Genomic DNA, 55,580 nt, shown 5'->3' on the forward strand with positions numbered 1-55,580 from the left:
TTCGGCTGGGCCCTGCTGATGGCAACCGCGCGCCGGGTCACCGAGGCCGAGCACTACCTGCGCGCCGGCAAGTGGCAGCGCTGGAGCTACGACATGCTGGTCGGCATGGACCTGTACGGCAGCACGCTGGGCATCCTCGGCATGGGCCGCATCGGCCAGGCGCTGGCGCGGCGTGCGGGCGGGTTTGGCATGAACGTGCTGTACCACAACCGCAGCCAGCTGCCAGCCGAGACCGAGCGCGCGCTCAACGCCCGCTATGTCGGCAAGGAAGACCTGCTGCGCCAGTCCGACCACCTGCTGCTGGTGCTGCCATACGGCCCGCAGAGCCACCATGCCATCGGCGCCGCCGAGCTGGCGCTGATGAAGCCCACCGCGACGCTGGTGAACCTGGCGCGCGGCGGCATCGTCGACGATGCCGCGCTGGCGCAGGCGCTGCGCGACAAGCGCATCTTCGGCGCCGGGCTGGATGTGTTCGAGGGCGAGCCATCGGTCCATCCGGACCTGCTGACGGTGCCCAACGTCGTGCTGACGCCGCATATCGCCAGCGCGTCCGAGAAAACCCGCCGCGCCATGGCCATGCTCGCGGCCGACAACCTGATCGCGGCGCTCGACCAGGGCCCGCAGGCCGGCCATCCGCCCACCGTGATCAACCCTGAAGTGATGGCGCATCGCCGCTGAGGTTTTCGCATGACCCTGATTCCGTTCCTGACGCTGGCCGCGGCGCTGCTCGCGGTCGTGCTGCTGGTGATCGTGTTGCTGCGCCAGCAGGCCGGCTCATCCGGGGCCGGCATGGCGCGGCAGCTCGACGAGATGCGGCTGGAGCAGGCACGCGGCATGGAGCGGCTGGAGCGCGAGGTGCGCACCGAGGTGGCCGAGGCAGCGCGCGGCAGCCGCGGCGAGTCGGCGCAGCAGATGCTGCGCTTCCAGCAGGCGCTGTCGTCGCAGCTGACCGGCATCGCCACGCTGCAGAACAACCAGATCGACACCTTCGCGCAGCAACTGGCCAAGCTGACCGAGACCAACACCCAGCAACTGGAACAGGTGCGCCAGCACCTGATGCTGCAGTCGCAGCAGGCGCGTGACGAGCAGGCCGGCACGCTGCGCCGCTTCGGCGACGGCCTGCAGCAGCAGCTGGCGCAACTGTCCGAGGCCAACGAGCGGCGCCTGGCCGAGGTCCGCGCCACGCTGGAGCAGAAGCTGCAGGACATCGAGGCCAACAACGCGGCCAAGCTCGAGGAAATGCGCCGCACCGTCGACGAAAAGCTGCACGCGACGCTGGAGCAGCGGCTGGGCGAATCGTTCCGGCTGGTGTCGGACCGCCTCGAGCAGGTGCATCGCGGCCTGGGCGAAATGCAGGTGCTGGCGCAGGGCGTGGGCGACCTGAAGAAGGTGCTGACCAACGTGAAGTCGCGCGGCACCTGGGGCGAGGTGCAGCTGGAGATGCTGCTGGAGCAGATGCTGACGCCGGAGCAGTACGGCAAGAATGTCGAGACCGTGCGCAACTCGGGCGCGCGCGTGGAGTTTGCCATCCGCCTGCCCGGCAAGGCGGCGGGCGCGGACCCAGCGCCGGTCTGGCTGCCCGTCGACGCCAAGTTTCCCAAGGAACAGTACGAGCGCCTGGTCGACGCGCAGGAACGCGGCGATCCCGATGGCGTGCTCGCGTTCGGCCGCGAACTGGAAACGGCGCTGCGGCGCGAGGCCCAGACCATTGCCGAAAAATACCTGGCGCCGCCGCAGACCACCGACTTTGCCATCCTGTTCCTGCCGACCGAAGGGCTTTACGCCGAGGTGCTGCGCCGTCCCGGCCTGACCGACCAGCTGCAGCGCGACTATCGCGTGACCGTGGCTGGTCCCACCACGCTGACCGCGCTGCTGAACAGCCTGCAGATGGGGTTCCGCACGCTGGCGCTGGAAAAGCGCTCGAGCGAGGTGTGGGAAGTGCTGGGCGCGGTCAAGACCGAATTCGGCAAGTTTGGCGACGTGCTGGCCAAGACCCGCGATACCCTCGAGCGTGCCGCGCGCAATATCGAGCAGGCGGAAGTGCGCACGCGGCAGATGGCGCGCAAGCTGCGCACGGTGGAAGCGTTGCCGGGTGAAGCCGCGCAGCAGCTGCTGGGCCTCGGCCTGGAAGCGGCGGCGGATGGCACGCCGGAAACTACCAATAACGCGGAAAACAGCCAGGCCTGAGCGCGCGGCAGGGCAGGTGAGGAGAAGCTGGAAAGGCGGCCGGCGTAGCGCCCGGCCGGAGATGACGGTGCGCCGTTCAGCGGTCTTCTTCGGGGGACAGCTCGCGCACGTGGACCTCGATGCCGCCGAAGCGGGCGGCCACCCAGTTGTAGGCCTTGCAGGCGAGCCACAGCAGGCCAAAGCCGATCAGCGCATTGAGAATGATCGCGCTGAAGACCGTGATCGCCGGCAGGTCACCATAGCGGACGAAGGTGACGAACAGGCCCAGCGACACGATCGGCAGGGAGAAGCACAGGTAGACCAGCACCAGCGCGCGGGCGGTCTTGACGGGGTGGAGGTACGCAATCTCCTGATTCATGACGGGGGATACTCGAATGTTTCTGAATCGTGCGCCAAGTGTAGCGATTGGCCGATGCCAAGCATAGCCCGGCGGCCGCGGGGCAGCCGAAAGCCCGGCGGCAACGGTGCCGCGGCGGCAAATGTGCAGCACAAAAACGACACATTGCTACGATCGTGTAGCGAATGGTTGCGCGCAGCCCCCGCCGTCCCGCTCAAACCAGCCCGTCGAACAGCATCACCTCGACCGCGTCGCCGGCCTTGACCGAATCCTGCTCGTGGCCGAGCACGATAAAGCAGTTGGCCTCGCTCATCGAGCGCAGCACGCCCGAGCCCTGCTGGCCGGTAATGCGTACTTCCCACTCGCCGTCGCCGGCGCGCGCCAGGATGCCGCGCTGGTACTCGGTGCGCCCCGGTTTCTTGCGGATCGCCTGCGCGCTGCGCACGCGCAGCAGCGGCAGCGGCGGCACCGTCGCGCCCATCAGCCGGTGCAGCGCCGCGCGCACGAAATGGTAGAAGGTGACCATCACCGCCACCGGATTGCCGGGCAGGCCGAACAGCAGCGCGGAGTGCGCGCCCGCGCCGTCGGCCTGGATGCGCCCGAAGGCCATCGGCCGGCCCGGGCGCATGGCGATCTTCCAGAACGTGACATCGCCCAGGCGCGCCATGATCTGCTTGGTGTAGTCGGCCTCGCCGACCGAGACCCCGCCCGAGGTGATGACCGCGTCGGCGCTTTCGCACGCGGTGCGGAAAGCGGCTTCGAGCGAGTCGGGATCGTCGCGCACCACGCCCATGTCGAGCAGGTCCACGTTCATCCGGCGCAGCATGCCGTGCAGCGTGTAGCGGTTGGAGTCGTAGACACAGCCGGGGTCGAGCGGCTCGCCGATCGAGCGCAGCTCGTCGCCGGTGGAGAAGAATGCCACGCGCAGGCGCCTGCGCACGCGCACCTCGGCCACGCCCAGCGACGCCAGCAGGCCGAGATCGGCCGGCTGCAGGATGCGCCCGGCTTGCAGCGCCGCCTGGCCGCGGGCCAGGTCCTCGCCGCGCAGGCGCCGGTTGTCGCCGATGCGGACGCAGTCAGCGGCAAAGCGGATGCGCGCGCCGTCGGCGCCGGTTTCGACGAACTCCTGTGGCACTACCGTATCGCAGCCGGCCGGCATCACCGCGCCGGTCATGATGCGCACCGCCTGCACCGCGGTCGGGGCCAGCGCGCCGGCACCGCCGGCCAGCGCGCTGCCGATCACCTCGAGCTCGACCGTGGCGGTCTGCGCCGCGGCCAGGGCCGCGCCCTGGAAGGCATAGCCGTCCATCGCCGAATTGTCGTGCGCGGGCACGTCGATGGTCGAGACGATGTCCTCGGCCAGCACCCGGTCCAGCGCGCTGCGGATCGGCAGCTGTTCGATGCCGCGCACCGGCTCGACCACCTCGCCGATGATGCGGTTGGCGTGGTCCACCGGCAGCGCGGTGGGATCGTAGTCGGACAGGCAGGAAATGACGGATTGCAGCGATGGCATGGCGGTCAGCGGTCGGCGGTGGCTGGGGCAGGGATTCAGCGCGCCTCGTGCGCGCGCAGTTCGTCCAGGGTGTTGATATTGGCAAAGGCCGCGGCGTCGTCGAACAACACTTCGGCCAGCCGGTGCGAGGCGGCCCAGGTTTCGATCTTGCGGCCGCCCCCGGAAAGATAAGCCACCAGGCTGTCGAGCGCACTGACCGGCATCAGGCAGAACACCGGCTGGGTCTGGCGCCGGCCGTCGGGGTCAAGCGTCACCGGAATCGCCAGCTCGGCGCCCTCGGCCTCGATCGCCTGTGCCAGGCGCGCCACCAGGTCGGTCGGCAGGAACGGCGAATCGCACGGTGCCGTCACCATCCAGGGGGTCGCACATTGTTCCAGGCCGGCCAGCATCCCGGCCAGCGGGCCGGCGAAGTCGGGCACGCTGTCGGTGTAGACCGGCACGCCGAAGGACTCATAGGCGGCCAGGTTGCGGTTGGCGTTGATCATCAGCCCGCCCACCTGCGGCGTCAGCCGCATCATCGTGTGCATGGCCATCGGCGTGCCCTGCAGCGGCTGCAGGCCCTTGTCGGTGCCGCCCATGCGGCTGCCCCTGCCGCCTGCGAGGATCAGGCCGGTGATGTCGTCGCGTGCAATCATGGAGTAGTTGTGCGGCGGGTTCAGCCGCCGATATAGGACATCTCGATCTTGCGCTCGGCGCGCCTGGCGCGCACTGCCGGGTCGCTGCGCTGCTCGGAATAGTTGTCGGTGCGGCCCTGCCAGACCTGCGCGATCGCGTTGGAGATTTCCAGGTCGCTGTAGCCGCCGCGCAGCAGCGCGCGCAGGTCGAAGCCTTCGGTGGCGAAGAGGCACAGGTAGAGCCGGCCTTCGGTGGAGAGCCGGATACGGCTGCAGTCGCCGCAGAAGGCGTGGGTGACGCTGGAGATCACGCCGACCTCGCCGGCGCCGTCGCGGTAGCGCCAGCGTTCGGCGGTTTCGCCGGCATAGTTGGCCTGCACCGGCTCGAGCGGGAATTCGGCGTCGATGCGCTTCACCACTTCGGCCGACGGCAGCACTTCGTCCATCTGCCAGTGGTTACTGGCGCCGACGTCCATGAACTCGATGAAGCGCAGGATGATACCGCTGTGGCGGAAGTGGCGCGCCATCGGCACGATTTCCTGGTCGTTGGTGCCGCGCTTGACCACCATGTTGACCTTGATCGGCGCCAGGCCCACGGCCTGCGCGGTCTCGATGCCGCGCAGCACGTCGGCGACGGCGAAGTCGACGTCATTCATGCGGCGGAAGGTGGCATCGTCGATCGCGTCCAGGCTGACGCTGACCCGCGTCAGGCCCGCGTCGCGCAGCGCGCGCGCCTTGCGCGCCAGCAGCGAGGCATTGGTGGTCAGGGTCAGGTCCAGCGGCTTGCCCGACACGGTCTCGATCTTCGCCAGCATCTCGACCAGGTGCTCGATGTTCTTGCGCAGCAGCGGCTCGCCGCCGGTCAGGCGGATCTTCTCGACGCCGTGGGCAACGAACAGGCGCGCGGTGCGCTCGATCTCCTCGAAGCTCAGCAGTTCGGAATGCGGCAGGAAGGTGTAGTCCTTGTCGAACACTTCCTTCGGCATGCAGTAGACGCAGCGGAAGTTGCAGCGGTCCGTCACCGAGATACGGAGGTCGTGCAGCGGCCGGCCGCGGCGGTCGGCCACCAGGCCGGTCGGCGCAACCAGGTTGCCGGGAATGCTGGGCGTCATCGAGCGGTAGCGATGGTCGCGCAGGTCGAAAATCGGGATGACGGATTCGGTCATGGCCTGTGGGTGGCACGGCGTCCGGGGAGCGCGACGGCAACGCAAGAAGCGAGTGGCGCGGGCGCTCGGGGGGACCGGATGCATTCTGCTGCCATTCTAGCCGAGGCCGGGGCGGGGCATCCGCATCCCGCGGTGATGACGGGGATTCACCGCGACCGCCGCCCATGAAAAAAGGGGACGGCCAGGCCGTCCCCTTCTTGCTTTGGCTGCAGCGCAGCGGCGTCGCTTACTGCTGCGATGCCATCTGCACTTCGCGGCTGCCGGTTTCCACCAGGATCATCGGACCCTGGGGCAGCGGCGGCAGCGGCTTGCGCTCGCGCGGCACGCGCGGGGCGGGCACGATGCGGGCAGCGGCTTCCTGGGCCGAGCGCAGCTTGTCGCTGTCGGTATGGACCCATTGCAGGCCGGCGGTGGCCAGCATCGGCTCCAGGTTCTCCAGCGACGCCGGCGCTGCGGCAGGGACCGACGCCTGGACCGGAGCCAGGGCAGGAGCCGAAGCGGCCGGCGCGGCCGCCGGAGCGGTTGCCGCGACCGGTGCCGGCACGGGCTCCGGTGCGGGTGCCGTGGCGGGGGCAGCGGCCGGCACGACCGGCGCAGCGGTTTCGACTGCGGCGCTGAGGGCCGGCTCGGAGACGGCTTCCGCGGCAACGGCCTCGGTCACCGCCACGGCCACCGGCGTGACAGTCTCGGCAGGTTCGGCAGCTTGTGCGGCCTCCGGCTGGACCGCCGGGGTGGCTTGCGCCGCCGGGGCCGGCGTCACGTCTGCCGGCACCGCGATGCGGACGGTTTCGACGGCTTCGGGCGCGGCTTGCGCGGCCACGGCCGGCTGCTGCGCGGGCTCGGCCGGTGCGCCGGCTTCAGTGCTGGCTTGGGCGCCGGCCTGGGCGAAGCCTTCGGCAGCAGCGCCTTCGCCTTCACCTGCCACGCCTTGCCCCGACTCGTCGCGTTCGCGGCGATAGCGGTTGCGGCCACGGCGGTTGCGGCGGCGGCGCTCTTCGCCCTCGGCGGTCTCCGCGCTTTCGGCGATACCTTCGGCGCCTTCCGGCAGTTCGGCGCGGGCCTGGGTCTCTTCGGTCAGGGCCTGCGGCAGCACGCCCAGGGCCTGGGCGGCAGCGATGGCTTCCGGCTGCGGCGCTTCGCCGGCTTCGGCTTCGCGCAGTTCGCTGCGCTCGCGCTGGCGTTCGCGCTGGCGCTCGCGGCGTTCCTGGTTGCGGTCGCGGCGGCCTTCCTGGCGCGCCTCGGCGCGTTCACCCTGGCCGCGCTCGGCGGGCACGGCCTCGGCCTGGCGCGCCACGGCCGGCGTCGCCTGGCCTTCACCTTGCTGGCGCGGCTGGCGGCCCTGGCGTTCGCCACGGCCCTCGCGCTGCTCGCCGCGCTCTGCGGCCTGGCGTTCGCCACGCTCGCCGCGTTCGGTGCGTTCGCCGCGCTCGGCACGTTCACCACGCTGGCCACGGCCCTGGCGCTCGCCACGCTCGGCGCGTTCGGTGCGTTCGCCGCGTTCGCCGCGTTCGGCGCGCTCGCCACGCTGGCCGCGGCCTTCGCCACGCGGACCGCGCTCACGACGGCCATCGGTGCTGCGGGTTTCCGCGGCGGCTGCCGGCTTGGCCGGCTCCACCACCGGCGCAGTGGCCGGACGCGCACCGAACAGGCCCTTCAGCCAGGCGATAAAGCCGCCGGCTTCCACCGGCTTGGTGGCCGGCACGGGCGGCGCCACCGGAGCGGCTTCCGGGCGCGGTGCGCGCTCGGGGCGCGGCACCGAGACCGGGGCCGGCTGCTCGGGCGTGATGCCCTTGACCGCGGCTTCCTGGCGCGGCTTGGCTTCTTCCTTGCGGCGGCTGCTGTAGCTGGTGTCGGCTTCCAGTTCCTTGGCGGCGGCCTCGGCCATCTTGTAGCTGGCGGTGCTGTCTTCCAGGCGCGGGTCGTCGTGGCGCAGGCGCTCCAGCTTGTAGTGCGGCGTTTCCAGGTGCTTGTTGGGAATCAGCAGCACGTTGACCTTGAAGCGCAGCTCGATCAGGTTGATCTCCTGGCGCTTCTCGTTCAGCAGGAAGGCGGCGACCTCCACCGGCACCTGGCAGTGGATGGCGGCGGTGTTTTCCTTCATCGCCTCTTCCTGGATGATGCGCAGCACCTGCAGGGCGGACGATTCGGTATCGCGGATATGGCCGGTGCCGTTGCAGCGCGGGCAGGTGATGTGCGAGCCCTCGGACAGCGACGGGCGCAGGCGCTGGCGCGACAGCTCCATCAGGCCGAAGCGGCTGATCTTGCCCATCTGCACGCGCGCGCGGTCATGGCGCAGCGCGTCCTTCAGGCGCGTTTCCACGTCCTTCTGGGCCTTGCCCGACTCCATGTCGATGAAGTCGATCACGATCAGGCCGCCCAGGTCGCGCAGGCGCAGCTGGCGGGCGATCTCGTCGGCGGCCTCGAGGTTGGTGCGCAGCGCGGTTTCCTCGATGTCGGCGCCCTTGGTGGCGCGGGCCGAGTTCACGTCGACCGAGACCAGCGCCTCGGTGTGGTCGATCACGATGGCGCCGCCCGACGGCAGCATCACCATGCGCGAGTAGGCGGATTCGATCTGGTGCTCGATCTGGAAGCGCGAGAACAGGGGTACGTCGTCGCGGTACTTCTTCACGCGGTTCATGTTGTCAGGCATCACCACGCTCATGAAGGCGCGGGCCTGTTCGTAGATCTCGTCGGTGTCGATCAGGATCTCGCCGATATCCGGCTGGAAGTAGTCGCGGATCGCACGGATCACCAGGCTGGATTCCAGGTAGATCAGCAGCGGCGCCTTGTTGTCGCCGGCGGCGCCGTCGATGGCCTTCCACAGTTGCAGCAGGTAGTTCAGGTCCCACTGCAGTTCCTCGGCCGAGCGGCCGATGCCGGCGGTGCGGGCGATGATGCTCATGCCTTCCGGCACGGTCAGCTGCGCCATGGTCTCGCGCAGCTCCTGGCGGTCTTCGCCCTCGATGCGGCGCGACACGCCGCCGCCGCGCGGGTTGTTCGGCATCAGCACCAGGTAGCGGCCGGCCAGCGAGATGAAGGTGGTCAGGGCCGCGCCCTTGTTGCCGCGCTCTTCCTTCTCGACCTGGACGATCAGTTCCTGGCCTTCATGCAGGGCGTCCTGGATGCGCGCGTTGCGCACGTCGATGCCTTCCTTGAAGAAGGCGCGCGCGACTTCCTTGAACGGCAGGAAGCCGTGGCGCTCTTCGCCGTAATTGACGAAGCAGGCTTCCAGCGAAGGTTCGATGCGGGTGATGACACCCTTGTAGATGTTGCCCTTGCGCTGTTCGCGCCCGGCAGTCTCGATGTCGATATCGATCAGCTTCTGACCGTCGACGATGGCGACGCGCAATTCCTCCTGTTGCGTCGCGTTGAACAGCATGCGTTTCATCGCAATACCTCACTCCAGTGTCGCGGGTGGCACCGTCTGGGCGGTGTCCGCGGCGATCCATGGAGCACGCGAGGGAGCGAGCGAGGCGCGAGAATTGCCGGAAAGCGCCGCTGCGCAAGACATGCGAGCGGCTGGGCGCGGGTGAAAGAGAGCGATGACGTCGGGGTAACGTCCGCGGACAGGAGAGAACACCGGAGGCTGCTCTTGCGCAGACATCCGGCGCATTCCCGTGCCGGAGGCGATGCTGGGCGCCGGCGCAACCAGCGCCGGCGGCATCGCGGCCGGCCGCGGAAGGCCTAGACGCGTCAAAGAGCAAATTTTTCGGACACGGCATGGTTGCCGTTGCAGCCTGACTTCTCCTGGCGGGCGCACCTACTACTTCTTGGAGTTCTGCGACCGGGCGCCGGTAACTTCCAGTCAGGCGGCAGGTCAACCTGCCGGCCGGCACCGTTTCCCGGTGCGGGCGGGACTTCTCTCACCGAAGCGGATGCCGGCTGCGGCATCCGCCTTTAAATTCTGTTTTACCTGAACACTCAGTTCCCACGTCACCGCCTGCCCGTGCCGAAGCCACCTTTGGGCGACTTCCTGCATGCCGGCGGCACCGTGCGTGCTGCTTTTTGCTGCCATTTGCCCGTCTGGCGCTTGGCGTAACGCGAATTGCGGGAGACGGGCGGGGTCGACGGCAACCCCAAGTGTAGAATGCGAAAAATCGAATAAAACTCGAAGATCCATCGCTTACACAGGTCTTGCGCTGCCGGCCACGAGCCGGAACAGCGAGGAAATTATATTGAAAATGAATGAGTTACGCCATCAAATTGAAAAGGCTGCCGAAGCTGCGCCGGCCAGCCCACAGGTGGCGTATGTCACGATTGACGAAGGCTCCGAAGGCCAGCGCATCGACAACTTCCTGCTGAAGGTGGCCAAGGGGGTACCCAAGAGCCATATTTACCGGGTGCTGCGCTCGGGCGAGGTGCGGGTCAATAAAGGACGTATCGACGCCACTTATCGCCTCCAGTCCGGGGACGTGGTGCGCATTCCGCCGATGCGGGTGGCGAGTGCGGCGCAATCCGGCGCGGCCCTGGTGCCGGCCGGGGAATTTCCGGTGTTGTTCGAGGACGCGCACCTGCTGGTCATCAACAAGCCGGCCGGCGTCGCCGTGCATGGCGGCTCGGGCGTCGCCTTCGGCGTAATCGAGCAGCTGCGCCGGTCGCGGCCGCAGGCCAAGTTCCTGGAACTGGTGCACCGGCTGGACCGCGAGACTTCCGGCATCCTGGTGCTGGCGAAGAAGCGCTCGGCGCTGGTCCACCTGCATGAGCAGATTCGCGGCAACACCATGGACAAGCGTTACTTCGCCTGCGTCGCCGGCGAATTCGTCAACGCCCGCCAGCACGTGAAGCTGCCGCTATATAAATACAGCACGCCGGACGGCGAGCGTCGGGTGCGAGTCCAGGCCGACGGGCTGGCCTCGCATACCGTGTTCAACCGGATCGAGGCCTTCCAGGGTTTCACGCTGCTGGAGGCGGAACTGAAGACCGGTCGCACGCACCAGATCCGCGTCCACCTGGCGCATTCGGGCTTTCCCATCGTCGGCGACGAAAAATACGGCGATTTCTCGCTGAACAAGTCGCTGGCGCGTTCCGGCGCCCGGCCGGGCATCAAGCGCATGTTCCTGCACGCGCACCGGCTGGTGTTTATTCACCCGGCCACCGGCGAGCCGCTGTCCGTGGAGGCGCCCCTGCCCGACGAGTGCGTCGGTTTCCTGCAACAATTGCGTGAACTGCACGCCCCGGAGTAGGGTAGTGCTTCAAAAGCCACAAGGACTTCCATGGCCAGGCAACAATTTGACCTGATCGTTTTCGACTGGGACGGGACGCTGATGGACTCGACCCCGACCATCGCCAAGTGTATCCAGCTCGCCAGCCGGGACCTGGGCCTGCCGGTGCCGGACGACAGCGCCGCCAGCCACGTGATCGGGCTGGGGCTCAAGGACGCGCTGTCATACGCCGTGCCGACGCTGGATCCCGCCGACTACCCGCGACTGGCCGAGCGCTACCGCTACCATTTCCTGACCCGCGACGCCGACCTGGTGCTGTTCGACGGCGTGCGCGAAATGCTCGAGACGCTGCGCGAGGAACACTATTTCCTTGGCGTGGCCACCGGCAAGACCCGCGTCGGCCTGCAGCGCGCGCTGGCGGCCAGCGGCCTGACCGCGCTGTTCGATGCCACGCGCTGCGCCGACGAGACCTTCTCCAAGCCGCATCCGGCCATGCTGCACGAGCTGACGCGCGAACTGGGCCAGGACGTGGAGCGCACGGTGATGGTCGGCGACACCACCCATGACCTGCAGATGGCGGTCAACGCCGGCGCCAAGGGCCTGGGGGTCTGTTACGGGGCGCATCCGGCCGAGTCGCTGCGCGCCATGGCGCCGGTGCACTGCGCCAGCTCGATCCCGGACCTGACCGAGTGGCTGCTGGCCCATGCCTGACGCGGCCTCCGGCCAGGCGCCGGTGCGGCTGTGCGCCGCCGATGCATTGCAGGAGGGCGGACTTGGCGTGCGCTTCTCGGTGGCGCTCGACCGGCGCGAGATCGGCGCCTTTGTGGTGCGTTTCGACGGCGTTGCCCATGCCTACCTGAACCGGTGCGCGCACGTGCCGATGGAGCTGGACTGGCAGGAGGGGCGGTTCTTCGATGCCTCGGGCCTATACTTGATGTGCGCCACTCATGGCGCGGTGTACGCGCCGGATAGCGGCGAGTGCGTCGGCGGTCCCTGCCGCGGGGCCGCGCTGGCCAAGCTGCAGGTCGAGGAACACGACGGCCAGGTCTACTGGCTGCCGCGGGCCCCGTACCGCGCGCCCGAGCCTTCGGGCGGCGCCTGAATGGATTTCCACGAGCGATTTGCATGACAGAACAACAGAAGCCGCCCTCGGATGAACCCAACGAACCGCGGCAGCCGGACCCGCGCAAGCCCGCTGGCGAGGCCGGAGATGCCGGGCCCGCCGCCGTGCCCGAGTCCGAGCGCCTGGTGACTGCGCCGCGTGCCGATTTTCCGCTGGAGGATGAACTCCGCGCGGGCGATGACGCCGCGCGGCGCGAAGCGCGCGAGCGCAAGGCGCGTCTGGAAGGCGCCACCAGTGGTGGACGGGTGGGCGGACAGGCGAGCGGCGGCTGGGAGCGGGATGTGCTGGAAAAGGTGTTGACCGCCTCGCTGCGCGAGCAACGCGCGGCGCGGCGCTGGCGCATTTTCTTCCGCCTGGTGACCCTCGGCCTGCTGGCGCTGATCCTGTTTGCCGTCTTCGACTTCAAGGGCGATGGCGCCATCAGCGCGTCGGGCCGCCACACCGCGATGGTCACGCTGGAGGGCGAAATCGCCGCCGGCACGCCGGCAAGCGCCGAAGCGATCAACGCCTCGCTGCAGGCGGCCTTTGCCGACAGCAATGCTGCCGGGGTGATCCTGAAGATCAATTCGCCCGGGGGCTCGCCCGTGCAGGCAGGCATCATCAACGACGAGATCCACCGGCTGCGCGGCCTCTACCCGTCCAAGCCGCTGTATGTGGTGGTCGAGGAAATCTGCGCTTCCGGCGGCTATTACGTGGCGGCGGCGGCCGACAAGATCTATGTCGACAAGGCCAGCATCGTCGGCTCGATCGGCGTGCTGATGGACGGCTTCGGCTTTACCGGGCTGATGGACAAGCTGGGCGTGGAGCGCCGGCTCTACACCTCGGGCGCCAACAAGGGCATGCTCGACCCGTTCTCGCCGCAGGTGCCGAAGCAGAAGGCCTTTGCCGAAGCCATGCTCAAGCAGATCCACCAGCAGTTCATCGACGTGGTCAAGGAAGGCCGTGGCGACCGGCTCAAGGACGACCCGGAACTGTTCTCCGGTCTGTTCTGGTCGGGCGAGCGCAGCGTCGCGCTGGGGTTGGCCGACGGGCTGGGCAGTGCCGAGTACGTGGCGCGCGACCTGTTCAAGGCCGAGGACATCGTCGACTACACGGTCAAGGAGAACATCGCCGAGCGCGTGGCCAAGCGCTTTGGCGCGGCCGTGGGCACCGCGGCGATGAAGACCATGCTGTGGAGCACCGGCATGCAAGGCATGCGCTGACGCCTGGCGCGGCAGCGCATGAACAAAGGGGGCGCAAGCGCCCCCTTTGTCATTTCCGCGCGGTGGTTTGTCCTAGAGGGCGAGCAGCGAGAAGATCGCCGGGCGCTTGTGCAGCGCGATCCGCTCGGGGCGCCAGTCCGACAGCGGCAGCGTGACGATGGTCTCGCCGGCGAGGGTCAGGTCCACCGCCACTGACAGCAGCGTGGTGCCGGCGCAATGCTGGCGCATGGCCTCCAGCAGCGCGCCGTTGCGGTACGGCGTTTCGATGAAGACCTGGGTCTGGCTGGCCTTGCGCGAGCGCTGTTCCAGTTCGCGCAGCCGCTGCGCGCGCTCGTTGGCATCGACCGGCAGGTAGCCGTTGAAGGCAAAGCTCTGGCCGTTCAGGCCCGAGCCCATTACCGCCAGCAGGATCGAACTGGGCCCCACCAGCGGCCGCACGCGGATGCCGCGCGCATGCGCCAGCCGCACCAGGTCGGCACCCGGGTCGGCCACTGCGGGCACGCCGGCTTCCGACAGCAGGCCGCCGTCGCGACCGGCCTGCAGCGGCGCCAGCAGTGCTGCCAGGGCGTCGGCACGCGTATTGACGTTCAGTTCCTGGATCTCGATCTGCTGGATCGGGCGCGCCAGCGGCGAGGTTTCGCCCAGTTTCTTCAGGAAGGCGCGCGCGGTCTTGGCGTTCTCGGCGACGAGGTAGTCCAGCCCGGCGGCGATCTGCTGTACGCCCGCCGGGATCACATCGGCCAGCGGGTCGGCTTCGTCGCGCTTGCCGAGGGTATTGGGAATCAGGTAGAGGGTGCCGCTCATCGTGGGTAGGTGCGGTGGATGCGGATCATGCGGAAAGGAGAGGGTAGCCGGCCTGGCGCAGCATGCTGGTCAGCGCGATCAGCGGCAGGCCGACCAGCGCGGTGGGATCGTCGGACTCGACCCGCGCCAGCAGCGTGATGCCGAGTCCCTCGGACTTGGCGCTGCCGGCCACGTCGTAGGGACGCTCAAGCTGCAGGTAGGTCTCGATTTCGGCGTCGCTGAGATCGCGCATCGTCACGCGGGTTTGCACGTCGGCCAGTTGCGCGGTTCCCGTGCGGGAATCCAGCAGGCACAGCGCCGAGTGAAAGGTGGCGGTGCGCCCGCGCATGCGGCGCAGCTGCGCCACGGCGTTGGCGTGCGTGCCCGGCTTGCCCATCTGGGCGCCATCCAGCATCAGCACCTGGTCCGAGCCGATCACCAGCGCGCCGGGGTGGCGCGCCGCGATGGCCTCGGCCTTGCGCTGCGACAGCCGCAGCGCCGTGGCCTCGGGCGCTTCGCCGGCATGAGGCGTTTCGTCGATGTCCGGCACCGCGACTTCGAAGGGAATGCGAAGCCGCTCCAGCAGTTCGCGGCGGTACGGAGAGCCGGAGCCGAGGATCAGCCGGGGGCGTGGGTCTTGAGACATAAGTAATAGAATCAGGGCAGGAAGCCGTGTGGCTTCCGGAGCAAGGCCTTTGACCTCGGGAAGGTTTACACCGTATAATCGCGCGTTTAGCCGCATCCGCACCCGGGCGCAGTGCCGCCAATGTGCGCGGCCCGCAATCCGTCAGGTAGGGAATGTGGCGAACCCGTCATTGATTTGCGACAGGAGCCACGCACATGACCCAGCCGATCGACCTGCGCGCGCTTGATCTCTTCGCCATGTGCCGAAAGGGTGAAAGCCTGGCCGGCGACGTGGCGGTGCGGGATTTGCCGCGCATCTTAGCCGAGACCGCCGCGCAAGCGCCAGCCTCGGCACCCGATGAGACCTTCGCCTATACGGCCACCGGCTTCGTGCGCGAAGAGGCGGCCGAGCCCGGCGCCCCGGTGGCGCAGCGGCTGTTTCTCGACGTGACGGTGCAGGGCCGGATGTGGCTGGATTGCCAGCGCTGCCTGGCGCCCTATGCCCAGCCGATCGATACGGCGACGCGTTTCGAGGTGGTGGAAAGCGAAGAAGCGGCCGACGCCGCGCCGATGGACGACGACGAAGTCGACGTGATCGCCGGCTCGAAGCGGTTCTCGCTGCTGGAACTGATTGAGGATGAAGTGCTGCTGGCGTTGCCGGTGGCACCCAAGCATGACGTTTGCCCGACGGTGCACGAAAGCCTCGTGACCGGATCGGACGGCGAGGCCCAGCCTGAAGCTGAGCCTGAGGAAGAAAAGCGGCCTTCGCCCTTCGCGGCGCTGGCCGGCCTGAAGACCCGGCACTGAAGCCGCCAGCGCGCGGCCTGCAGGGTCTTGCAGGTGAATCTGAAGCATCCGGCCGGGCCCCGGCTACGCCTTGGGCGGGATGCGTGTGTTAATATTGAAAAATTCTCGAAGGAGTCATCATGGCTGTTCAACAGAACAAGAAGTCGCCGTCCAAGCGCGGCATGCACCGTTCGCACGACCACCTGTCGGCCGCGCCGCTGGCAGTCGAGCCGACCACCGGCGAAACCCACCTGCGCCACCATGTGAGCCCGAACGGCTACTACCGTGGTCGCAAGGTCATCAAGACCAAGAACGACTGATAGCTTCGCTAGGCGTGACGTTGCGTCTCGCTCGCGCATGCCTGTGGGTCGGACAATAATCGGTCAGACACAAAAAAGCGGCAAGATCGTTGCCGCTTTTTTGTTGGGCGCTCGGGATTCCCGCCGGGCGTGGCGTGCGCCGCCGCGCTATCCGTACCAGGAACAATGACGATCAAAATCGCTATCGACTGCATGGGCGGCGATCACGGAGTTTCCGTGACGGTGCCCGCGGCGATCAGTTTTCTTTCCCGCCACGACGATGCCGAGATGGTGCTGGTCGGCTTGCCCGACGCCATCCGGGCGCAGCTGAAGAAGCTGCACGCGCTGGACCATCCGCGCGTCAGCATCGTCGAGGCCACCGAGGTCATCACCATGGATGACCCGGTCGAGGTGGCACTGCGCAAGAAGCGCGACTCCTCGATGCGCGTTGCCGTCACCCAGGTCAAGGAAGGGCTGGCCGGGGCCTGCATCTCCGCCGGCAACACCGGGGCGCTGATGGCGGTATCGCGCTACGTGCTTAAGACGCTCGAAGGCATCGAGCGGCCGGCCATCGCCACCACCATTCCCAACGAGCAGGGCTGGGGCACCACGGTGCTGGACCTCGGCGCCAACGCCGACTGCGAGCCCGAGCACCTGCTGCAGTTCGCGCGCATGGCCGAGGCCATGGTGGCCGTCGTCGATCACAAGGAACACCCCACGGTGGGCCTGCTGAACATCGGCGAGGAGGTCATCAAGGGCAACGAGGTGGTCAAGCGCGCCGGCGAACTGCTGCGCGCCTCGGAGCTGAATTTCTACGGCAACGTGGAAGGCAACGACATCTTCAAGGGCACCACCGACATCGTGGTCTGCGACGGCTTCGTCGGCAATGTGGCGCTCAAGAGCACCGAGGGCCTGGCCAAGATGATCGGCAGCATGATCAAGGAAGAATTCACCCGCTCGTGGTTCACCAAGCTGCTGGCTGCGGTCGCCATGCCGGTGCTGTCGCGCCTGGCCAAGCGGCTCGACCCGGCGCGCTACAACGGCGCGTCGCTGCTGGGCCTGCGCGGGCTGGTGATCAAGAGCCACGGCTCGGCCGATGCCCATTCTTTTGAGTGGGCCATCAAACGCGGGTATGATGCCGCCAAGAATGGCGTGATTGCCCGCATCACCCGGGCCTTTGCCGATAAATCCAGCGCCGCAGGCGGTGCCCAGCCCGCCCCGGAGACAGAGGCGCCTGGCGCGCATCCCAGCCCCCACGTCGCCTGAGCGCCACCGCGCGCCGGTCGAGCGTGCCGGCGGGCCATACGATCCGACAATACATGACCAAGTACGCAAAAATCATCGGTACCGGGAGCTACCTGCCTCCGCGGCGCGTGACCAACCATGAGCTGGCCGCGCAGCTTGCCGAGAAAGGCATCGAGACCAGCGACGAGTGGATCGTCTCGCGCAGCGGCATCTCGGCGCGCCACTGGGCCGAGCCCGATGTGACCAGCAGCACGCTGGCGGTCAAGGCCGCCGAGCAGGCCATCGAGGCCGCCGGCATCGACCGGCAGGACATCGACCTGATCATCGTCGCCACCTCGACGCCGGACTTCGTGTTCCCCAGCACCGCCTGCATCGTGCAGGAAAAGCTGGGCATCACCAATCACTGCCCGGCCTTCGACCTGCAGGCGGTGTGTTCCGGCTTTGTGTACGCACTGGCCACCGCCGACAAGTTCATCCGCAGCGGCTCGCACCGCAATGTGCTGGTGATCGGCACCGAAGTGTTCTCGCGCATCCTCGACTTCAACGACCGCACCACCTGCGTGCTGTTCGGCGACGGCGCCGGCGCGGTGGTGCTGTCGGCGTCCGACGAGCCGGGCATCCTGTCCAGCGCCATGCATTCGGACGGCAGCCATGTCGACATCCTGTGCGTGCCGGGCAACGTCGCCGGCGGCAACATCACCGGCAACCCGTTCCTGCACATGGACGGCCAGGCGGTGTTCAAGCTCGCCGTGAACGTGCTCGACAAGGTGGCGCGCGAAGCCATGGAAGCCGCCAGCGTGTCGCCCGACCAGGTCGACTGGCTGATTCCGCACCAGGCCAATATCCGCATCATGCAGGGCACGGCCAAGAAACTGGGCCTGCCGGCCGAGCGCATGGTCGCGACCGTGCACGAGCACGGCAACACCTCGGCCGCCTCGATCCCGCTGGCGCTGGACGTCGCCGTGCGCGACGGCCGCATCCGCCCGGGCCACACCGTGCTAATGGAAGGCGTGGGCGGCGGCTTCACCTGGGGCGCGGTGCTGCTGCGCATGTAATACGCGGCCGGTGCCCGGGCGTGCCGCGCAGGCACGATCTGCCGCGGCGCCGGCCCCCGATTTCTTGTTAGGGTTTCCATCCGATGAAATTCGCTTTCGTATTTCCCGGCCAGGGTTCGCAGTCGGTCGGCATGCTCAATGCCTTCGCCGACAACGCCGTGGTGCGTGCCACCGTGGAAGAAGCCTCGGCCGCGCTCGGCCAGGATCTCGGCCGCCTGATCGCCGAAGGCCCTGCCGAAGAACTGAACCTGACCACCAATACGCAGCCGGTGATGCTGACCGCCGCGGTCGCGATCTACCGTGCCTGGCTCGATGCCGGTGGTCCGGCGCCGGCGCTGGTCGCCGGCCACAGCCTGGGCGAGTACTCGGCGCTGGTGGCCGCCGGCGTGATCCCGTTTGCCGACGCCGTGCCGCTGGTGCGTTTCCGCGCGCAGGCGATGCAGGAAGCCGTGCCGGTGGGCGAAGGCGGCATGGCCGCGATCCTCGGCCTGTCGGATGACGACGTGCGCGCCGCGTGCGCCGAAGCGTCGGCCGCGGGCGTGGTCGAGGCCGTCAACTTCAACGCGCCGTCGCAGGTGGTGATCGCCGGCCACAAGGGCGCGGTCGAGAAGGCCTGTGAAATCGCCAAGGCCAAGGGCGCCAAGCGCGCGCTGCCGCTGCCGGTGTCGGCGCCGTTCCACTCGTCGCTGCTCAAGCCCGCTTCCGATCGCCTGCGCGAGCGCATGGCCGGCCTGGGTTTTGCGGCGCCGTCGATCCCGCTGGTGAACAACGTCGACGTCGCCATCGTCAACGATCCGGAGGCGATCAAGGATGCGCTGGTGCGCCAGGCCGCCGCGCCGGTGCGCTGGGTCGAGTGCGTGCAGAAGATGGCCGCCGAAGGCATCACCCACGTGATCGAATGCGGTCCGGGCAAGGTGCTGGCCGGCATGACCAAGCGCATCGACGGCAACCTGAGCGGCGGCGCGATCTTCGATCCGGCCTCGCTGCAGGACACGCTGGCACTGCTCAAGTAAGCAACAGGACAACCGCATGACCAAACTACTCGACAACCAGGTCGCGCTGGTCACCGGCGCCTCGCGCGGCATCGGCCGCGCCATCGCGCTGGAACTGGCCCGGCAGGGCGCCACCGTGATTGGCACCGCGACCAGCGAAGCCGGTGCGGCCGGCATTACCGACTACCTCGGCGCCGAAGGCCTGAAGGGCCAGGGCGCCGTGCTCAACGTCAACGACGCCGCGGCCTGCGACGCGCTCATCGACGAAATCGTCAAGAGCCATGGCGGCATCGGCGTGCTGGTCAATAACGCCGGCATCACGCAGGACCAGCTGGCGATGCGGATGAAGGACGAGGACTGGCTGGCCGTGATCCAGACCAACCTGACTTCGGTGTTCCGCCTGTCGCGCGCGGTGCTGCGCCCGATGATGAAGGCGCGCCAGGGCCGCATCATCAACATCACCTCGGTGGTGGGCTCGGTCGGCAATCCCGGCCAGATGAACTACTCCGCGGCCAAGGCCGGCGTGGCCGGCATGACCCGCTCGCTGGCCGCCGAGATCGGCAGCCGCAACGTGACCGTCAACTGCGTCGCGCCGGGCTTTATCGACACCGACATGACCAAGGCGCTGTCCGAAGAGCAGCATGCTTCGCTCAAGACGCAGATCCCGCTGGGCCGCCTCGGGCAGCCCGAGGATATCGCCAATGCGGTCGCCTTCCTGGCCGGTCCGCAAGCCGCCTACATCACCGGCACCACCCTGCATGTGAACGGCGGGATGTACATGAATTAATGGTTTTCCGGCGCGGTTTTTCGGCCAAGAAGCCGGAAGAAGCTGCCGGAAGTCGTAGTTTTCCGAACCAATCGGGCGCGATTCTTGCAAAGCTTGGCAGGCAGCATTTCTGTTGTCCCAAACCTGCTAAAATGCGCCCACTTTTTGTCGAACTTCCCTGGAGGGTTACATGGACAATATCGAACAACGCGTCAAGAAAATCGTGGCAGAACAGCTTGGCGTGGCCGAGGCAGACATCAAGAACGAATCCTCGTTCGTGAACGATCTCGGTGCGGACTCGCTGGACACGGTTGAACTCGTGATGGCGTTGGAAGATGAATTCGGCATGGAAATTCCCGATGAGGAAGCCGAAAAGATCACGACCGTGCAACAGGCTATCGACTACGCCACCGCGCACGTCAAGGCCTAAGCCCGTCGTCTCTGCATTCCGAGCCACAGAAGGCAGGTGGGCGGGCCGTTGCGGCCGCGCCTTGCTGTTTTCTGTGGCTTTCGTCTGTTCGAAGAAGCAGAATGGAATGAGCTTCGCCGCACGGCCAGCTGGGCCGGCGGCGGGCGACTCCGCGTTCCGTTCCCGTTTCACGCACCCGTAGGAAAACATAGTGAGCCGTCGTCGCGTCGTCGTCACTGGGCTTGGCCTTGTGTCTCCGGTCGGAAACACGGTTGCCGAAGGCTGGGCCAACCTGGTAGCCGGCAAGTCCGGCATCGCCACCATCACCAAATTCGATCACTCCGCGCTGTCCGTGCATTTCGCCGGCGAGGTGAAGGGTTTCAATGCCGAGGACTACATCCCGGCCAAGGAAGCCCGCAACATGGATACGTTTATCCATTACGGCATCGCGGCCGGGACCCAGGCGCTCAAGGACAGCGGCCTGGAAGTGACCGAAGCCAATGCCGAGCGCATCGGCGTGCTGGTCGGCTCGGGCATCGGCGGCCTGCCGATGATCGAGGATACCCATGCCGTGCTGAGCGAGCGGGGTCCGCGCCGGATTTCGCCGTTCTTCGTGCCCGGCTCGATCATCAACATGATCGCCGGCCACCTGTCGATCATCCACGGCATCAAGGGCCCGAACCTGGCCGCCGTGACGGCATGCACCACCGGGCTGCACAGCATCGGCCTGGCGGCCCGCCTGATCCAGGCCGGCGATGCCGACGCCATGCTGGCGGGCGGCGCTGAATCGACCGTGTCGCCGCTGGGCATCGGTGGCTTCGCGGCGGCTCGCGCGCTGTCGACCCGCAACGATGATCCGGCAGCGGCCTCGCGTCCGTGGGACAAGGACCGCGACGGCTTCGTGCTGGGCGAGGGCGCGGGCGTGATGATGCTGGAAGAGTACGAGTCGGCCAAGGCGCGCGGCGCCCGTATCTATGCCGAGCTGATCGGCTTCGGCATGAGCGGCGACGCCTACCACATGACCGCACCGAACATGGACGGCCCGCGCCGTTGCATGGTCAATGCGCTCAAGGATGCCGGCATCAACACCGACCAGGTGCACTACCTGAACGCGCACGGCACCTCCACGCCGCTGGGCGACAAGAACGAGTCCGACGCGATCAAGGCCGCGTTCGGCGACCAGGCCTACAAGATGGTGGTGAACTCGACCAAGTCGATGACCGGCCACCTGCTGGGCGGCGCCGGTGGCCTGGAATCGGTCTTCACCGTGCTGGCGCTGCACCACCAGGTCTCGCCCCCGACGATCAACCTCGACAACCAGGATCCCGAGTGCGACCTGGACTACGTGGCGAACACGGCGCGCGAGATGAAGATCGACGTGGCGGTGAAGAACAACTTCGGTTTCGGCGGCACCAACGGCACGCTTGTTTTCCGCCGCGCCTGATTCGTGGTTGAGGCGGGCCCTTAAGGGGTCCCTCAAGGGATTCCATAAGGGGCTGCGCCATGGCAGGGTCCACCCGCTGGGGTGGGCCCTGTTCGTGTTTTGTGCCGGCGAATTGCTGGCGCTCGTGCTGCTGGCGCGGACGCTGGCCGACGGCATCGCCGGCAGCCAGGCCGGATTCCTGTGGTGGCACCTCGCCGCGGGCATGGGCCTCGCGCTGGCCGCCGTGGCGACACTGCGCGCGTGGCCGGCATGGTGGCGCGGCCTACGCTGGACCTGTACGGCCGTGCAGGACGCCGACGCCGAAGGACCCCTGCGACTCTGGCTGGAAGCACCGGCCGGTGCGCGGCGCGAGGCCGTCGTGCGGCAGTGCTGGCAGATCGGAGGCGCCACGGTGGTGTGCCTTGCCCCCGGCGGCCCGGCCATGCCCGGCGTCATTCTTCTTCCCTGGCAGGCAGCCGGCCCCGAACTGGCGCGCTGGCTGCGACGGTCCGCGCGAGTTGCACTGCGGGTGCAACCTGATGTCCGGGCAGGGAACGATTTTGTTAGCTTGCGGTCACAGGATGCGCGTTGCTTCACCGGGCGGGCTGAGAATCGTAGGTAAAATACAACGTTTGTCGTGACGACCAAACCAAGAGATACACTGCAGGTGAGCCATACGTGAGCGAACGCGAAGCCGATCAGCTCCTAGTTGAACGCGTCCAGCAGGGCGACAAGCGGGCCTTTGAACTTCTGGTGACCAAATACCATCGGAAGATCATTCGCCTGATTTCGCGCCTGGTCAGGGATCCCGCTGAAGTCGAGGATGTGGCGCAGGATGCCTTCATCAAGGCATACCGCGCCTTGCCCCAGTTCCGCGGGGAGTCGGCCTTCTACACGTGGCTGTACCGGATCGCCGTCAACACCGCCAAGAACTACCTGGCCACCCAGGGCCGCCGCCCGGAAGCGTCCAGCGATATCGATGCGGAAGAGGCTGAAACTTTTGCGGACGGTGAACAACTAAGGGATATCAATACGCCGGAGTCGATGCTCCACACGCGGCAAGTCGCCGAGACGGTGAACCGCGCAATGGAAGCACTTCCGGAAGAATTGCGGACCGCCATCACGCTGCGCGAGATCGAGGGCCTCAGCTACGAGGAAATCGCCGAAGCGATGGGATGCCCGATCGGCACGGTGCGCTCGCGGATCTTCCGCGCGCGCGAGGCGATTGCCGAACGCTTGCGCCCGCTGCTGGGAACGGCAGAGGGAAAGCGGTGGTAAATCAGTGGTAAGTGGCGGTCCAGGTGGTAGAGAAGAATGTCGTGCGGCCAGCGTTGCAGCCTATTCCTGCATCGATAAGCGACAGCAGTAACGGGATTATCGGTGTTCAATGGAATGTCTTGGGGTGGGAAATGGGTCAGGCTCATAAGCAGTCGGTTCATGTAGTGGAAGCAGCGGAGCAGATCTCCGTATTGATGGATGGCGAACTGGCGCCGCACGAAGTCGATGCCGTGCTGGATCTCGCGAAGAGCGAGGCCGGTATTTCCGACTGGACCACATACCAGTTGATCGGCGACGCGCTGCGGTCCGAAGACCTGACGCAGGCCGGCTCCACCTCCGATTTCCTCTCGCGTTTCTCCGCGCGCCTGGAAGCCGAGCCGCACGTGCTGGTGCCGGCGGTGGCGCAGGCCAGCGCCCGCCATCGCCTGCTGGTCAGGCCATCGTGGGTGCGCCGCGTGATGCCGGGCACCGCGATCGCCGCCGCCGTGGCCGCGGTCAGCTGGGTGGTGGTGCCGCAGTTGCGCGGTCCGGTCACGGTCGGAACGCCCGACGCCGTGGTGGCCCGTGCCGAGCAGCCGGCCGCCGGCCAGGCCGCCGGCATCGTCACGGTTGCCGCGGACGCGCCGCAGATGATCCGCGACCCGCGCCTGGACGAATACCTGCGTGCGCATCGCACTTCAGTGGCAACGGATGCTTTCGTGCCGTCCATGCGCACGGTTGCCAACGGTGCAAACTTCACTCAGGAAAATACGCAGGAATAATGCCGGACATGCATAAAGGAGGTTCGTCCGCCTATGTAGCGGGCGCGCAGAGAATTAGGGCCCTGCGTAGGTCCTTTTTTCTGGCCTTGTGTCTGAGCGCTGCAGCGGCTACCGCGCAGCCTGTGGACAATACGCTGAACCGACGCGACGCCACTGCCTGGCTCAACAAGATCCACAAAGCCGCACAGCGCGAGAACTATGTCGGCACCCTGATCTATCAGCGCGGCAGCGTCATGCACGCCTCGCGTATCCAGCATTACAGCGACCTCGTCCACAACGAATACGAGCGGCTGGAAACCCTCGACGGCAAGCCGCGCGAAGTGCTGCGGCAGAACGACGTGGTGCACAGCCTGATCCCCGAAGCCAAGCTGGTGGTGGTTGAGAAGCAGGAAGCGAAGGACCGCTTCCCGGCGCTGCTCGCCAACAACAAGAATGACGTGCTGGACCTGTACGACATGCGCAAGATGCCCGCCGAACGCGTGGCGGGCATGGAGTGCGAGGTCTTTGCGCTGGAACCGCACGATGCCGCGCGTTACGCGGTGCGCCTGTGGGCGGAAAAGAACTCCGGCCTGCTGATGCGCGCGCAAACCATCGGCGACGGCGGCAAGGTGCTGGAGCAGGTGGCGTTCTCGCAGGTGCAGATCGGCGTGCCGTCCGAGAAGCAGCGCATCCTTGGCGCGATCAAGAATTCCAGCAACTGGAACCACTATGAGGTGACCTACCAGCCCACCAATATCGCCGACGAGGGTTGGTCGATCGGGGTGCCGCTCAAGGGCTTCCAGAAGATCCGCGAGGTGCGCCGCCCGCTCGGCGAACTGCGCGCGCCCAACCCGGGCAATGCCCGCGGGCAGGTGTTCGAAGTGCTGCAGGTCGTCTACAGTGACGGGCTGACCGGCCTGTCGGTCTTCATTGAGCCGGTTTCCGAGCAACGTGCGCGCCGCGAAGGCGTGGCCGCGCTCGGCGCGACCCAGGTCGTGGTGCGCCGGGTTGCCGATTTCTGGATCACCGTGGTGGGCGAGGTGCCGGCGAGCACCGTGCGCCAGTTTGCGACGGCCGTAGAGTACCGTCCGCCCAAGACGGTACACTGAGCGTGAGCCGGTGCGGCCGGCGCCCGGATTCCGTCCGGGGCCGGCTCCATGAAACCTGCGCAGGGGTCCCCGCCACGGGATCACATCCAGTCGGTTTTTCTTCTTTTCGCTGAATCCCGGGAGTTGTCGATGATGTTCAGATCTCCAGCCCTGGCGCGGGCCGTGGTCATGGCTGCCATGATGCTGCTCGGCCCGACCGTTGCCGAAGTCAGCCACGCCCAGGCCGCTGCCTCCAGTTACAACCTGCCCGACTTCACCGACCTGGTGGAGAAGGCCAGCCCGGCCGTGGTCAATATCCGCACCACCGAACTGGTGCGCCAGCGCGGCGTGCCGGGCGGCGACGACGAGATGGCGGAGTTCTTCCGCCGCTTCTTCGGCGTGCCGATGCCCGGCGCCCCGGCACCCGGCACCCCGCCGCGTCGCGGCCAGCCGCCGCAGCAGGAAGAGCAGAGCCGCGGCGTGGGCTCGGGCTTCATCATCAGCCAGGACGGCTATGTGATGACCAACGCGCACGTGGTGGCCGACGCCGAAACCATCTACGTGACGCTGCCGGACAAGCGCGAATTCAAGGCCAAGCTGATCGGCTCGGACAAGCGCACCGACGTGGCGTTGCTCAAGGTCGAGGCCAGCGGGCTGCCGCGCCTGCCGCTGGGCGATTCCAACAAGGTCCGCGCCGGCGAGTGGGTGCTGGCGATCGGCTCGCCGTTCGGCCTGGACAACAGCGTGACCGCCGGCATCGTCTCGGCCAAGGGCCGTGACACCGGCGACTACCTGCCGTTCATCCAGACCGACGTGGCGGTCAATCCCGGCAACTCCGGCGGGCCGCTGATCAACCTGCGCGGCGAAGTGATCGGCATCAACTCGCAGATCTACAGCCGCAGCGGCGGCTACATGGGAATCTCGTTCGCGATTCCGATCGACGAGGCCATGCGCGTGTCGGAACAGCTCAAGTCCTCCGGCCGCGTGACGCGCGGCCGCATTGCGGTGGCGATCGGCGACGTCACCAAGGAAGTCGCCGATTCGCTGGGCCTGGGCCGTGCGCGCGGTGCGCTGGTCGGCAGCGTCGAGCCGGGCGGTCCTGCCGAAAAGGCCGGCATCGAGGCGGGCGACATCATCCTGAAGTTCAACGGCCGCGACATCGAGCGGGCCTCGGACCTGCCGCGCATGGTCGGCGAGACCAAGCCTGGCACGCGCGTGCCGCTGCAGCTGTGGCGCAAGGGCGCGACCCGCGAGGTCAGTATCACCGTCACCGAACTGGAGCCCGATGGCAAGGCCCGCGCCCGCAGCGGGGCGACGCCGAAGGACGACAGCGCGCCGCAGGCCGGCAAGCCCAACGCGCTGGGCCTGGTGGTCAGCGACCTGTCCGAGGCGCGCCTGAAGGAGCTCAAGCTCAAGTCCGGCGTCGAAGTCGAAGTGGCCGACGGCCCGGCGTTGCGTGCCGGCATCCGTCCGGGCGACATCATCCTGCGCCTGGGCGACACCGACGTGACCAACGCGCGCCAGTTCAACGAGCTGGTGCGCGGGCTGGACAAGAGCCGGATCGCCGCGGTGTTCGTACGGCGCGGCGACGCCACCCAGGTGCTGACGCTGCGACCGGGCGCCGCCTCGGCGCGTTGATCCGCCATGGCTGCCACGCCCGCGCTGACGCTGTACGGCCGGGCGTACTGCCATCTTTGCGAAGACATGAAAGTCGCGCTGGAGCCGCTCCGGCGCGATTTTTCTTTCATCCTGCATGAGGTCGATGTCGACGCCGATGCCGCGCTGGAGGCGCGCTTTGGCGAACTGGTACCGGTGCTGATGCCCGGTACGCCGGCGGACTTGCGCGCAGACTCGTCGGCGCATGCCGCGCCCCTTTGCCACTATTTCCTGGATGAAGCGGCGACAAGGGTATGGCTTGCCGCACATGGCGCCGCGCGCACCGGCCGCTGAACGCCGCCGGCATCTGCGCCACGCCACCATATGACGACCCGGAAGTCATTGAAAATCCGGTAAAATTGCGGATTGGCGCAAAAATTGCACCCCCGAACCCGCGGTACGCCCGCGCCCGCCTTGCGGTGCGCGGCGCCGGGCCGCTTCACTGCTTGTTGCCGCCCGGGCTGTCAGCCGGCGCTTCCCTGAACACTAGATGGACCATATCCGTAATTTCTCGATCATTGCCCACATCGACCATGGGAAGTCCACCCTGGCCGACCGGATCATTCAGCTTTGTGGAGGGCTGTCGGATCGGGAGATGGAAGCGCAGGTTCTCGATTCGATGGATATCGAAAAAGAGCGCGGCATCACCATCAAGGCGCAGACCGCCGCGCTGAGCTACAAGGCGCGCGACGGCCAGGTCTACAACCTGAACCTGATCGACACCCCGGGACACGTCGACTTCAGCTATGAAGTCAGCCGCTCGCTGTCCGCCTGCGAAGGCGCGCTGCTGGTGGTCGACGCCTCGCAGGGTGTCGAGGCGCAGACCGTGGCCAACTGCTACACCGCGATCGAGCTGGGCGTGGAAGTGGTGCCGGTGCTGAACAAGATCGACCTGCCGCAGGCCGACCCGGACAGCGCGATCCAGGAGATCGAGGACGTCATCGGCATCGACGCGCAGGATGCCACGCCGTGCTCGGCCAAGACCGGCCAGGGCGTGCAGGACGTGATCGAGGCGCTGATCGCCAAGGTGCCGCCGCCCAAGGGCGACGCCGACGCGCCGCTGCAGGCGCTGATCATCGACTCGTGGTTCGACAACTACGTCGGCGTGGTGATGCTGGTGCGCGTGGTCAACGGCACGCTGCGAACCAAGGACAAGGTGCTGCTGATGGCCACCGGCGCGCAGCACCTGGTCGAGCAGGTCGGCGTGTTCACGCCCAAGTCGATCCAGCGCGACGCGCTGACCGCCGGCCAGGTGGGATTCGTCATTGCCGGCATCAAGGAACTGAAGGCCGCCAAGGTGGGCGATACCATCACCACCGTGCAGCGCAAGGCCGAAGCGCCGCTGCCGGGCTTCAAGGAAGTCAAGCCGCAGGTGTTCGCCGGCCTGTATCCGGTCGAAGCCAACCAGTACGAGGCGCTGCGCGAGTCGCTGGAAAAGCTGCGGCTCAACGATGCCTCGCTGATGTTCGAGCCTGAAGTCTCGCAGGCGCTGGGTTTCGGCTTCCGCTGCGGCTTCCTGGGCCTGCTGCACATGGAAATCGTGCAGGAGCGCCTGGAGCGCGAGTTCGACATGGACCTGATCACCACCGCGCCGACGGTGGTCTACCAGGTGCAGATGCGCGACGGCTCCACCGTGACCGTGGAAAACCCGGCCAAGATGCCGGACCCGAGCAAGATCGACGCCATCCTGGAGCCGATCGTCACCGTCAACCTGTACATGCCGCAGGAGTATGTCGGCTCGGTGATCACGCTGTGCACGCAGAAGCGCGGCACGCAGATCAACATGAGCTACCACGGCAAGCAGGTGCAGCTGACCTACGAAATTCCGATGGCGGAAATCGTGCTCGATTTCTTCGACCGCCTGAAGTCGGTGTCGCGCGGCTATGCGTCGATGGACTACGAGTTCAAGGAATATCGCCCGTCCGACGTGGTCAAGGTCGATATCCTGATCAACAGCGACAAGGTCGATGCGCTGTCGGTGATCGTGCACCGCTCCAATTCGCAATACCGCGGGCGCGAAGTCGCCGCCAAGATGCGCGAGATCATTCCGCGCCAGATGTACGACGTGGCGATCCAGGCCGCCATCGGCTCCAATATCATCGCGCGCGAAAACGTCAAGGCGCTGCGCAAGAACGTGCTGGCCAAGTGCTACGGCGGTGATATCTCGCGCAAGAAGAAGCTGCTGGAAAAGCAGAAGGCGGGCAAGAAGCGGATGAAGCAGGTCGGTACCGTCGAGATTCCGCAGGAGGCCTTCCTGGCCATCCTGCAAGTCGACGACAAATAATTGCCGCGCGCAGGGGCAGGGGCAGGGCCATGCCCGGCAGCCTTGCCGGCGTGGTGACAGAACAGGCTGTACCAGGATTTCCAAGAACCAGAAGCCGTCATGAATTTTGCACTGATCCTTTTTGTGCTGGTGGTGATCACGGGCGTGGCGTGGGTGGCCGACAAGCTCGTGTTCGAGCGGCAGCGCCGCTCTTCGGCGCGGCTCGCGCTGGCCGAGTTCGATTCGCAGCAGGGCCGCCTGCAAGGCAGCTTCGGCACGGCCGATGCCGACGCCACGCGCAAGCGGCTGGCCGAGGAAAAGCTGCGCCAGCCGTGGTGGCTGGAATATTCGGCCAGCTTCTTCCCGGTGATCCTGGCGGTGTTCGTGCTGCGTTCGTTCGTGGTCGAGCCGTTCAAGATCCCGTCCGGCTCGATGATCCCGACGCTGCTGATCGGCGACTTCATCCTCGTCAACAAATACGAGTACGGCATTCGCCTGCCGGTGGTGAACAAGAAGATCATGGACATGGGCGAGCCCCAGCGCGGCGACGTGATGGTGTTCCGCTACCCGAAGGACCCGTCGCTCGACTACATCAAGCGCGTGATCGGCGTGCCGGGCGATGTGGTGCAGTACGCCAACAAGCGCCTGACCATCAACGGCAAGCCGGCCGAATACACCGCGCTGCCGGACTTCCTAGACGAAGAGCGCCTGGCCTATTCGCGTCATTTCCGCGAAAAGCTCCCGGGGGGCGTCGACCATGGCATCCTGAACGACGCCGACCGCCCGGCCTTTATCGCCGGCGCGGATCCGGATTTTCCGTACCGGGACAACTGCACCTACAATCAACAGGGTGTGACTTGCAAGGTACCTGCAGGTCACTATTTCGTCATGGGCGACAACCGCGACAACAGCCTCGATTCCCGTTACTGGGGCTTCGTGCCGGACCAGAACATCGTCGGCAAGGCCTTCGTGATCTGGATGAACCTGGGCAATTTCGGACGCGTGGGATCGTTCAAGTAAGCATCTCCGCGGCGCAAGAACACTCAACAAAACGAGGGCAGGCGCGATGGGTCGATTTGGGAAGGTGGGGACAGCAAACCATCCGGCAGGACGCCGGGGCGCCGCCGGCGGGTTTTCCGTATGGACGCTGCTGGTGATCGTGGTGTTCGTGGTCGGCGTGGCCTTGCCGGCCCTGCGCGCGATCCCGAGCCTGGTGGAATATTTTTCGGTCAAGCGCGCCGCCGGCTATGCCAAGCAGCGCGCCGCCAACAAACGTGAAGTGGTCGAATTCTTCGAGAAGCAGGCCGCCATCGACCGCATTACCGCGGTCAAGGGCGAAGACCTGCTGATCCGGGAAGACGATAACGGCACCATCCAGTCGGTCGATTTCTCGTACCGCACCGAGGTGCCTGTCTACGGACCCCTGAGCCTGTTGATTACCTATTCAGGAACGCAGCACTGATATGAACCTCGACGCCTTGCAGCAACGACTCGGCTACCGATTCAGCAAGCCCGAATTGCTGCAACAGGCGCTGACGCACCGCAGCCACAGCGCCCAGCACAACGAACGCCTCGAATTCCTCGGCGACTCGGTGCTCAACTGCGCCGTGGCCGACATGCTCTATGGCATGTTCGGCAAGCTCGACGAGGGCGACCTGTCGCGGGTGCGGGCCAACCTGGTCAAGCAGCAGGCGCTGTACGAGATCGCCCAGATGCTGCAGCTGTCCGACACCCTGCGCCTGGGCGAGGGCGAGCTGAAGAGCGGCGGCTTCCGCCGCCCGTCGATCCTGGCCGATGCGCTCGAGGCCATCGTCGGCGCGGTGTTCCTCGACGCCGGCTTCGACGCCGCGCGCGCGCTGATCCGCAAGCTCTATATCCCGATCCTGGAGCAGGTGGACCCGCGCACGCTGGGCAAGGATGCCAAGACCCTGCTGCAGGAATACCTGCAGGGCCACAAGATTGCCCTGCCGCAATATAACGTAATCGCCACACACGGTGCCGCGCACAGCCAGCAGTTTGAAGTCGAGTGCACCGTGCCTAAACTGGAAGTCCGGGTGTTCGGCACCGGCGCGTCGCGGCGCGCCGCCGAGCAGGCCGCCGCCAAGCTGGCCCTGGATGAAGTCCAGAAGCTGGTGCCGCAGCTGCTCAAGCGCAGCCGCGCCGAGCGTACCGGCAAGACCCGCAAGCAACCCCAGCCGCAGGACCCGCAGCTGTCTCTCAGGTTGAAGGAATGACCGAATCTACCCATCCGCAGCAAGACGCGGCGGATACCCCGGCCGCGGCGTTCCGCTGCGGCACCGTGGCCATCGTCGGCCGCCCCAACGTGGGCAAGTCCACGCTGATGAACGCGCTGGTCGGCCAGAAGATCAGCATCACCTCGCGCAAGGCGCAGACCACGCGGCATCGCATCGTCGGCATCCAGACCACCGATGACGCGCAGTATGTGTTCGTCGACACGCCGGGCTTCCAGACCCGCCACGCCAGTGCGCTGAACCGTTCGCTGAACCGCGCGGTCACCTCGACGCTGTCGTCGGTGGACCTGGTGCTGTTCGTGGTCGAGGCCGGCTACTACGGCGCCGACGACGAGAAGGTGCTGTCGCTGCTGCCGAAGAACACGCCGGTGCTGCTGGTGGCCAACAAGCTCGACCGCATCGGCGAGAACCGCTCGGAAGTGATGATGCCCTTCCTGGAAAAGATGGGGCAGCTGTTCCCGTTCCGCGAAGTGGTGCCGATGTCGGCCAAGACCCGTGACCATATCGCGCGGCTGTTCGACATCATCCGGCCCTACCTGCCGGAAGGCGAGCCGATGTACGACGCCGACGCCATGACCGACCGCAGCGAGCGCTTCCTGGCTTCGGAAATCATCCGCGAGAAGGTGTTCCGCTGGACCGGCGACGAGCTGCCGTACACCAGCACGGTGATCATCGACAAGTTCGAGACCGAAGGCCGCCTGCGCCGTGTCTTTGCCACCATCCTGGTCGAGCGCGATGCGCACAAGGCCATGATCATCGGCAACAAGGGCAGCAAGCTCAAGCAGATCTCGACCGAGGCGCGCCTGGACATGGAAAAGCTGTTCGACGGCAAGGTCTACCTGGAAATGTGGATCAAGGTGAAGAGCGGCTGGGCCGACAACGAAGCCGGCCTGCGCGCATACGGCTACGAGTGAGCCCGGCAACGGTCCCGACGCCCAACCTGACAGCGAGCCCCCAGCGAGCGCCCCGTGAGCAAGACCGCTGACATCGCGCGCGCGCCCGCGCCCAAGGCCCGGCGCGCCGACCCCGTGGTCGACGAGGCCGCCGAACTGCTCGACAGCGGCGCGCTGCCCGGCATGGCCGACGCCGCCGCGCGCGCGATGATGGATCGCGCCATGCGCATCGTGCCGGCGCGGCCCGAGTCGCGCGTGGCCGAGCAGCCCGGCTTCGTGCTGCACGCCTGGCCCTATCGCGAGACCAGCCTGATCCTGGACCTGTTCACGCGCGACTACGGCCGCATCTCGATGGTGGCCAAGGGCGCCAAGCGCCCGCACTCGGCGCTGCGCGCGGTGCTGCAGCATTTCCATCCGGTCTCGGTGTCATGGAGCGGCCGCGGCGAGGTCAAGACCCTGACCAAGGCCGAGTGGGTCGGCGGCATGCCGCCGCTCGCCGGCGACGCGCTGCTGTCGGCGTTCTACCTGAACGAACTGCTGATGCGCTTCTGCCCGCGCGAGGACGCGCATCCGGTGCTGTTCCGACATTACCTGTCGACGCTGACGCGGCTGGCGCACGGCGAGCCGGCCGGGCTGGTGCTGCGCGGCTTCGAGCGCGTGCTGCTGCAGGAAACCGGTTTCGCGGTGGCGTTCGACCAGTGCCTGAGCACCGGCGAGCGGGTGCTGCCGGGCCTCGACTATGTCTACCAGCCCGAGCGCGGCGTGCGCCGGGCCCAGCCCAGCGATCCGTCGACGTGGCCGGTGGTGTCGGGGCAGACCCTGCTGGACATGGCGCAGGACGACTACAGCCGCGCGCAGACCGCCGCGCAAAGCCGCGCGCTGATGCGGTTCCTGCTGCATTATTATCTGCAAGGCGCGCCGCTGAAGACGCGCCAGATACTGATCGACCTGCAGTATCTGTGACCATATCTGTGACCGACAAGAACCTCCGACTTACTCCTGCACCTGCTCGCATGATCTTCCACGCAAATCCGGGCGTCATCGACCTTGGCGTCAATATCGACCACGTGGCCACGCTGCGCAATGCGCGCGGCACGGTGTACCCCGATCCCATTCGCGCCGCGCTGCTGGCGGAGCAGGCCGGCGCCGACCTGATCACGCTGCACCTGCGCGAAGACCGGCGCCATATCCGCGATGCGGACGTGCGCGCGCTGCGCCCGCAACTGGCCACGCGCATGAACCTGGAATGCGCGATCACGCAGGAGATGCTCGACATCGCCTGCGAGATCCGCCCGCAGGACGTGTGCCTGGTGCCGGAACGCCGCGAAGAGGTGACCACCGAGGGCGGCCTGGACGTGGCCGGCCGCTTCGAGCAGGTGAAAGCGGCGTGCGCGCAGCTGGCCGGCGCCGGCATCCGCGTGTCGCTGTTCATCGATCCGGACGTGGACCAGATCGCCGCGGCCGCGGCCTGCGGCGCGCCCGTGATCGAGCTGCACACCGGCCGCTATGCCGACGCGCATACCGCTGACGGGCAGGCAACCGAGTTCCGCCGCATCGCCGACGGCGCCGATGCCGGGCAGAAGCACGGCCTGGTAGTCAATGCCGGCCACGGGCTGCACTACACCAACGTGCAGCCGATCGCGGCGCTGCCGGGCATCAAGGAGCTGAACATCGGCCACGCCATCGTCGCGCATGCGGTATTCGCGGGCTGGGAGAACGCGGTGCGCGAGATGAAGGCGATCATGGTGGCCGCGCGCCTCGGCACGCAATATCCTGCCGCGAGCACCCCGGCGTGATTTACGGCATCGGCACCGACATCATCCAGATCGCGCGCGTGCAGGGCGTGATGACGCGCACCAACGGCCGTTTCGCCGAAAAGGTGCTGGGCCCCGACGAGCTGGCCAAGTACCATGCGCGCAAGGCGCGTTCGGAAAAGCGCGGCCTGGCGTTCCTGGCGACGCGCTTCGCCGCCAAGGAGGCGTTCTCCAAGGCGATCGGCCTGGGCATGCGCTGGCCGATGACGTGGCGCGCGATGGAGCTGATGAACCTTCCGTCCGGCGAGCCCACCGCGGTGTGCCATGGCGAACTGGCTGCATGGCTGGCGGAACGCGGGCTGGTCGTGCGGGTCAGTGTCAGTGACGAACATGATTACGCAGTCGCCTTCGCCATTGCCGAGCGCAGCGGCGCGGCGGCGTCTCAACCTACAGCCTTGTGAACCCAACCCCTTCCATGTCCAAGAAGAATTCCGGCAAGCGGCCGGGCCCGGTGGTCCTCGATGTCGTCGGCAAGCAGCTCGACGCGGAAGACGCGCGCCGCATCGCGCATCCGCTCACCGGCGGCGTGATCCTGTTCGCGCGCAATTTCGAGTCGCGCGCGCAGCTGCAGGCACTGACCCGCGCGATCCGCGCGGTGCGCGACGACGTGCTGATCTGCATCGACCATGAAGGCGGTCGCGTGCAGCGCTGCAAGACCGACGGCTTTACCCACCTGCCGGCGATGCACCGCCTGGGCGAACTGTGGGAACGCGACGTGCTGGCCGCGACCAAGGCGGCGGTCGCGTGCGGCTACGTGCTGGCCGCCGAGCTGCGCGCCTGCGATATCGACCTGAGCTTCACCCCGGTGCTGGACCTCGACTACGGCCGCAGCGCCGTGATCGGCGACCGCGCCTTCCACGCCGACCCGCGCGTGGTGTCGATGCTGGCCGGCCACCTCAACCATGGCCTGCTGCTCGCGGGCATGAGCAACTGCGGCAAGCACTTTCCCGGCCACGGCTACGTCGAGGCGGATTCGCACGTGGCGATCCCGGTCGACGAACGCACGCTTGACCAGATCCTGGGCCAGGACGCGCGCCCGTATGAATGGCTGGGCCTGTCGCTGTCGTCGGTGATGCCGGCGCACGTGATCTATCCCAAGGTCGATCCCAGCCCGGCCGGCTTCTCGCGCTACTGGCTGCAGGACGTGCTGCGCGCGCAGCTGGGCTTCGAGGGCGTGATCTTCAGCGACGACCTGAGCATGGAAGGCGCCAGCGTCGCCGGCACCGTCACCGAGGCCGCGCGCGCCGCGCTGGCCGCGGGCTGCGACATGGTGCTGATTTGCAACCACCCGGAGCGCGCCGACCAGTTGCTGAGCGAGCTCGACGTCGAGATCGGCAAGCCCTCGCAGCGCCGCATCCGCAAGCTGTTCGCGCGCCGCAAGCCGCTGGACTGGAACAAGCTGCAGCAGGAGGGCGAATACCGCGCCGCGCTGCGCACGCTGAAGGAGCATGAGCTGATCGCCTGAACGCGTGCGGCGCGCGTCGTGCGCAAACAAAAATGGCAGCCGAGGCTGCCATTTTTTATTGCGCGCCCCGCGTTGAAGCGGGGCCAGACCAGCGCCTTAGTTGGCGCGGCTGCGGTATTCGCCAGTGCGGGTGTCGATTTCGATCTTGTCGCCAATGTTGCAGAACAGCGGCACTTGCAGCTCGAAGCCGGTGTTGATCTTGGCGCCCTTGAGCACCTTGCCCGACGAGGTGTCGCCCTTGACGGCCGGCTCGGTGTAGACGATTTCGCGGACCAGCGTGGTCGGCATTTCGACCGAGATGGCCTTGTCGTTGTAGAACACGACTTCAACGTTCATGCCGTCCTCGAGGTAGTTCAGCGAGTCACCCATGCTGTCCTTCTCGACTTCGTACTGGTTGTAGTCGGCGTCCATGAACACGTACATCGGGTCAGCGAAGTACGAGTAGGTGCATTCGCGGCGCTCGAGCACCACCACTTCGAACTTGTCGTCGGCCTTGAACACCGACTCGCCCGGTGCGTCCGTCAGCAGGTTCTTGTACTTCATCTTGACCACAGCGGCGTTGCGGCCCGACTTGTTGTACTCGGCCTTCTGCACGACCATCGGATCGCCGCCGATCATGAACACGTTACCGACGCGGAGTTCCTGTGCGATTTTCATCTGAACTGATTTCCTGAAAAATAAAGTCTAGGAATTTGGAATGGCGAAGGCGCGCTGCCGGCGTGCCCGCGGTAAGCCCGCGAGAGCCCGGATCCACGCGCTCGCGACCCCGTGCCCAGCTTGCTTTAGGCCATTGCCTGCGTGGTGGTTCACGCCCGGCAAGACCCTGGTTCTCCGGCCCGGTCGCCATTTGGATCAACCGGTTATTTTACCTGATTTTCGCAAAACGCCACCAGGTTGGCGGCAAGATCGCCTGGATGCTGCAAGCGCCGCTCCCAACGCGGCGCGATCGCCGCAAGTGCCGGGAGCTGCGCCCGCAGGCGTGGCCAATCGGGCGCATTGCCGTAGCCGTTCCAGGCGTGCCAGAAATTGGCGAGCGCAGCCGCCGCGTCCGGTGCCACGCCGCTCTGCGCGAAAAGGTCCAGCCAGGCATCGAGTTTGACCCGGTGGGCCTCGTCGTCCTGAGGATAGATGTGCCAGACCAGCGGCCGCGCCGCCCACTGCGCGCGCACGAAGGAGTCCTCGCCGCGCACGAAATTGAGGTCGCAGGCCCACAGCAGTTCGTCATAGTGTTCCTGCCGCACGAAGGGAATCGCCTGCACGCACAGGCTGCCGCGCGCGACCGGCCGGTGCGGCTCCAGCGGGGCGCCGAGCCACTCCGCCACTTGCCGGGCCGCCAGGCCGGCCGGCACCAGGCAATGGACGGCCTCGCTGCCGTCACGCCATTGCTCCAGCAGCGCCGGCAGCACGGGGTTGCGGTAGGCGAACAGGCTCACGCGCAGCGCATCGGTCAGCGGCGTCACGCCCAGCCGGTGCCACAGTGATGCCTGCGCCGCCGCGCCGTCGAGGAACGCGGCACGCTGCGCGCCCAGCATCGATTCACGCAGCAGCCCGCCGGTGCCCGGTTCGAAGCCGGGAAAGAAGAAGTGCTTGACCAGCGGCAGGCGCGGATGGGGCGAGGGCATCGCATGATGTTCGCGCACCCACGCTTCGGCGCTCAGGTACTCCAGGTTGAGCCACGCGGGTTTGGGCGCGCGCGCCGCCATGCGCTCGAGGAACGCCGGCGGCAGGTGGCAGGCGAAGGCTTCGATGACGGCATCGTGCGGCATTGCGCCGGCGGTGCCGTCCGCTTTGCTGTCCGCTTCCGCGGCCGCGGCGGCCGGATGCCAGGGGCGGATTTCCACCCCGGCGAGGTGCTGGACCGCGGCGGCTGTGTCGAGCTCCGGCGCCAGCCGCGCGAAGCTGGCCAGGTCATCGACCCACAGCCGCACCGCGTGCCCGTGCTCCTGCGCCAGCTGGCGGGCCAGCCGCCAGCAGACGCCGATGTCGCCGAAGTTGTCGATCACGGTGCAGAAGATGTCCCAGGAACGGATAGGCATGAGAGGTGGTGGTCGGCGGGACGCGCCGTTGAATTGCTCTAAACTTGCGATTTTAGAGGCCGCGCGGCATTGACGCGCGCCGGTCCGCAGCGGTCACCGTCCCCACATGTCAGACCAGCAATCCGATTCCCCGAAACCCGCCGACGAGGTACCGGCCGAGGCGCACGCCGAGATGCCCGCTGCGCCAGCGGAAACGCAGGCTGAAACGCCGGCTCAAGCGCCCGCTGAAGCCCTGGCCGAGGCTCCGGCCGAGCCCTTCGACGCGCGCCCTGTCATCTCGCGCCTGCCCGGCTTGCCGGGTGTCTACCGCTATTTCGACGCGAACGGCAACGTGCTCTACGTGGGCAAGGCGCGCGACCTGAAGAAGCGGGTGGCGAGCTACTTCAACAAGACCCAGCTGTCGCCGCGCATTGCGATGATGGTATCGCGCATCGCGCGCATCGAGACCACGGTGGTGCGCACCGAAGCCGAAGCGCTGCTGCTCGAGAACAACCTGATCAAGGCGCTGGCGCCGCGCTACAACATCCTGTTCCGCGACGACAAGTCGTACCCGTTCCTGAAGCTGACCGGGCACCGCTTCCCGCGCATGGCGTACTACCGCGGCGCCACCGACCGCAAGCACCAGTACTTCGGCCCGTTCCCCAGCGCCTATGCGGTGCGCGAGAGCATGCAGATCCTGCAGAAGGTGTTCCAGCTGCGCACCTGCGAGGACACGGTCTTCAACAACCGCACGCGGCCGTGCCTGCTGCACCAGATCCACCGCTGCACCGGGCCATGCGTCAACGCCATCAGCGAGGACGACTACGCACGCGATGTCGCCAACGCGGCGCGCTTCCTGCAAGGCCGCCAGAGCGAGGTGCTGGAGGGCCTGCAGGGCAAGATGGAGCAGCACGCCGAGCGGCTGGAATTCGAGCAGGCGGCGGCGGTGCGCGACCAGATCGCGGCGCTGTCGACCGTGCTCAAGCGCCAGGCGGTGGAAGAGGTGGGCGGGCAGGCGCGCGACATCGACGTGCTGGCCGTCGCGGTCGAGGGTGGACGCGCCTGCGTCAACCTGGCGATGGTGCGCGGCGGGCGCCACCTGGGCGACAAGGCCTACTTCCCGGCCCATGCGGATGAAGCGGCGATGATCGTCGAGGACGCCGACGAGCGCGCCGAGGATGGCGTCGACGAGGGGACCGACGAGCCCGGCGCCGGGGCCGCCGCGTTGCCACTGACGGTGGACCGCATCGCCACGCGCGTGCTGTCGGCCTTCATGGTGCAGCACTACCTGGAGCAGCCGGCGCCGCCCATCGTCGTGGTCAGCCATGTGCCGGACGACGGCGCGGTGCTGGAGGCGCTGGCGCTGCACGCCGGGCGCAAGGTCACGCTGGTGCGCCAGCCGCAGGGCCAGCGCAAGATCTGGCTGGAGATGGCGCAGCAGGGCGCGGCGCTGGCGCTGTCGCGCCGCCTGGCCGAGCAGGGCAGCCAGGAAGCGCGCACGCGCGCACTGGCGGAAACCATCGGGCTGGACCTGGAAGACCTGGCGCTGCTGCGCGTCGAGTGCTTCGACATCAGCCATACCGCCGGCGAGGCCACGCAGGCGTCGTGCGTGGTGTACCACCACCACGACATGCAGAACAGCGAATACCGGCGCTATAACATCCAGGACATCATCCCCGGCGACGACTACGCGGCGATGCGGCAGGTGCTGACGCGGCGCTACCAGAAGCTGGTCGAGCAGATCCAGGAAGGCGGCGGCACGGAAGGTGGCATGGAGGGCGGCAGCGAAGCCGCGGCACTGGTGCCGCAGATCGTGCTGATCGACGGCGGCAAGGGCCAGGTCGAGGTGGCGCGGCAGGTGTTCGAGGAGCTGGGCCTGGATATCGGCCTGCTGGTCGGCGTGGCCAAGGGCGAGGGCCGCAAGGTGGGACTGGAGACGCTGGTGTTTGCCGATGGCCGCCCCGCGCTGGAACTGGGCCAGGGCAGTGCGGCGCTGATGCTGGTGGCGCAGATCCGCGACGAGGCGCACCGCTTTGCCATCACCGGCATGCGCGCGCGCCGCGCCAAGGCGCGCACCACCTCGCGCCTGGAAGAGATCGAGGGCATCGGCGCGCGCCGGCGCCAGAAGCTGCTGACCCGCTTCGGCGGCCTGCGCGGCGTGATGGCCGCGAGCGTCGACGAACTGGCCAGCGTCGAGGGCATTTCGCGCGGGCTTGCCGAGGAAATCTACCGGCAACTGCACTGAGTGCGCCGGCCCCGGTCGGCGGCGGGCCGGCACGCCAATCGCCGGAAATGCTCGATTGGCCCCGAAATCGGCGACAATCGCAGGATTGGTTACCGTCCCCCCGCCGTCCGAGTTCCATGCCCTTCAATATCCCGATCCTGCTGACCTGGCTTCGCGTCGCCATGATTCCACTGGTGGTAGGGGTCTTCTACCTGCCCGACGCCTGGCTGCCGATGCACACCAAGAACCTGACCGCGGCGGCGTTTTTCATCATCGCCGCGGTGACGGACTGGCTGGACGGCTTCCTCGCGCGGCGCTGGAACCAGACCTCGTCGTTCGGCGCGTTCCTGGACCCGGTTGCCGACAAGCTGATGGTGACCGCGGCGCTGCTGTCGCTGCTGGCGCTGGACCGGGTCACCGACCTGATCGCGCTGGTCATCATCGGGCGCGAGATCACCATTTCGGCGCTGCGCGAGTGGATGGCGCAGATCGGCGCCTCCAAGAGCGTCGCGGTGAATTTCCTCGGCAAGCTCAAGACCACCGTGCAGATGGTGGCGATTCCGCTGCTGTTGTTCAGCGACCGGCTGTTCGGCTTCGATGCCCATTTGCTCGGCACCTGGATGATCTACGTGGCGGCGGTGCTGACGCTGTGGTCGATGATTTACTACATGAAGCTGGCGTGGCCGCAGATCCGCGAGCGCAGCAACGTGGTGGCGCGCGCAGGGGCGCCCAAATGAAAAGAAAATCGAAAAAGTGGTTGACGGGGAGGGTAGTTCTTTGCATAATCTCATTCTCGTTGCTGACGACGCAAACGAAAGCAGCGAGATAAGGTGGGTTTGGCGCAAGATGTTGTGAAATATCGGCGTTTTGCGGCATAAAACACCTTGATTCGATTTCAGCAGTGCCCTGCGGGAGTAGCTCAGTTGGTAGAGCGCAACCTTGCCAAGGTTGAGGTCGCGAGTTCGAGACTCGTCTCCCGCTCCAGGTCAAATCAGGTCCGGCAGCGTGGTCATCGCGGTGCGGGGCTGGCAGTCAAAGTTGTATGCGGGAGTAGCTCAGTTGGTAGAGCGCAACCTTGCCAAGGTTGAGGTCGCGAGTTCGAGACTCGTCTCCCGCTCCAATCCCCAAAGGGAAGCCACGCTTCCCTTTTTGTTTGGGTTGAATCGCCGCGCCGCGGCGGCCGCGGCTGAATGCGGATACAATCCAGCAGCACGTCACCTGGCGGGGTGGCAGAGTGGTTATGCAGCGGCCTGCAAAGCCGTGTACGCCGGTTCGATTCCGACCTCCGCCTCCAGTTGCAAGCAGAACGGCGCCTCTTGGCGCCGTTTTTGTTTTCCCGGGCCGCTTTCATGGCCCGGCTGCGCCGCCCCGACGTGGCGGGCATGTTACATTACTCCTGTCGTACGCTTTTCGGGGGGCTCCGCGGCTTGGCTCGCGGGGCAGCATGTCAATCGCCATCCCCGATCCGTGACGCGCCGCCGGCGTGTCCGGGGCCGCTGCGGCATTTCCCGTTCTTCCCCGTTCCGATGCTGCTGCCGAGGGTTGCGGCGACTGTCCCGCGCTGACCGCTGGTGCGCGCCGGATGCGCTGTGCCACTCGCCAGGGCAAGGGAGCGGGTTAGCCGTTCAGCCCTGACACGAGGAACCCCGCACGCATGCATCACGCCACCCCGCTTATCAGTACCATCGTCGGCGGTATCGTCCTGGCCTTTATCCTTGGCGCGGTCGCCAGCCGGCTGCGCCTGCCGCCGTTGATCGGCTACCTGTGCGCGGGCATCGTGGTGGGGCCGCATACCCCCGGCTACACCGCCGACCAGGCGCTGGCGCCGGAACTGGCCGAGCTGGGCGTGATCCTGCTGATGTTCGGCGTGGGCCTGCACTTCTCGATCAAGGACCTGATGGCGGTCAAGCGCATCGCCATTCCGGGCGCGGTGGTGCAGATAGGCATCGCCACGCTGATGGGCATGCTGGTGTCGTGGGGCTTCGGCTGGTCGTGGGGGCAGGGGCTGGTGTACGGGCTGGCGCTGTCGGTGGCCAGCACCGTGGTGCTGCTCAAGGCGCTGCAGGAGCGCGACCTGGTTGAATCGCCGCAGGGGCGCATCGCCGTCGGCTGGCTGATTGTCGAAGACCTGGCGATGGTGCTGGCGCTGGTGCTGCTGCCGGCGATGGCGGGCCTGCTGGCCGGCGCGGACGCGGCTGCCGGCGACGCCGGCCCGGGCACGGGCGAGGTGGTGCTGGCGATCTTCGCCACGCTGGGCAAGGTCGCGGCCTTTGTCGCGGTGATGCTGGTGATCGGCCGCCGCTTTATCCCGTGGATGCTCGAGCGCATCGTCTGGACCGGCAACCGCGAGATGTTCCGCCTGGGCGTGCTGGCGACGGCGCTGGGCGTGGCCTATGGCGCCTATGCGCTGTTCGGCGTGTCGTTTGCGCTGGGCGCCTTCTTCGCGGGCATGGTGCTGGCGGAATCCGAATTCAGCCATCGCGCGGCCGAGGAATCGCTGCCCCTGCGCGACGCCTTCGCCGTGCTGTTCTTCGTTTCGGTGGGCATGCTGTTCGACCCGATGGTGCTGGTGAACGACCCCTGGGGCGTGCTGGCGACGGTGTTTATCATCGTGGTCGGCAAGTCGCTGGCGGCGCTCGGCATCGTGCGCGCCTTCGGGCATTCGGGGCAGACCGGCATGACCATTGCCGTCAGCCTGGCGCAGATCGGCGAGTTCTCGTTCATCCTCGCCAGCCTGGGCGTCTATCTGAAGATCCTGCCGGAGCGCGGCCAGGCGCTGATCCTGGCCGGCGCGCTGCTGTCGATCATGCTCAATCCCGTGCTGTTCCACATGCTCGACCTGTACACCGCGCGCCGCAGCCGCGGCGCGGACCCCCAGCCGGCCTGAGGGGTTTTCCAAGGGGCGTCCTTCAGGCGCCGATGCGCGGCGCCATGGTGCGCAGGTATTCGGTGAACGCCAGCAGGCCCTGGGTCGGGAACTTGTCCTGGTGCACCACCAGCTGCAGCGGCCGCACGATGCGCGGCAGGCCGTCGCGGATCGCCACCAGCGTGCCGCGCTCGAGTTCGTCGCGCACCACGTGCAGCGACAGGCAGCTGACGCCAAAGCCGCTCATCACCGCGCGCTTGATGGCCTCGGCATTGCCCAGCTCCAGCGCGAAGCGCAGTTCTCCCAGTAGCGGCACCAGCCGCTCCTCGATCACCTCGCGCGTGCCCGAGCCGGGCTCGCGCACGATCCATTCGGCATCGCGCAGGGCCACCAGGTCATGGGGTGCCGAGGCAAGCGGATGGGATGGGCCGACGATCACCACCATCTCGTCGTCGCACCAGCGCACGCTGCGCAGGTCGCGTTCATGGCTGGCGCCCTCGACCAGGCCGATATCGGCTTCGAACTGCAACAGCGACTGCAGCACCTCGCGGGTGTTGCCGATGCGCAGGTCGAGCGTGCATGGCCCGCTGCGCGAGTGGCGGAAACCCGCCAGCAGCGGCGGCAGCATATAGCTGCCGATGGTGTTGCTGGCGGCGATGCGCAACTGGACCCCGGTCTGGCCGGCAAAGCGCTCCAGCTCTTGCGCCTGGTCCAGCAGCGACAGCGCGCGCGGAAAAAATTGCCGACCGGTCTCGTTGATGCTGAGGCGGCGCGCAATGCGGTCGAACAGCGGGCTTTCCAACGCGCGCTCGAGTTCGGCCAGCGATGCGCTGACCGCGGACTGCGACATTGCCAGCGCCTGAGCCGCCGCCATGGTGCTGCCATGCTGGGCCACTGCCACGAACACGGACAACTGGCGCAGCGTCAGGCGCAGCGGGCGCTGCTCCGGCCGCGGGGCGGCTGGCGGGTGGGGGTGGAGGTCCATATCGAAAATATCAATAACGCATAACGATATTACCCGTTTTACGGGTTAGGTGCGCGCCATTACGCTGGAGTCACTAAAGCACACCAACCCGAGCTTGCCATGTCTTCCGTCTCCAGCCCCCGCACCACTCCGGTCACCGCGCCAGCCGCCGCGGCGGCCTTGCCGCCGCCCTGGTCGCAGCGCCTGCTGACGCTGCTCCCGCTGGGCGGCATCGCCTGGCTGGCGATTGCGCTGGCCGAGCATCCGGCGGTATCGCGCTACGGACTCAGCGCGCTGACGCTGGCCATGTGCGCCGGCATGGTCGCGGCCAATACGCTGCCGCGCCATTGGCTGGCGCCACTGGCTCCCGGCATGCAAGTGGCGCGGCACTACCTGCTGCGGCTGGGCGTGGCGTTGTACGGGCTGCGCCTGACCTTCGCCTCGATCGTCGCGCTCGGCCTCCCCGGCATCGCCGTGCCGCTGACCATGCTGGTCGCCACGCTGCTGTTCGGCACCTGGGTCGGCACAAGTTTCTTCGGCCTGAGCCGCCGCGAGGCGATCCTGGTCAGTTCCGGCAGCGCCATCTGCGGCGCGGCCGCGGCCATCGCGGTGTCGTCGGTGGTGCGCACCGACGACAAGCAGACCGCCGTGGCGGTGGCGACGGTGGTGCTGTTCGGTACCGTCGGCATGCTGCTCTATCCCTACCTGTACGAACTGGCCACCGGCCACTGGCACTGGGCCATCAGCGAGCGCATGTTCGGCATCTTCACCGGGGCGACGCTGCACGAGGTGGCGCAGGTGATCGCCGCCGGCAAGATGGTCAGCGAACCGACCGCCGACGCCGCTGTGGTGGCCAAGATGGTGCGCGTGCTGGCCCTGGGCCCGCTGCTGCTGGTGATGGCGCTGTGGCCGCAGGGTGGGTCGCAAGCGGCCCAGTCCGGTGCCGGCGCCGGGCGCCTGCGCGGCATCATGAAATCGGTGCCGTGGTTCGCGGTGGGCTTTGTCGCGGTGATGGCGGTGAACTCGGCCGGGGCCGTGCCCGCTGCCTGGAAGGCGCCGCTGATTGCGCTGGACAACTGGCTGCTGGCCTGCGCGATGCTGGCGATCGGCCTGCACACCCGCATCGGCGACCTGGTGCGCGCCGGCCGCAAGCCGCTGGCGCTGGCCGGGGTGCTGTTCGTGTTCCTGATGGGGGTGGGGGCGCTGATGTGCTACGCCATGGCGTGACGGCGCAGTCAGCAGCCAAGTTAAAAAGGGGGCGTTGGCCCCCTTTTTGTCTTGGTCGCCGCCACGCAAACGGCGGCAACCGTGGATTGGTGCCCGAGGCCGGAATCGAACCGGCACGCCTTGCGGCGAGGGATTTTCTTCCCACTTCGGCTTTCGCCGCCAGCGCGGGCGCTGTTCGTGGGCTGGAGCACGCCTTCACCATAGCCTCGCGGCCGTAGGTGCCCGCCGTCTGCTCTCTACACCTTCCCAGCCATACGGTTGGGCTTGGCTCGGCGTTGGCTCGGATGCCATGCATCCAGGGCGTTCGCCGACTTTGACGGGCGTCACTTCGGGCGTTTCCCCCCGAAGGCTCAAATTTTCAAGTCCCTTGTGTCTACCGATTTCACCACTCGGGCGCGAGCGCTGCGTCTGTTTCCGGTTGGCGCCGACTGGCTCCGGTCGCTGCAGCGCGCGGCAAGCCCGATATTGTGGTGGCTCCGCATCCCGGATGCAAGCTGCGGCTAGGACGAAAGGGCAGGCCGCGAGCGCGCCGACACCTCAGACCAGCCTCGGGTGAAAAGTGACGACACTGTTACGGCTGGTAACAATGTCGTGTGCGCCGTTGCACCTGGAAATTTCCGAACCCCTACAATACCAGTTACGAGAAATCCCACTTTGAGAGGCGGATATGAAACGTTGGTGGCTTGCAGCATTCGGTATTGCCGCCGGGTTGGCGTCTGGCGCAGCCATGGCCCATGTCAGCGTTGGCGTGTCCGTCGGCGTTCCGGGCGTGGTGATCGGTGCGCCGGCGTATTATCCGCCCGCTCCGGCCTATTATGGCCCACCGCCCGTCGTGGTGGCGCCGGCTCCGGTCTATTACGGTCCGCCGCCGGTGGTGGTTCGCCCGCGCCCGGTCTACTACGGTCCTGGCTATTACGGTCCGCCGCGCTATTACGGCGGCCACCGCGGCTACTATGGACCGCCGGGCTATCACCGCGGCCATGGCCACGGGCATGGTCATGGTCACGGCAGGTGGCGCGATTAAGCGCGTTCTACGATCCAGCTTGTCCTGAAGAAAGGGCCCGATTGCGGGCCCTTTTCCTTTTGGCGCTGCATTGCGACATAGCGGTGCCGGGCTGGTTCCGGGTCGACTGGCGCAATTTGATCGAGGTCAAAATATTTGAACGGACTGCTCAAAGCATCACCTGCATCATCGTAAGGGTTTTCCCTAAACTACTTATGTGACATCGCGATGACGCTGGTTCATCTGGCGTGCGATGCCGTGACCAACCAAGAAGCAAGGGGAATCTCATGAAGATCAAACAAGCCGTGATTGCCGCCGCCGCACTGGCGTTCCTGGGCACTGCGTCCACCGCATCGTTCGCCGCGGTCGGCAAGGTTGACCCGTATCTCGACGGCGCCAAGGTCGGCGCAGTCGACCCGTACACCGATGGCGCCAAGGTCGGCAAGCCGGATCCGTTCACCGATGGCGCGCGTGTCGGCAAGACCGACCCGTACACCGACGGCGCCCGCCTGGGCAAGCCCGATCCCTTCACCGACGGCGCCTGACCGCACCGCTGCAGTGATCGCATGACGAATGGCCCGCTCGCGGGCCATTTTGCCGTGGCGCGCACGGTGGGCACGGCACGGCAGGGCGGCTGCCATGACGGTGGCGCAGGTGCGGCGCTATACTTCGGCCTCAATCCAAATCAATGACCAGGAGAGTGGCATGCAGCAAAAGACGGTTCTGACGGCAGACGATGTGAAGAAGATCATGGCCGCAGCGGAAACCGAGGCAAAGAACCATCACTGGGCCGTGTCGATCGTCGTGGTCGACGACGGCGGCCATATGCTGGCCATGCAGCGCCTGGACGGCGCCGCGCCGATCTCGGCCTATATCGCCGGCGAAAAGGCCCGTACCTCGGCGCTGGGCCGCCGTGAGTCGAAGGTCTACGAAGACATGATCAACAACGGCCGCTACTCGTTCATGACGGCGCCGGTGCTGCAGGGCATGCTGGAGGGCGGCGTGCCCATCGTCTGCAACGAGCAGGTGGTTGGCGCCGTCGGCGTGTCGGGCGTGAAGTCGACCGAGGACGCGCAGGTCGCGCGTGCCGGCATCGCCGCGCTGGGCCTGTAAGGCGCATGAAAAAGCCCCGCAGGCACGGCCTGCGGGGCGGCATAAAAGAGGGCATGGCTGGGTACGGCCGGCCTGGCGTGGGGTCTGACTCCCGTCTGCGGCGCGCATACCTGGCTACTGCCCAACACCTCGTTCCGAGGTGGTCCCCACAAAAGTCTTTACGGCCACGTTCGTGGCGCCCGCGCCTGGCGCGGGTTTCGAATGGCTTCCCCCTGGCTGTCTCCCTGCGGAATCGCCGTGGGGCTGCATCATTTGGTCAGTATCAGCTTCCCATAGCGCGTCACGCGCAGCGTGTAGACCTCGCCGTTGTGCAGGATCGGCAGCGTGCTGGCGCCGCGCATGATGGCTTCCAGCGCCACCGGCTCGCCGGCGGGTGCGGAGCTCAGGCTGTCGCGCACCAGCGCTTCCAGGCGCGCGGGCAGGGCGGCCACGGCGGACTTGACCGAGGCGATCGCCGACGGGGCGGTCTTGGCGCCGGCGTCCCGGCGCGGCTGAGCGGCCACGTCCACGCGGCGCAGCGACAGGCGGCGGCGGGTGACTTCACGGGGTTGCGACAGCGGCAGGGAAAGGGTGCTCATGATCTGGCTCCGTTCTGCAATAGGAGGGTAAGGGGAGTGCGATCCGGGGCGGCGATGCCACGCCTGGCGCAGTCAATGAATGGATATTAAATGAGAATTGTTATCATTACAATAGTCTTCCGCTAAGATTCAGGCAACGGCTACGGGCGGCGCTGCGGCACAAAAAGGCGCCCCTGTGCAAGCTGGGCGGCACCATGACAAAAAGGGCACCCGAAGGTGCCCTTTGTCGTTCCCGGAAGCGCCGGCAGGCGCCGGCTTACTGCTTGGGTTCGGTGATGAAGCCGATCTTGCCCAGGCCGCCATGCTGCGCGGCGGCCATGACCTCGGCCACGCGCTCGTAGCGCACCTCGCGGTCGGCACGCAGGTGCAGCTCAGGCTGCGGCTGCTGCTGCGCGGCCAGCGCGATATTGCTTTCCAGCGTGGCCTGGTCCACTTCCACCTGATTCCAGAAGACCTTGCCGCTAGCGTCGATCGAGACGTTGATGTTCTGCGGCTTGGGGTCGTTCGGCGTGTTGGTGGCGCGCGGCAGGTCGATCTTCACCGCGTGGTTGATCACGGGGATGGTGATGATGAAGATGATCAGCAGCACCAGCATGACGTCGACCAGCGGCGTCATGTTGATTTCGCTCATCACCTCGTCGTCGTCCCCTTCGAGAGTGCCGAATGCCATGATGACTTCCTTGCTAGCGGTTTAGCGCTGGGCCGTGGCCAGGCGCACGGTGCCGTCCTCGGCGCGGGCGCCGGTGGGGCGCACGCGAGCACCGGTGACGAAGTAGGCGTGCAGGTCGTGGGCAAAGCGGTTGAGCTTCGAGATCACCGACTTGTTGCCGCGGGTGAGGGCGTTATAGCCCAGCACGGCGGGGATTGCCACGGCCAGGCCGAAGGCGGTCATGATCAGCGCCTCGCCCACCGGGCCGGCAACCTTGTCGATGGTCGGCACGCCCGAGGCGCCGATGCCGATCAGCGCGTGGTAGATGCCCCACACGGTGCCGAACAGGCCGACGAACGGGGCGGTCGAGCCCACCGAGGCCAGCACGGCCAGGCCCGACTGCATGCGCGCCACCGATTCATCGATGGAGCTCTTCAGCGAGCGGGTCAGCCAGTCGGAGATATCCATCACGTCGTGCAGCTGCGGCTGGCTGGCGCGGTGGTGCTGGGCGGCTTCCTTGCCGGCGATGGCGAGCGTGCGGAACGGGTTGGAATCGCCGGCGCCCAGGGTTTCCAGCGCGTGGTCGAAATCGTCCGAGTGCCAGAAGCGCTTTTCCGCGCCTTGCGCCATCTTCTTCAGGCGCACCAGATCCCACGCCTTGGTCAGGATCACGATCCATGAGGCGAGCGACATGATCAGCAGAATGATGGCGGTCGCACGCATGACGAAGTCGCCTTGCGACCAGAGGTGGGTGAGTCCGAGGTCCTGCATGTGTTGGTTTCCTGGTGAGTTCGCTTGGTTTAGGTCAGATCAGAGATCGGAAATCGGGGGGCGGTCAGTTCAGCTCGAAGCCGATCGGCTGCTGCGCCGTGACGGCGACGGCGCGGCCGTTGTCCATATAGGGCTTGCAGCGCATGGCCTGCACGGCTTCGACCGCGGCCTGGTCAAGGCGCGACGAGCCGCTCGACGACACCACGGCGGTCTTCACGACCTTGCCGCTTTCATCGGTGGTCAGCCGCACCACGGTCTTGCCGGTCTCGCCCATGCGGCGCGACTGGGAAGGATACTTCGGTTGCGGCGGCGTGCACTGGATCTCGCCGATGCCGACGGCACGCGGCGCGGCCGATACCGGCGCCGGAGCGGGCTCGGGCGGTGCCGGAGGCGCCGGCGGGGCCGGCGGCGCTTCAGGCGCCGAAGGCGTCGGCGGCAGGTCGGCGACCGGCTGCGGCGCCGGCTTGGGCTGCGGCGGTGTCGGCTTGGGCGTGGTCACCTTGACCTGCTTGGGCGGGGTTTCCTGCTTGGGCTTAGGCTTGGGCGGCTCCGGTGGGGCCTCCTGCTTGGGCGGCTCGAGCGGAATGATGCGCGCGATGATTTCCGGCGCGATCACGGCCTCGGTGAGCTTGCGGGCCAGGCCGCTCTGGATCAGGTAAAGCAGGCCGGCGTGGAACAGCAGCACGGCGAGCGTAATCTTTAAGAAGCGTTGGTCGAACATGTGTCAACAACAAAAGTCTGCCGGCGGCGACACCTCGGCGGCCGTGCGCCGTCACTTGCGGTAGAACAGGATCAGCGAGATGCCGCAACCGACCAGCAGGCTAAGCAGCAATTCCATGATAAACGCTCCTTCAACTGGGTTGCCGTGGGAGCGCCACTCTGGGGCAGCGTGTCAGCTGCTGAGTATAAACGATAATGATTCTTATTTGTTGTGATTTGTGCGTCGCAACTGGAATTTTCCGCCCGCGCGCGTTATACCGGCAAGTCCCGGCAGCAAATCGGGAGGGGCCAATACAGTTGAGTCAAGCGCGCTGGCACGCCATCGCACCGCGCCGCACCGTACCGCGCCTCGGTGCCCCAGGCCACTCTGGCCGGCGCCGGCGGCGCACGGGCGCGCCCGCGGGGCGGGAAAGCGCGCTAGCATAGAAAGACACTGCAGACGTGGCGGTGCGCCTGTCGCGGCCCGCCATTGCGCATCGCGCGCTCGGGGACCCGTTCATGGACTTCACACGTTTTGCTGAAGATGACCGATCGACGCTGCTGCGCTCCATGCCCGGCGCATCGTCCAGCTCGGCGCTGGACTGGATGTGCGCGCAGTTCGCGTTGCGCGTGGTCTGCGCGCTGGGCCCGCGCTTCAACCTGCGCAGCAATATCAACGATGTCCTGACCGTCAGCGCGCAGGAGATGGTGTGGCCGTACGGCGTGGTGCTGCGGGTGCAGCGCTTCCTCGCCGCGCGCTGCGCCGACATGCCCGCCTGGAAGGGCGCGGCGCGCCTGACCCCCGAAGAATTCCTCGACCGCCACGGCCAGTGGAACAGCGCCTTCGACGAAAGCGCGCTGTTCTATTACCTCGACGAGTACGTCAAGCACCACGCCAAGGATATGTTTGCCGTGTTCGACGCGTCGGCCGCGGCCATTGCCCAGCGGCTCGAGGGCGAGCGCGTGCTGCTGGTGCGCAATATCGACATGCTCAGCCACGTGCTGGACCTGCCCGACCATGAGCGCAAGCTGCTGCTGTATGCCGCGCTGGCCAAGTACAAGCGCGACCTGCGCGCGGTGATGGTCGACTGCAAGGTGGCGCACAGCCAGGAGGCGTTCCAGATCCTGGCCGGCCTGACCGGCGCCGGCGCGGCCGACGTGGCGGCGTCGCTGCGGCCCGGCTCGCGGCTGGAGACGCTCAACCTGATCGAGCAGCCGCTGCCGGAAAACAGCGTGACCGACCTGGGCGACCTGATGCGGCTGTCGGACCGGCTGCTGCACGTGCTGCTCGGCAACTACGCCAACGAGGCCGAGATGATGGCGGTCTTCACCCGCCCGGCCGCGCCGCCCACGCTGACCACCGCCGACTATCCGCATGTGGAGACCGATGCCCGCTACCTGCGCGCGCTGCTGGCGAATGCCACGCGCCAGCACGCCAGCGGCGTCAACGTGCTGATCTACGGCCCGCCCGGCACCGGCAAGACCGAATTCGCGCGGCTGCTGGCGCGCGAGGCCGGCTGCGAGCTGTATGAGGTCGATTGCCTGGATCGCGACGGCAACAGCCTGTCGGGCAAGGATCGCTACCGCTCGCTGCAGGTGTCGCAGGCGTTCCTGCGCGGGCGCGCCCATACCGCGCTGCTGTTCGATGAAGTCGAAGACGTGTTCCCGGGCAGCGCGCGCGAGCTGATGAGCCTGTTCGGCCAGGAGGACACGCGCGCGTCGGTCAACGGCAAGGCCTGGGTCAACCAGACGCTGGAGCAGAACCCGGTGCCGGTGATCTGGATCTCCAATTCGATCCGGCAGATCGACCCGGCCTACCTGCGCCGCTTCCAGTTCCACCTTGAGCTGAAGATCCCGCCGCCGCTGGTGCGCGAGAACATCATCCGCAAGCACCTGGGCGGGCTCGATGTCAGCGATGCGTTTATCGCCGGGCTGGCCGCGCGCAAGACGCTGACGCCGGCGCAGGTGCAGTCGGCGGCGCGCTTTGTCGAACTGGCGCGGCCCAATCTGGAAGACCCGGTGAAAGAACCGGTGGAGGCGCTGATCCTGCGCCAGCTCGAACATGCCGACCGCGCCATGGGCCTTCGCCCGGAGGCCGAGGCGCGCCCGGTGGTCACGCACTACCGGCTCGAGAACCTGCACCTCGAGACTCGCTACGACGTGGTCAAGATCGTCGACGCGCTGCGCGTGCGCCAGCGCGGCACGCTGTGCTTCTATGGCCCGCCCGGCACCGGCAAGACCGCGCTGGCCGAGCATATCGCGGCCGAGCTGGACCTGCCGCTGATGATCCGGCGCGCCTCGGACCTGATGAGCAAGTACGTGGGCGAGACCGAGCAGCAGATCGCCGCGATGTTCGCGCGCGCGGAAGAGGACGGCGCGGTGCTGCTGCTGGACGAGGCCGACAGCTTCATGCAGAGCCGCCAGCAGGCGGTGCGCAATTACGAGATCTCCGAGGTCAACGAGATGCTGCAGGGCATGGAGCGCTTCAACGGCATCTTTATCTGCACCACCAACCTGTTCGACCGCATCGACGAGGCCGCGCTGCGCCGCTTCTCGTTCAAGATCCGCTTCCTGGCGCTCAAGCCCGCGCAACGCGTGGCGATGTTTGTCGACGAGGCGCTCGACGGCGACGCCGCCGGCCTGACCGACGCCATGCGCGCGGACCTGGCCGCGATGGACTGCCTGACGCCCGGCGACTTTGCCACGGTCAAGCGCCAGTGCGTGCTGCTGGGCGAGGCGCTGACGCCCGATGAATTCCTGGCGCAGCTGCGCCAGGAGCATGCGATCAAGCCCGAGGTGCGCGAGCACCGGCCGCTGGGCTTCCTGCGCTGACCGAAGGGGTCACCGAGGGCGCCGGTCAGAACGCCGGCGCCGGCTCGATCACCACGGTTTCCGCATCGACTTGCCGCTGCAGCAGCGCGGCCACCATCGCGCGCAGGTGCGCGGCGTCCTTGGTCGAGACAAAGCGGTCATGGCCCGCGGCATCGGGCGGCGCCGCCAGGGCATGCTCATCGAGCTTGCGCGCCAGCCGGCGCGCGACCGCGCTGCCGGTATCGACCAGCGCCAGCCGGTTGCCGGCGATGGCGCGGATCGCGCCTTCCAGAAAGGGGTAGTGGGTGCAGCCCAGCACCAGGGTATCGGCGCCGGCCTCCAGCATCGGCGTGAGATAGGCCTCCAGGCGCTCGCGCACGGCGGGCCCGACGGTCTGGCCTTGCTCGACCAGCGTCACCAGCCCCAGCCCCGCCTGGCACAGGAAGCGGCTTTCACCCTCCAGCGATGCCAGCAGCCGCGCGAACTTCGCGCTCTTGAGCGTATTGGCGGTCGCCAGCACGCCGACCACCTTGCTGCGGCTGGCTGCGGCGGCGGGCTTCAGGCCGGGTTCGACGCCGATGATCGGCACCGGCAGGCGCTCGCGCAGCAACGCCACGGCATGGCCGGTGGCCGTGTTGCAGGCGATCACCAGCGCCTTGCAGCCCTGGCCGATCATCCACTCGCAGGCCTGCAGCGTGCGCGCTTCGACAAAACGTTCGGGCTTTTCGCCGTAGGGCGCGTACTTCGAGTCGGCAAGGTACAGCAGCGGCTCGTGCGGCAGCAGGGCGCGGATCTCGCGCAGCACCGACAGGCCGCCGAGGCCGGAATCGAAGACGCCGATGGGTGCGGGGTTCACGGGGTGGGGGGTAGGAGGGTTTTCTCCCCTCTCCCGCCAGGCGGGAGAGGGGCCGGGGGAGAGGGCGGGAGCCTCGACGAAGTCAAGGCCGTCGCCTCTGCCTGGGCCGGCCCTCTCCCCCAACCCCTCTCCCGCAAGCGGGAGAGGGGAGTACTGCTTGCGGTCGGTTAAAGCGGCGAATTACAGCGCGGCAACCGGAATCTTGCCGATCTTCGCCTGCCATTCCGCCGGGCCGGTCTTGTGCACCGAGGTGCCTTCGCTGTCCACGGCCACCGTCACCGGCATGTCCTTGACCTCGAACTCGTAGATCGCTTCCATGCCCAGGTCTTCGAAGCCGACCACCTTTGCCTGCTTGATCGCCTTGGCCACCAGGTAGGCGGCGCCGCCCACGGCCATCAGGTAGGCCGACTTGTGCTTCTTGATGGCCTCGATCGCCACCGGGCCGCGCTCGGCCTTGCCGATCATCGAGATCAGGCCGGTCTCGGCCAGCATCATCTCGGTGAACTTGTCCATGCGCGTGGCGGTGGTGGGGCCGGCGGGGCCGACGGCTTCGTCGCGCACCGGATCGACCGGGCCGACGTAGTAGATCACGCGGTTCTTGAAGTCCACCGGCAGCTTCTCGCCCTTGGCCAGCATGTCGGCGATGCGCTTGTGCGCAGCGTCGCGGCCGGTCAGCATCTTGCCGTTGAGCAGCAGGGTCTGGCCCGGCTTCCACGAGGCAACTTCTTCCGGCGTCAGCGTGTCCAGGTCGACCCGCTTGGAGGTCTCGGTGTTCGGCGCCCACTCAACCTTCGGCCATTGCGACAGGTCCGGCGCTTCCAGCCTGGCCGGGCCGCTGCCGTCGAGCGTGAAGTGTACGTGGCGGGTGGCCGCGCAGTTCGGGATCATCGCCACCGGCTTGGACGCGGCGTGCGTCGGGCAGGCCATGATCTTGACGTCGAGCACGGTGGCCAGGCCGCCCAGGCCCTGCGCGCCGATGCCCAGCGCGTTGACCTTCTCGTACAGCTCGACGCGCAGTTCCTCGACCCAGTCCTTCGGGCCGCGCGCGATGATGTCCTGGATGTCGATGGATTCCATCAGCGATTCCTTGGCCATCACCATCGCCTTCTCGGCGGTGCCGCCGATGCCGATGCCCAGCATGCCCGGCGGGCACCAGCCGGCGCCCATGGTCGGCACGGTCTTCAGCACCCAGTCGACGATCGAGTCCGACGGGTTCAGCATCACGAACTTCGACTTGTTCTCCGAGCCGCCGCCCTTGGCCGCGACCTGGATGTCGACGGTGTTGCCGGGTACCACTTCATAGTGGATCACGGCCGGGGTGTTGTCCTTGGTGTTCTTGCGGCCGCCTTCCGGCGGGCTGACGATCGACGCGCGCAGCACGTTGTCGGGGTGCGTGTAGCCGCGGCGCACACCCTCGTTGATCATGTCGGTCAGGCCCATGGTGGCACCGTCCCAGCGCACGTCCATCCCCACCTTGACGAAGACCGTGACGATGCCGGTGTCCTGGCAGATCGGACGCTTGCCTTCCGCGCACATGCGGCTGTTGGTCAGGATCTGGGCGATCGCGTCCTTGGCCGCCGGGCTCTGCTCCAGCTCATAGGCGCGGCCCAGGCTGGTGATGTAGTCCATCGGGTGGTAGTAGCTGATGTACTGCAGGGAGTCGGCGACGCTCTGGATGAGGTCTTCTTGCTTGATGACGGTCATTTTGTGGGGTGGGCAGCGGTGAAACACAGCCCGAAATCATACACTGTGCCGCGGCGCTCTGCCCGGCTGCATACAGTCGTCCACAGCCGGTAATGTGCGGCAAGCGCCGCTGCCGGCGATTGCGCCGGCCCAAAAGCAAAAACCGCGGCACATGGCCGCGGTCGTTGGCGAAGCAAGAAGGTCGGCCCTGTGGGTCGCGCTCAATGCTTGGCGTGCGCGCCGGCGGGGTGGGTGACCATGCGGTCTACCCATGCCATCGCCACGGCCGACAGCAGGAACGCCAGGTGGATCGCCACCTGCCACATGATGGTATGGGTCGAGCGCTGCTCGGCGTCGATAAAGGTCTTGAGCAAATGGATCGACGAGATCCCGATCAGTGCCATCGACAGCTTGACCTTCAGCACGCCGGCGTTGACGTGGTCGAGCCATTCGGGCTCGTCGGGATGGTTGTCGATGCCAAGCCGCGAGACGAAGGTCTCGTAGCCGCCCACGATCACCATGATCAGCAGGTTGGAGATCATCACCACGTCGATCAGCCCCAGCACCACCAGCATGATCTTGTTCTCGTCGAACTCGGTCACATGGGCGAGCAGATGCCAGACCTCGATCAGGAAATGGTAGACGTAGACGCCCTGGGCCACGATCAGGCCCAGGTACAGCGGCAGCTGCAGCCAGCGCGACGCGAAGATGATGCTCGGGATCGGCCGCAGGGTCTGGGGCTGCTGCTCGGGAATCGGGTTGGAAGCCATGGCGGGGCGGGGTCGGCGAGTTGAAAATCGGCGTGGATTGTACCAAGCGCCAGTGGCACCGCTGTGTTACCAGCGGTAACCGCGGCCACGCCGCAGCGCTCAGGCCCGCGCCTGCGGCTCGGCGCCGGCTGCCTTGCCGCGCCACGCGCCGCGGGTGATCCGGCCCGGCCAGCTGGCCAGCACGATCCCCGCCAGCACGCATGCCAGCGCCACGCC

The 55,580-nt window shown here is 67.1% G+C and carries 55 protein-coding genes and 3 tRNA genes (2 of these 58 only partly in view); 40 read left to right on the forward strand and 18 right to left on the reverse strand.

What is annotated here, in order from left to right; all coding sequences use genetic code 11:
* Together C7416_RS05525 and C7416_RS05530 are read left to right on the forward strand one after the other, a co-directional pair.
* Positions 1 to 678: the 3' portion of a 2-hydroxyacid dehydrogenase gene (locus C7416_RS05525; protein WP_111517544.1), read on the forward strand. The gene continues 318 nt to the left of window position 1, outside the view; the window shows 678 of its 996 coding nt (coding positions 319-996); the start codon falls outside the window, past its left edge; the stop codon is at positions 676 to 678.
* 9 nt (positions 679 to 687) lie between these two features.
* Positions 688 to 2,187, forward strand: coding sequence for a DNA recombination protein RmuC (locus C7416_RS05530; protein WP_111517545.1), 1,500 nt, complete (start codon positions 688 to 690; stop codon positions 2,185 to 2,187).
* 76 nt (positions 2,188 to 2,263) lie between these two features.
* Here the strand turns inward: C7416_RS05530 and C7416_RS05535 are convergent, their stop codons facing one another.
* The 5 genes from C7416_RS05535 to C7416_RS05555 all read right to left on the reverse strand — a co-directional run bounded on the left by C7416_RS05535 (position 2,264) and on the right by C7416_RS05555 (position 9,205).
* Positions 2,264 to 2,545, reverse strand: coding sequence for a hypothetical protein (locus C7416_RS05535; RefSeq protein WP_018005172.1), 282 nt, complete (start codon positions 2,543 to 2,545; stop codon positions 2,264 to 2,266).
* A gap of 193 nt (positions 2,546 to 2,738) precedes the next feature.
* Positions 2,739 to 4,037: a molybdopterin molybdotransferase MoeA gene (gene moeA / locus C7416_RS05540; protein WP_111517546.1), complete on the reverse strand. Its 1,299-nt coding sequence runs from the start codon at positions 4,035 to 4,037 to the stop codon at positions 2,739 to 2,741.
* 35 nt (positions 4,038 to 4,072) lie between these two features.
* On the reverse strand, positions 4,073 to 4,672 hold the full coding sequence (mobA, locus tag C7416_RS05545; RefSeq protein WP_111517547.1) for a molybdenum cofactor guanylyltransferase MobA: 600 nt from the start codon (positions 4,670 to 4,672) through the stop codon (positions 4,073 to 4,075).
* A 20-nt stretch (positions 4,673 to 4,692) separates the two neighbouring features.
* Positions 4,693 to 5,817 carry a GTP 3',8-cyclase MoaA gene (gene moaA, locus C7416_RS05550; protein ID WP_026164074.1) on the reverse strand — a complete coding sequence of 375 codons (1,125 nt, stop codon included), beginning with the start codon at positions 5,815 to 5,817 and terminating at the stop codon, positions 4,693 to 4,695.
* 226 nt (positions 5,818 to 6,043) lie between these two features.
* Entirely contained in the window at positions 6,044 to 9,205 is a 3,162-nt protein-coding gene (locus C7416_RS05555; protein WP_111517548.1) for an Rne/Rng family ribonuclease, read from the reverse strand.
* A gap of 793 nt (positions 9,206 to 9,998) precedes the next feature.
* Here C7416_RS05555 and C7416_RS05560 point away from each other — a divergent pair.
* The 4 genes from C7416_RS05560 to C7416_RS05575 are packed head-to-tail and all read left to right on the forward strand — an operon-like array spanning position 9,999 to position 13,304.
* Entirely contained in the window at positions 9,999 to 11,000 is a 1,002-nt protein-coding gene (locus C7416_RS05560; RefSeq protein WP_111517549.1) for an RluA family pseudouridine synthase, read from the forward strand.
* Positions 11,001 to 11,030: 30 nt separating this feature from the next.
* Positions 11,031 to 11,690 carry an HAD-IA family hydrolase gene (locus C7416_RS05565; RefSeq protein ID WP_111517550.1) on the forward strand — a complete coding sequence of 220 codons (660 nt, stop codon included), beginning with the start codon at positions 11,031 to 11,033 and terminating at the stop codon, positions 11,688 to 11,690.
* Entirely contained in the window at positions 11,683 to 12,081 is a 399-nt protein-coding gene (locus tag C7416_RS05570; protein ID WP_111517551.1) for a Rieske (2Fe-2S) protein, read from the forward strand. Before C7416_RS05565 ends, C7416_RS05570 begins: the two co-directional genes overlap by 8 nt.
* A 23-nt stretch (positions 12,082 to 12,104) precedes the next feature.
* Positions 12,105 to 13,304, forward strand: coding sequence for a S49 family peptidase (locus tag C7416_RS05575; RefSeq protein ID WP_111517552.1), 1,200 nt, complete (start codon positions 12,105 to 12,107; stop codon positions 13,302 to 13,304).
* Positions 13,305 to 13,376: 72 nt separating this feature from the next.
* Here the strand turns inward: C7416_RS05575 and C7416_RS05580 are convergent, their stop codons facing one another.
* Positions 13,377 to 14,108 (reverse strand): SAM-dependent methyltransferase, encoded by a 732-nt coding sequence (locus tag C7416_RS05580; protein ID WP_111517553.1) that lies wholly within the window; start codon positions 14,106 to 14,108, stop codon positions 13,377 to 13,379.
* Between the two features lie 25 nt (positions 14,109 to 14,133).
* Complete coding sequence (locus tag C7416_RS05585; protein WP_111517554.1) at positions 14,134 to 14,733, reverse strand: Maf-like protein; 600 nt, start codon at positions 14,731 to 14,733, stop codon at positions 14,134 to 14,136.
* Positions 14,734 to 14,927: 194 nt separating this feature from the next.
* Between C7416_RS05585 and C7416_RS05590 the strand changes: the two genes are divergently transcribed.
* From C7416_RS05590 to nagZ, 23 genes are all read left to right on the forward strand, one after another.
* Positions 14,928 to 15,518 (forward strand): DUF177 domain-containing protein, encoded by a 591-nt coding sequence (locus tag C7416_RS05590; protein WP_111517555.1) that lies wholly within the window; start codon positions 14,928 to 14,930, stop codon positions 15,516 to 15,518.
* 119 nt (positions 15,519 to 15,637) lie between these two features.
* Positions 15,638 to 15,817 (forward strand): 50S ribosomal protein L32, encoded by a 180-nt coding sequence (rpmF, locus tag C7416_RS05595; RefSeq protein WP_010814675.1) that lies wholly within the window; start codon positions 15,638 to 15,640, stop codon positions 15,815 to 15,817.
* 165 nt (positions 15,818 to 15,982) lie between these two features.
* Positions 15,983 to 17,062, forward strand: a complete 1,080-nt coding sequence (gene plsX, locus C7416_RS05600) for a phosphate acyltransferase PlsX (protein WP_062800881.1) — start codon at positions 15,983 to 15,985, stop codon at positions 17,060 to 17,062.
* A 53-nt stretch (positions 17,063 to 17,115) separates the two neighbouring features.
* Positions 17,116 to 18,096, forward strand: a complete 981-nt coding sequence (locus C7416_RS05605) for a beta-ketoacyl-ACP synthase III (RefSeq protein ID WP_012353318.1) — start codon at positions 17,116 to 17,118, stop codon at positions 18,094 to 18,096.
* A gap of 83 nt (positions 18,097 to 18,179) precedes the next feature.
* Positions 18,180 to 19,109: an ACP S-malonyltransferase gene (fabD, locus tag C7416_RS05610; protein ID WP_111517556.1), complete on the forward strand. Its 930-nt coding sequence runs from the start codon at positions 18,180 to 18,182 to the stop codon at positions 19,107 to 19,109.
* Positions 19,110 to 19,125: 16 nt separating this feature from the next.
* A complete protein-coding gene (fabG, locus tag C7416_RS05615; protein ID WP_111517557.1) occupies positions 19,126 to 19,875 on the forward strand; it encodes a 3-oxoacyl-ACP reductase FabG in 750 nt (249 codons plus the stop codon).
* 169 nt (positions 19,876 to 20,044) lie between these two features.
* Positions 20,045 to 20,284: an acyl carrier protein gene (gene acpP, locus C7416_RS05620; protein WP_008644813.1), complete on the forward strand. Its 240-nt coding sequence runs from the start codon at positions 20,045 to 20,047 to the stop codon at positions 20,282 to 20,284.
* A 190-nt stretch (positions 20,285 to 20,474) separates the two neighbouring features.
* A complete protein-coding gene (gene fabF / locus C7416_RS05625) occupies positions 20,475 to 21,707 on the forward strand; it encodes a beta-ketoacyl-ACP synthase II (protein WP_012353315.1) in 1,233 nt (410 codons plus the stop codon).
* The gene (locus tag C7416_RS05630; protein ID WP_240988177.1) at positions 21,688 to 22,308 is read left to right on the forward strand and encodes a hypothetical protein; all 621 of its coding nucleotides are present in this window, start codon (positions 21,688 to 21,690) and stop codon (positions 22,306 to 22,308) included. Before fabF ends, C7416_RS05630 begins: the two co-directional genes overlap by 20 nt.
* 56 nt (positions 22,309 to 22,364) lie before the next feature.
* Complete coding sequence (rpoE, locus tag C7416_RS05635; RefSeq protein ID WP_012353313.1) at positions 22,365 to 22,964, forward strand: RNA polymerase sigma factor RpoE; 600 nt, start codon at positions 22,365 to 22,367, stop codon at positions 22,962 to 22,964.
* Positions 22,965 to 23,095: 131 nt separating this feature from the next.
* Positions 23,096 to 23,725: a sigma-E factor negative regulatory protein gene (locus tag C7416_RS05640; RefSeq protein ID WP_111517558.1), complete on the forward strand. Its 630-nt coding sequence runs from the start codon at positions 23,096 to 23,098 to the stop codon at positions 23,723 to 23,725.
* A gap of 8 nt (positions 23,726 to 23,733) precedes the next feature.
* A complete protein-coding gene (locus C7416_RS05645; RefSeq protein ID WP_111518072.1) occupies positions 23,734 to 24,813 on the forward strand; it encodes a MucB/RseB C-terminal domain-containing protein in 1,080 nt (359 codons plus the stop codon).
* A gap of 129 nt (positions 24,814 to 24,942) precedes the next feature.
* Positions 24,943 to 26,430: a DegQ family serine endoprotease gene (locus C7416_RS05650; protein WP_111517559.1), complete on the forward strand. Its 1,488-nt coding sequence runs from the start codon at positions 24,943 to 24,945 to the stop codon at positions 26,428 to 26,430.
* A gap of 6 nt (positions 26,431 to 26,436) precedes the next feature.
* Positions 26,437 to 26,742 carry a glutaredoxin family protein gene (locus C7416_RS05655; protein WP_111517560.1) on the forward strand — a complete coding sequence of 102 codons (306 nt, stop codon included), beginning with the start codon at positions 26,437 to 26,439 and terminating at the stop codon, positions 26,740 to 26,742.
* Positions 26,743 to 26,938: 196 nt separating this feature from the next.
* Positions 26,939 to 28,732 carry a translation elongation factor 4 gene (lepA, locus tag C7416_RS05660; protein ID WP_062800860.1) on the forward strand — a complete coding sequence of 598 codons (1,794 nt, stop codon included), beginning with the start codon at positions 26,939 to 26,941 and terminating at the stop codon, positions 28,730 to 28,732.
* 99 nt (positions 28,733 to 28,831) lie between these two features.
* A complete protein-coding gene (lepB, locus tag C7416_RS05665) occupies positions 28,832 to 29,731 on the forward strand; it encodes a signal peptidase I (RefSeq protein WP_111517561.1) in 900 nt (299 codons plus the stop codon).
* Positions 29,732 to 29,777: 46 nt separating this feature from the next.
* Positions 29,778 to 30,173 carry a DUF4845 domain-containing protein gene (locus C7416_RS05670; RefSeq protein ID WP_111517562.1) on the forward strand — a complete coding sequence of 132 codons (396 nt, stop codon included), beginning with the start codon at positions 29,778 to 29,780 and terminating at the stop codon, positions 30,171 to 30,173.
* 1 nt (position 30,174) lies between these two features.
* A complete protein-coding gene (gene rnc, locus C7416_RS05675; protein WP_012353305.1) occupies positions 30,175 to 30,945 on the forward strand; it encodes a ribonuclease III in 771 nt (256 codons plus the stop codon).
* Positions 30,942 to 31,877 carry a GTPase Era gene (gene era / locus C7416_RS05680; RefSeq protein ID WP_092309591.1) on the forward strand — a complete coding sequence of 312 codons (936 nt, stop codon included), beginning with the start codon at positions 30,942 to 30,944 and terminating at the stop codon, positions 31,875 to 31,877. The genes rnc and era overlap by 4 nt, the downstream gene beginning before the upstream one ends.
* A gap of 54 nt (positions 31,878 to 31,931) precedes the next feature.
* On the forward strand, positions 31,932 to 32,819 hold the full coding sequence (recO, locus tag C7416_RS05685; protein ID WP_062800850.1) for a DNA repair protein RecO: 888 nt from the start codon (positions 31,932 to 31,934) through the stop codon (positions 32,817 to 32,819).
* 50 nt (positions 32,820 to 32,869) lie between these two features.
* The gene (gene pdxJ, locus C7416_RS05690; protein WP_111517563.1) at positions 32,870 to 33,652 is read left to right on the forward strand and encodes a pyridoxine 5'-phosphate synthase; all 783 of its coding nucleotides are present in this window, start codon (positions 32,870 to 32,872) and stop codon (positions 33,650 to 33,652) included.
* Positions 33,649 to 34,071, forward strand: a complete 423-nt coding sequence (gene acpS, locus C7416_RS05695) for a holo-ACP synthase (RefSeq protein ID WP_111517564.1) — start codon at positions 33,649 to 33,651, stop codon at positions 34,069 to 34,071. Before pdxJ ends, acpS begins: the two co-directional genes overlap by 4 nt.
* Before the next feature lie 14 nt (positions 34,072 to 34,085).
* A complete protein-coding gene (gene nagZ, locus C7416_RS05700; protein WP_111517565.1) occupies positions 34,086 to 35,135 on the forward strand; it encodes a beta-N-acetylhexosaminidase in 1,050 nt (349 codons plus the stop codon).
* 96 nt (positions 35,136 to 35,231) lie between these two features.
* Here nagZ and efp read toward each other — a convergent pair whose 3' ends face one another.
* The gene (gene efp, locus C7416_RS05705) at positions 35,232 to 35,792 is read right to left on the reverse strand and encodes an elongation factor P (protein WP_010814696.1); all 561 of its coding nucleotides are present in this window, start codon (positions 35,790 to 35,792) and stop codon (positions 35,232 to 35,234) included.
* 203 nt (positions 35,793 to 35,995) lie between these two features.
* Positions 35,996 to 37,171, reverse strand: coding sequence for an elongation factor P maturation arginine rhamnosyltransferase EarP (gene earP / locus C7416_RS05710; protein WP_111517566.1), 1,176 nt, complete (start codon positions 37,169 to 37,171; stop codon positions 35,996 to 35,998).
* A gap of 172 nt (positions 37,172 to 37,343) precedes the next feature.
* Between earP and uvrC the strand changes: the two genes are divergently transcribed.
* The 6 genes from uvrC to C7416_RS05740 all read left to right on the forward strand — a co-directional run bounded on the left by uvrC (position 37,344) and on the right by C7416_RS05740 (position 42,261).
* Positions 37,344 to 39,395 (forward strand): excinuclease ABC subunit UvrC, encoded by a 2,052-nt coding sequence (gene uvrC, locus C7416_RS05715; protein WP_373425000.1) that lies wholly within the window; start codon positions 37,344 to 37,346, stop codon positions 39,393 to 39,395.
* Positions 39,396 to 39,511: 116 nt separating this feature from the next.
* Positions 39,512 to 40,111, forward strand: coding sequence for a CDP-diacylglycerol--glycerol-3-phosphate 3-phosphatidyltransferase (gene pgsA / locus C7416_RS05720; RefSeq protein WP_062800835.1), 600 nt, complete (start codon positions 39,512 to 39,514; stop codon positions 40,109 to 40,111).
* Positions 40,112 to 40,282: 171 nt separating this feature from the next.
* Positions 40,283 to 40,358: transfer RNA gene (locus tag C7416_RS05725), tRNA-Gly, on the forward strand.
* A gap of 60 nt (positions 40,359 to 40,418) precedes the next feature.
* A tRNA-Gly gene (locus tag C7416_RS05730) sits at positions 40,419 to 40,494 on the forward strand.
* Positions 40,495 to 40,594: 100 nt separating this feature from the next.
* Positions 40,595 to 40,668, forward strand: a tRNA-Cys gene (locus C7416_RS05735).
* Positions 40,669 to 41,028: 360 nt separating this feature from the next.
* Entirely contained in the window at positions 41,029 to 42,261 is a 1,233-nt protein-coding gene (locus C7416_RS05740; RefSeq protein WP_111517568.1) for a cation:proton antiporter domain-containing protein, read from the forward strand.
* Positions 42,262 to 42,283: 22 nt separating this feature from the next.
* Here C7416_RS05740 and C7416_RS05745 read toward each other — a convergent pair whose 3' ends face one another.
* Positions 42,284 to 43,225: a LysR family transcriptional regulator gene (locus tag C7416_RS05745; RefSeq protein WP_111517569.1), complete on the reverse strand. Its 942-nt coding sequence runs from the start codon at positions 43,223 to 43,225 to the stop codon at positions 42,284 to 42,286.
* Positions 43,226 to 43,324: 99 nt separating this feature from the next.
* Here C7416_RS05745 and C7416_RS05750 point away from each other — a divergent pair, with 99 nt between their 5' ends.
* The 4 genes from C7416_RS05750 to C7416_RS05765 all read left to right on the forward strand — a co-directional run bounded on the left by C7416_RS05750 (position 43,325) and on the right by C7416_RS05765 (position 46,547).
* Positions 43,325 to 44,431: a YeiH family protein gene (locus tag C7416_RS05750; protein WP_111517570.1), complete on the forward strand. Its 1,107-nt coding sequence runs from the start codon at positions 43,325 to 43,327 to the stop codon at positions 44,429 to 44,431.
* Between the two features lie 667 nt (positions 44,432 to 45,098).
* Positions 45,099 to 45,455 carry a hypothetical protein gene (locus C7416_RS05755; protein ID WP_111517571.1) on the forward strand — a complete coding sequence of 119 codons (357 nt, stop codon included), beginning with the start codon at positions 45,099 to 45,101 and terminating at the stop codon, positions 45,453 to 45,455.
* Positions 45,456 to 45,721: 266 nt separating this feature from the next.
* A complete protein-coding gene (locus C7416_RS05760; RefSeq protein WP_111517572.1) occupies positions 45,722 to 45,979 on the forward strand; it encodes a hypothetical protein in 258 nt (85 codons plus the stop codon).
* A 160-nt stretch (positions 45,980 to 46,139) separates the two neighbouring features.
* Positions 46,140 to 46,547 (forward strand): heme-binding protein, encoded by a 408-nt coding sequence (locus tag C7416_RS05765; RefSeq protein WP_062800826.1) that lies wholly within the window; start codon positions 46,140 to 46,142, stop codon positions 46,545 to 46,547.
* A gap of 248 nt (positions 46,548 to 46,795) precedes the next feature.
* Here C7416_RS05765 and C7416_RS05770 read toward each other — a convergent pair whose 3' ends face one another.
* From C7416_RS05770 to C7416_RS05785, 4 genes are all read right to left on the reverse strand, one after another.
* Positions 46,796 to 47,125 (reverse strand): hemin uptake protein HemP, encoded by a 330-nt coding sequence (locus C7416_RS05770; protein ID WP_111517573.1) that lies wholly within the window; start codon positions 47,123 to 47,125, stop codon positions 46,796 to 46,798.
* A 256-nt stretch (positions 47,126 to 47,381) separates the two neighbouring features.
* The gene (locus C7416_RS05775) at positions 47,382 to 47,795 is read right to left on the reverse strand and encodes an ExbD/TolR family protein (protein WP_012353289.1); all 414 of its coding nucleotides are present in this window, start codon (positions 47,793 to 47,795) and stop codon (positions 47,382 to 47,384) included.
* Between the two features lie 21 nt (positions 47,796 to 47,816).
* Positions 47,817 to 48,545, reverse strand: coding sequence for a MotA/TolQ/ExbB proton channel family protein (locus tag C7416_RS05780; protein ID WP_012353288.1), 729 nt, complete (start codon positions 48,543 to 48,545; stop codon positions 47,817 to 47,819).
* A 64-nt stretch (positions 48,546 to 48,609) separates the two neighbouring features.
* Positions 48,610 to 49,266, reverse strand: coding sequence for an energy transducer TonB (locus C7416_RS05785; RefSeq protein WP_092309549.1), 657 nt, complete (start codon positions 49,264 to 49,266; stop codon positions 48,610 to 48,612).
* A gap of 497 nt (positions 49,267 to 49,763) precedes the next feature.
* Between C7416_RS05785 and C7416_RS05790 the strand changes: the two genes are divergently transcribed.
* On the forward strand, positions 49,764 to 52,076 hold the full coding sequence (locus C7416_RS05790) for an AAA family ATPase (RefSeq protein ID WP_111518074.1): 2,313 nt from the start codon (positions 49,764 to 49,766) through the stop codon (positions 52,074 to 52,076).
* Between the two features lie 25 nt (positions 52,077 to 52,101).
* On the opposite strand, the gene murI is transcribed toward C7416_RS05790, so the two are convergent.
* From murI to C7416_RS05810, 4 genes are all read right to left on the reverse strand, one after another.
* Positions 52,102 to 52,911 carry a glutamate racemase gene (murI, locus tag C7416_RS05795; RefSeq protein ID WP_111517574.1) on the reverse strand — a complete coding sequence of 270 codons (810 nt, stop codon included), beginning with the start codon at positions 52,909 to 52,911 and terminating at the stop codon, positions 52,102 to 52,104.
* Between the two features lie 180 nt (positions 52,912 to 53,091).
* Positions 53,092 to 54,615, reverse strand: a complete 1,524-nt coding sequence (locus C7416_RS05800) for a fumarate hydratase (protein ID WP_062800814.1) — start codon at positions 54,613 to 54,615, stop codon at positions 53,092 to 53,094.
* A gap of 200 nt (positions 54,616 to 54,815) precedes the next feature.
* Complete coding sequence (locus C7416_RS05805) at positions 54,816 to 55,364, reverse strand: TIGR00645 family protein (RefSeq protein ID WP_062800812.1); 549 nt, start codon at positions 55,362 to 55,364, stop codon at positions 54,816 to 54,818.
* A gap of 99 nt (positions 55,365 to 55,463) precedes the next feature.
* Positions 55,464 to 55,580 carry the 3' end of a DMT family transporter gene (locus C7416_RS05810; protein WP_111517575.1) on the reverse strand. 843 nt of this gene lie beyond the right edge of the window, so 117 of the gene's 960 nt are visible here — the last part of the coding sequence; its start codon lies beyond the right edge, outside the window; its stop codon occupies positions 55,464 to 55,466.

The sequence above is a fragment of the Cupriavidus phytorum genome (assembly GCF_003254285.1).
Lineage (GTDB): Bacteria > Pseudomonadota > Gammaproteobacteria > Burkholderiales > Burkholderiaceae > Cupriavidus > Cupriavidus phytorum.

Excerpts from the sequence above, each read along its gene's own strand:
- C7416_RS05530 (WP_111517545.1), top strand. The coding sequence starts at position 688 with ATGACCCTGATTCCGTTCCTGACGCTGGCCGCGGCGCTGCTCGCGGTC.
- C7416_RS05535 (WP_018005172.1), bottom strand. The coding sequence starts at position 2,545 with ATGAATCAGGAGATTGCGTACCTCCACCCCGTCAAGACCGCCCGCGCG.
- moeA (WP_111517546.1), bottom strand. The coding sequence starts at position 4,037 with ATGCCATCGCTGCAATCCGTCATTTCCTGCCTGTCCGACTACGATCCC.
- mobA (WP_111517547.1), bottom strand. The coding sequence starts at position 4,672 with ATGATTGCACGCGACGACATCACCGGCCTGATCCTCGCAGGCGGCAGG.
- moaA (WP_026164074.1), bottom strand. The coding sequence starts at position 5,817 with ATGACCGAATCCGTCATCCCGATTTTCGACCTGCGCGACCATCGCTAC.
- C7416_RS05555 (WP_111517548.1), bottom strand. The coding sequence starts at position 9,205 with ATGAAACGCATGCTGTTCAACGCGACGCAACAGGAGGAATTGCGCGTC.
- C7416_RS05560 (WP_111517549.1), top strand. The coding sequence starts at position 9,999 with ATGAATGAGTTACGCCATCAAATTGAAAAGGCTGCCGAAGCTGCGCCG.
- C7416_RS05565 (WP_111517550.1), top strand. The coding sequence starts at position 11,031 with ATGGCCAGGCAACAATTTGACCTGATCGTTTTCGACTGGGACGGGACG.
- C7416_RS05570 (WP_111517551.1), top strand. The coding sequence starts at position 11,683 with ATGCCTGACGCGGCCTCCGGCCAGGCGCCGGTGCGGCTGTGCGCCGCC.
- C7416_RS05575 (WP_111517552.1), top strand. The coding sequence starts at position 12,105 with ATGACAGAACAACAGAAGCCGCCCTCGGATGAACCCAACGAACCGCGG.
- C7416_RS05580 (WP_111517553.1), bottom strand. The coding sequence starts at position 14,108 with ATGAGCGGCACCCTCTACCTGATTCCCAATACCCTCGGCAAGCGCGAC.
- C7416_RS05585 (WP_111517554.1), bottom strand. The coding sequence starts at position 14,733 with ATGTCTCAAGACCCACGCCCCCGGCTGATCCTCGGCTCCGGCTCTCCG.
- C7416_RS05590 (WP_111517555.1), top strand. The coding sequence starts at position 14,928 with ATGACCCAGCCGATCGACCTGCGCGCGCTTGATCTCTTCGCCATGTGC.
- rpmF (WP_010814675.1), top strand. The coding sequence starts at position 15,638 with ATGGCTGTTCAACAGAACAAGAAGTCGCCGTCCAAGCGCGGCATGCAC.
- plsX (WP_062800881.1), top strand. The coding sequence starts at position 15,983 with ATGACGATCAAAATCGCTATCGACTGCATGGGCGGCGATCACGGAGTT.
- C7416_RS05605 (WP_012353318.1), top strand. The coding sequence starts at position 17,116 with ATGACCAAGTACGCAAAAATCATCGGTACCGGGAGCTACCTGCCTCCG.
- fabD (WP_111517556.1), top strand. The coding sequence starts at position 18,180 with ATGAAATTCGCTTTCGTATTTCCCGGCCAGGGTTCGCAGTCGGTCGGC.
- fabG (WP_111517557.1), top strand. The coding sequence starts at position 19,126 with ATGACCAAACTACTCGACAACCAGGTCGCGCTGGTCACCGGCGCCTCG.
- acpP (WP_008644813.1), top strand. The coding sequence starts at position 20,045 with ATGGACAATATCGAACAACGCGTCAAGAAAATCGTGGCAGAACAGCTT.
- C7416_RS05640 (WP_111517558.1), top strand. The coding sequence starts at position 23,096 with ATGGGTCAGGCTCATAAGCAGTCGGTTCATGTAGTGGAAGCAGCGGAG.
- C7416_RS05645 (WP_111518072.1), top strand. The coding sequence starts at position 23,734 with ATGCATAAAGGAGGTTCGTCCGCCTATGTAGCGGGCGCGCAGAGAATT.
- C7416_RS05650 (WP_111517559.1), top strand. The coding sequence starts at position 24,943 with ATGATGTTCAGATCTCCAGCCCTGGCGCGGGCCGTGGTCATGGCTGCC.
- C7416_RS05655 (WP_111517560.1), top strand. The coding sequence starts at position 26,437 with ATGGCTGCCACGCCCGCGCTGACGCTGTACGGCCGGGCGTACTGCCAT.
- lepA (WP_062800860.1), top strand. The coding sequence starts at position 26,939 with ATGGACCATATCCGTAATTTCTCGATCATTGCCCACATCGACCATGGG.
- lepB (WP_111517561.1), top strand. The coding sequence starts at position 28,832 with ATGAATTTTGCACTGATCCTTTTTGTGCTGGTGGTGATCACGGGCGTG.
- C7416_RS05670 (WP_111517562.1), top strand. The coding sequence starts at position 29,778 with ATGGGTCGATTTGGGAAGGTGGGGACAGCAAACCATCCGGCAGGACGC.
- rnc (WP_012353305.1), top strand. The coding sequence starts at position 30,175 with ATGAACCTCGACGCCTTGCAGCAACGACTCGGCTACCGATTCAGCAAG.
- era (WP_092309591.1), top strand. The coding sequence starts at position 30,942 with ATGACCGAATCTACCCATCCGCAGCAAGACGCGGCGGATACCCCGGCC.
- pdxJ (WP_111517563.1), top strand. The coding sequence starts at position 32,870 with ATGATCTTCCACGCAAATCCGGGCGTCATCGACCTTGGCGTCAATATC.
- nagZ (WP_111517565.1), top strand. The coding sequence starts at position 34,086 with ATGTCCAAGAAGAATTCCGGCAAGCGGCCGGGCCCGGTGGTCCTCGAT.
- efp (WP_010814696.1), bottom strand. The coding sequence starts at position 35,792 with ATGAAAATCGCACAGGAACTCCGCGTCGGTAACGTGTTCATGATCGGC.
- earP (WP_111517566.1), bottom strand. The coding sequence starts at position 37,171 with ATGCCTATCCGTTCCTGGGACATCTTCTGCACCGTGATCGACAACTTC.
- uvrC (WP_373425000.1), top strand. The coding sequence starts at position 37,344 with ATGCCCGCTGCGCCAGCGGAAACGCAGGCTGAAACGCCGGCTCAAGCG.
- pgsA (WP_062800835.1), top strand. The coding sequence starts at position 39,512 with ATGCCCTTCAATATCCCGATCCTGCTGACCTGGCTTCGCGTCGCCATG.
- C7416_RS05740 (WP_111517568.1), top strand. The coding sequence starts at position 41,029 with ATGCATCACGCCACCCCGCTTATCAGTACCATCGTCGGCGGTATCGTC.
- C7416_RS05745 (WP_111517569.1), bottom strand. The coding sequence starts at position 43,225 with ATGGACCTCCACCCCCACCCGCCAGCCGCCCCGCGGCCGGAGCAGCGC.
- C7416_RS05750 (WP_111517570.1), top strand. The coding sequence starts at position 43,325 with ATGTCTTCCGTCTCCAGCCCCCGCACCACTCCGGTCACCGCGCCAGCC.
- C7416_RS05755 (WP_111517571.1), top strand. The coding sequence starts at position 45,099 with ATGAAACGTTGGTGGCTTGCAGCATTCGGTATTGCCGCCGGGTTGGCG.
- C7416_RS05760 (WP_111517572.1), top strand. The coding sequence starts at position 45,722 with ATGAAGATCAAACAAGCCGTGATTGCCGCCGCCGCACTGGCGTTCCTG.
- C7416_RS05765 (WP_062800826.1), top strand. The coding sequence starts at position 46,140 with ATGCAGCAAAAGACGGTTCTGACGGCAGACGATGTGAAGAAGATCATG.
- C7416_RS05770 (WP_111517573.1), bottom strand. The coding sequence starts at position 47,125 with ATGAGCACCCTTTCCCTGCCGCTGTCGCAACCCCGTGAAGTCACCCGC.
- C7416_RS05775 (WP_012353289.1), bottom strand. The coding sequence starts at position 47,795 with ATGGCATTCGGCACTCTCGAAGGGGACGACGACGAGGTGATGAGCGAA.
- C7416_RS05780 (WP_012353288.1), bottom strand. The coding sequence starts at position 48,545 with ATGCAGGACCTCGGACTCACCCACCTCTGGTCGCAAGGCGACTTCGTC.
- C7416_RS05785 (WP_092309549.1), bottom strand. The coding sequence starts at position 49,266 with ATGTTCGACCAACGCTTCTTAAAGATTACGCTCGCCGTGCTGCTGTTC.
- C7416_RS05790 (WP_111518074.1), top strand. The coding sequence starts at position 49,764 with ATGGACTTCACACGTTTTGCTGAAGATGACCGATCGACGCTGCTGCGC.
- C7416_RS05800 (WP_062800814.1), bottom strand. The coding sequence starts at position 54,615 with ATGACCGTCATCAAGCAAGAAGACCTCATCCAGAGCGTCGCCGACTCC.
- C7416_RS05805 (WP_062800812.1), bottom strand. The coding sequence starts at position 55,364 with ATGGCTTCCAACCCGATTCCCGAGCAGCAGCCCCAGACCCTGCGGCCG.